55 protein-coding genes and 1 pseudogene are annotated in these 55879 nt (G+C 62.2%); 24 read left to right on the top strand and 32 right to left on the bottom strand.

Annotated elements, in window-relative coordinates:
- Positions 1–210: 210 nt before the first annotated feature.
- On the top strand, positions 211–387 hold the full coding sequence (locus tag ACS5Q1_RS22805) for a CsbD family protein (protein ID WP_473100318.1): 177 nt from the start codon (positions 211–213) through the stop codon (positions 385–387).
- A gap of 42 nt (positions 388–429) precedes the next feature.
- On the opposite strand, the gene ACS5Q1_RS22800 is transcribed toward ACS5Q1_RS22805, so the two are convergent.
- From ACS5Q1_RS22800 to ACS5Q1_RS22790, 3 genes are read right to left on the bottom strand one after another with little or no spacing between them, the layout of a single operon-like run.
- Complete coding sequence (locus ACS5Q1_RS22800) at positions 430–660, bottom strand: sulfurtransferase TusA family protein (protein ID WP_473100317.1); 231 nt, start codon at positions 658–660, stop codon at positions 430–432.
- The gene (gene mobA, locus ACS5Q1_RS22795) at positions 657–1283 is read right to left on the bottom strand and encodes a molybdenum cofactor guanylyltransferase MobA (protein ID WP_473100316.1); all 627 of its coding nucleotides are present in this window, start codon (positions 1281–1283) and stop codon (positions 657–659) included. The genes ACS5Q1_RS22800 and mobA overlap by 4 nt, the downstream gene beginning before the upstream one ends.
- 11 nt (positions 1284–1294) lie before the next feature.
- On the bottom strand, positions 1295–2422 hold the full coding sequence (locus ACS5Q1_RS22790) for an Mrp/NBP35 family ATP-binding protein (protein WP_473100315.1): 1128 nt from the start codon (positions 2420–2422) through the stop codon (positions 1295–1297).
- 215 nt (positions 2423–2637) lie between these two features.
- Between ACS5Q1_RS22790 and ACS5Q1_RS22785 the strand changes: the two genes are divergently transcribed.
- From ACS5Q1_RS22785 to ACS5Q1_RS22765, 5 genes are all read left to right on the top strand, one after another.
- Positions 2638–3141 carry a pyridoxamine 5'-phosphate oxidase family protein gene (locus ACS5Q1_RS22785; RefSeq protein ID WP_473100314.1) on the top strand — a complete coding sequence of 168 codons (504 nt, stop codon included), beginning with the start codon at positions 2638–2640 and terminating at the stop codon, positions 3139–3141.
- Between the two features lie 175 nt (positions 3142–3316).
- Positions 3317–4582, top strand: a complete 1266-nt coding sequence (locus tag ACS5Q1_RS22780) for a PQQ-dependent sugar dehydrogenase (RefSeq protein ID WP_473100313.1) — start codon at positions 3317–3319, stop codon at positions 4580–4582.
- Positions 4583–4637: 55 nt separating this feature from the next.
- Positions 4638–4967 carry a c-type cytochrome gene (locus tag ACS5Q1_RS22775; RefSeq protein ID WP_203442857.1) on the top strand — a complete coding sequence of 110 codons (330 nt, stop codon included), beginning with the start codon at positions 4638–4640 and terminating at the stop codon, positions 4965–4967.
- 91 nt (positions 4968–5058) lie between these two features.
- Positions 5059–6351 (top strand): nicotinate phosphoribosyltransferase, encoded by a 1293-nt coding sequence (gene pncB, locus ACS5Q1_RS22770; protein ID WP_203442858.1) that lies wholly within the window; start codon positions 5059–5061, stop codon positions 6349–6351.
- 5 nt (positions 6352–6356) lie between these two features.
- Entirely contained in the window at positions 6357–7121 is a 765-nt protein-coding gene (locus ACS5Q1_RS22765; RefSeq protein WP_473100312.1) for a LamB/YcsF family protein, read from the top strand.
- Positions 7122–7403: 282 nt separating this feature from the next.
- Here the strand turns inward: ACS5Q1_RS22765 and ACS5Q1_RS22760 are convergent, their stop codons facing one another.
- The 3 genes from ACS5Q1_RS22760 to ACS5Q1_RS22750 form a co-directional block, all read right to left on the bottom strand.
- Positions 7404–8477, bottom strand: a complete 1074-nt coding sequence (locus ACS5Q1_RS22760) for a hypothetical protein (protein WP_473100311.1) — start codon at positions 8475–8477, stop codon at positions 7404–7406.
- A gap of 181 nt (positions 8478–8658) precedes the next feature.
- Positions 8659–9543, bottom strand: a complete 885-nt coding sequence (locus ACS5Q1_RS22755) for an alpha/beta fold hydrolase (protein ID WP_473100310.1) — start codon at positions 9541–9543, stop codon at positions 8659–8661.
- A gap of 31 nt (positions 9544–9574) precedes the next feature.
- Entirely contained in the window at positions 9575–10102 is a 528-nt protein-coding gene (locus tag ACS5Q1_RS22750) for a YcbK family protein (protein ID WP_473100309.1), read from the bottom strand.
- A 325-nt stretch (positions 10103–10427) separates the two neighbouring features.
- Here ACS5Q1_RS22750 and ACS5Q1_RS22745 point away from each other — a divergent pair, with 325 nt between their 5' ends.
- The gene (locus tag ACS5Q1_RS22745) at positions 10428–10865 is read left to right on the top strand and encodes a DUF4112 domain-containing protein (RefSeq protein ID WP_473100308.1); all 438 of its coding nucleotides are present in this window, start codon (positions 10428–10430) and stop codon (positions 10863–10865) included.
- Positions 10865–11251 carry a hypothetical protein gene (locus ACS5Q1_RS22740; RefSeq protein ID WP_473100307.1) on the top strand — a complete coding sequence of 129 codons (387 nt, stop codon included), beginning with the start codon at positions 10865–10867 and terminating at the stop codon, positions 11249–11251. The genes ACS5Q1_RS22745 and ACS5Q1_RS22740 overlap by 1 nt, the downstream gene beginning before the upstream one ends.
- A 193-nt stretch (positions 11252–11444) precedes the next feature.
- On the opposite strand, the gene ACS5Q1_RS22735 is transcribed toward ACS5Q1_RS22740, so the two are convergent.
- From ACS5Q1_RS22735 to mbfA, 9 genes are all read right to left on the bottom strand, one after another.
- On the bottom strand, positions 11445–12254 hold the full coding sequence (locus tag ACS5Q1_RS22735; RefSeq protein ID WP_473100306.1) for an ABC transporter ATP-binding protein: 810 nt from the start codon (positions 12252–12254) through the stop codon (positions 11445–11447).
- Complete coding sequence (locus ACS5Q1_RS22730; RefSeq protein ID WP_473100305.1) at positions 12247–12972, bottom strand: ABC transporter permease; 726 nt, start codon at positions 12970–12972, stop codon at positions 12247–12249. Before ACS5Q1_RS22730 ends, ACS5Q1_RS22735 begins: the two co-directional genes overlap by 8 nt.
- Entirely contained in the window at positions 12972–13694 is a 723-nt protein-coding gene (locus ACS5Q1_RS22725) for an ABC transporter permease (RefSeq protein WP_473100304.1), read from the bottom strand. The genes ACS5Q1_RS22730 and ACS5Q1_RS22725 overlap by 1 nt, the downstream gene beginning before the upstream one ends.
- A gap of 132 nt (positions 13695–13826) precedes the next feature.
- A complete protein-coding gene (locus ACS5Q1_RS22720; RefSeq protein ID WP_473100303.1) occupies positions 13827–14672 on the bottom strand; it encodes a lysine/arginine/ornithine ABC transporter substrate-binding protein in 846 nt (281 codons plus the stop codon).
- Positions 14673–14892: 220 nt separating this feature from the next.
- The gene (locus ACS5Q1_RS22715; protein ID WP_473100302.1) at positions 14893–15738 is read right to left on the bottom strand and encodes a lysine/arginine/ornithine ABC transporter substrate-binding protein; all 846 of its coding nucleotides are present in this window, start codon (positions 15736–15738) and stop codon (positions 14893–14895) included.
- 125 nt (positions 15739–15863) lie between these two features.
- Positions 15864–16562 (bottom strand): fumarylacetoacetate hydrolase family protein, encoded by a 699-nt coding sequence (locus tag ACS5Q1_RS22710; RefSeq protein WP_473100301.1) that lies wholly within the window; start codon positions 16560–16562, stop codon positions 15864–15866.
- Positions 16563–16723: 161 nt separating this feature from the next.
- The gene (locus ACS5Q1_RS22705; RefSeq protein ID WP_473100300.1) at positions 16724–17542 is read right to left on the bottom strand and encodes a DUF4142 domain-containing protein; all 819 of its coding nucleotides are present in this window, start codon (positions 17540–17542) and stop codon (positions 16724–16726) included.
- Positions 17543–17825: 283 nt separating this feature from the next.
- Positions 17826–18740 (bottom strand): metallophosphoesterase family protein, encoded by a 915-nt coding sequence (locus tag ACS5Q1_RS22700; protein WP_473100299.1) that lies wholly within the window; start codon positions 18738–18740, stop codon positions 17826–17828.
- 53 nt (positions 18741–18793) lie between these two features.
- Positions 18794–19765, bottom strand: coding sequence for an iron exporter MbfA (gene mbfA / locus ACS5Q1_RS22695; protein WP_473100298.1), 972 nt, complete (start codon positions 19763–19765; stop codon positions 18794–18796).
- A gap of 338 nt (positions 19766–20103) precedes the next feature.
- On the opposite strand from mbfA, the gene ACS5Q1_RS22690 reads away from it, so the two are divergent.
- On the top strand, positions 20104–20583 hold the full coding sequence (locus tag ACS5Q1_RS22690; protein ID WP_473100297.1) for an NUDIX domain-containing protein: 480 nt from the start codon (positions 20104–20106) through the stop codon (positions 20581–20583).
- Between the two features lie 157 nt (positions 20584–20740).
- Positions 20741–21250 carry a GNAT family N-acetyltransferase gene (locus ACS5Q1_RS22685; protein ID WP_203442871.1) on the top strand — a complete coding sequence of 170 codons (510 nt, stop codon included), beginning with the start codon at positions 20741–20743 and terminating at the stop codon, positions 21248–21250.
- Between the two features lie 18 nt (positions 21251–21268).
- On the opposite strand, the gene ACS5Q1_RS22680 is transcribed toward ACS5Q1_RS22685, so the two are convergent.
- The 4 genes from ACS5Q1_RS22680 to ACS5Q1_RS22665 are packed head-to-tail and all read right to left on the bottom strand — an operon-like array spanning position 21269 to position 28115.
- Positions 21269–23341, bottom strand: coding sequence for a hypothetical protein (locus ACS5Q1_RS22680; protein WP_473100296.1), 2073 nt, complete (start codon positions 23339–23341; stop codon positions 21269–21271).
- Between the two features lie 12 nt (positions 23342–23353).
- Positions 23354–26158, bottom strand: coding sequence for a DUF4159 domain-containing protein (locus ACS5Q1_RS22675; RefSeq protein WP_473100295.1), 2805 nt, complete (start codon positions 26156–26158; stop codon positions 23354–23356).
- A 3-nt stretch (positions 26159–26161) separates the two neighbouring features.
- Positions 26162–27088 carry a DUF58 domain-containing protein gene (locus ACS5Q1_RS22670; protein WP_473100294.1) on the bottom strand — a complete coding sequence of 309 codons (927 nt, stop codon included), beginning with the start codon at positions 27086–27088 and terminating at the stop codon, positions 26162–26164.
- Positions 27089–27098: 10 nt separating this feature from the next.
- Complete coding sequence (locus ACS5Q1_RS22665) at positions 27099–28115, bottom strand: AAA family ATPase (protein ID WP_203442875.1); 1017 nt, start codon at positions 28113–28115, stop codon at positions 27099–27101.
- Between the two features lie 197 nt (positions 28116–28312).
- Here ACS5Q1_RS22665 and ACS5Q1_RS22660 point away from each other — a divergent pair, with 197 nt between their 5' ends.
- Genes ACS5Q1_RS22660 through ACS5Q1_RS22645 form a run of 4 tightly spaced genes read left to right on the top strand, consistent with a single transcriptional unit; the run spans position 28313 to position 31048 of the window.
- Positions 28313–28912, top strand: coding sequence for a DUF1285 domain-containing protein (locus ACS5Q1_RS22660; RefSeq protein ID WP_473100293.1), 600 nt, complete (start codon positions 28313–28315; stop codon positions 28910–28912).
- Positions 28912–29550, top strand: coding sequence for a CoA pyrophosphatase (locus ACS5Q1_RS22655; RefSeq protein WP_473100292.1), 639 nt, complete (start codon positions 28912–28914; stop codon positions 29548–29550). The genes ACS5Q1_RS22660 and ACS5Q1_RS22655 overlap by 1 nt, the downstream gene beginning before the upstream one ends.
- Positions 29547–29804 (top strand): DUF6111 family protein, encoded by a 258-nt coding sequence (locus ACS5Q1_RS22650; RefSeq protein WP_203442878.1) that lies wholly within the window; start codon positions 29547–29549, stop codon positions 29802–29804. The genes ACS5Q1_RS22655 and ACS5Q1_RS22650 overlap by 4 nt, the downstream gene beginning before the upstream one ends.
- A complete protein-coding gene (locus tag ACS5Q1_RS22645) occupies positions 29804–31048 on the top strand; it encodes a CCA tRNA nucleotidyltransferase (RefSeq protein WP_473100320.1) in 1245 nt (414 codons plus the stop codon). The genes ACS5Q1_RS22650 and ACS5Q1_RS22645 overlap by 1 nt, the downstream gene beginning before the upstream one ends.
- 315 nt (positions 31049–31363) lie before the next feature.
- On the opposite strand, the gene hemF is transcribed toward ACS5Q1_RS22645, so the two are convergent.
- Together hemF and ACS5Q1_RS22635 are read right to left on the bottom strand one after the other, a co-directional pair.
- Positions 31364–32260: an oxygen-dependent coproporphyrinogen oxidase gene (gene hemF / locus ACS5Q1_RS22640; protein ID WP_473100291.1), complete on the bottom strand. Its 897-nt coding sequence runs from the start codon at positions 32258–32260 to the stop codon at positions 31364–31366.
- Between the two features lie 12 nt (positions 32261–32272).
- Complete coding sequence (locus tag ACS5Q1_RS22635; protein WP_473100290.1) at positions 32273–32752, bottom strand: tRNA (cytidine(34)-2'-O)-methyltransferase; 480 nt, start codon at positions 32750–32752, stop codon at positions 32273–32275.
- A gap of 262 nt (positions 32753–33014) precedes the next feature.
- Here ACS5Q1_RS22635 and petA point away from each other — a divergent pair, with 262 nt between their 5' ends.
- From petA to ACS5Q1_RS22615, 4 genes are all read left to right on the top strand, one after another.
- A complete protein-coding gene (gene petA / locus ACS5Q1_RS22630) occupies positions 33015–33578 on the top strand; it encodes a ubiquinol-cytochrome c reductase iron-sulfur subunit (protein ID WP_473100289.1) in 564 nt (187 codons plus the stop codon).
- A gap of 24 nt (positions 33579–33602) precedes the next feature.
- A complete protein-coding gene (locus ACS5Q1_RS22625) occupies positions 33603–34883 on the top strand; it encodes a cytochrome b (RefSeq protein WP_203442882.1) in 1281 nt (426 codons plus the stop codon).
- A 24-nt stretch (positions 34884–34907) separates the two neighbouring features.
- Positions 34908–35792 (top strand): cytochrome c1, encoded by an 885-nt coding sequence (locus tag ACS5Q1_RS22620; protein WP_473100288.1) that lies wholly within the window; start codon positions 34908–34910, stop codon positions 35790–35792.
- Between the two features lie 73 nt (positions 35793–35865).
- Positions 35866–36474 (top strand): hypothetical protein, encoded by a 609-nt coding sequence (locus ACS5Q1_RS22615; RefSeq protein WP_473100287.1) that lies wholly within the window; start codon positions 35866–35868, stop codon positions 36472–36474.
- Here ACS5Q1_RS22615 and ACS5Q1_RS22610 read toward each other — a convergent pair whose 3' ends face one another.
- The gene (locus ACS5Q1_RS22610) at positions 36475–36975 is read right to left on the bottom strand and encodes a cupin domain-containing protein (protein ID WP_473100286.1); all 501 of its coding nucleotides are present in this window, start codon (positions 36973–36975) and stop codon (positions 36475–36477) included.
- Between the two features lie 185 nt (positions 36976–37160).
- Here ACS5Q1_RS22610 and ACS5Q1_RS22605 point away from each other — a divergent pair, with 185 nt between their 5' ends.
- The gene (locus ACS5Q1_RS22605; protein ID WP_473100285.1) at positions 37161–38036 is read left to right on the top strand and encodes an S-methyl-5'-thioadenosine phosphorylase; all 876 of its coding nucleotides are present in this window, start codon (positions 37161–37163) and stop codon (positions 38034–38036) included.
- A 3-nt stretch (positions 38037–38039) separates the two neighbouring features.
- Here ACS5Q1_RS22605 and ACS5Q1_RS22600 read toward each other — a convergent pair whose 3' ends face one another.
- Entirely contained in the window at positions 38040–38231 is a 192-nt protein-coding gene (locus ACS5Q1_RS22600; RefSeq protein WP_473100284.1) for a hypothetical protein, read from the bottom strand.
- A gap of 52 nt (positions 38232–38283) precedes the next feature.
- Between ACS5Q1_RS22600 and ACS5Q1_RS22595 the strand changes: the two genes are divergently transcribed.
- Positions 38284–38829, top strand: a complete 546-nt coding sequence (locus ACS5Q1_RS22595) for an adenine phosphoribosyltransferase (RefSeq protein WP_473100283.1) — start codon at positions 38284–38286, stop codon at positions 38827–38829.
- 156 nt (positions 38830–38985) lie between these two features.
- On the opposite strand, the gene ACS5Q1_RS22590 is transcribed toward ACS5Q1_RS22595, so the two are convergent.
- The 6 genes from ACS5Q1_RS22590 to ACS5Q1_RS22565 form a co-directional block, all read right to left on the bottom strand.
- Positions 38986–39996, bottom strand: coding sequence for a MaoC family dehydratase (locus ACS5Q1_RS22590; RefSeq protein ID WP_473100282.1), 1011 nt, complete (start codon positions 39994–39996; stop codon positions 38986–38988).
- Between the two features lie 220 nt (positions 39997–40216).
- Positions 40217–43423, bottom strand: coding sequence for a PQQ-dependent sugar dehydrogenase (locus ACS5Q1_RS22585; protein WP_473100281.1), 3207 nt, complete (start codon positions 43421–43423; stop codon positions 40217–40219).
- 134 nt (positions 43424–43557) lie between these two features.
- Positions 43558–44226, bottom strand: coding sequence for a deoxyribonuclease V (gene nfi / locus ACS5Q1_RS22580; protein WP_473100280.1), 669 nt, complete (start codon positions 44224–44226; stop codon positions 43558–43560).
- Positions 44227–44326: 100 nt separating this feature from the next.
- Entirely contained in the window at positions 44327–44842 is a 516-nt protein-coding gene (locus ACS5Q1_RS22575) for a transposase (RefSeq protein WP_473100279.1), read from the bottom strand.
- On the bottom strand, positions 44835–45362 hold the full coding sequence (locus ACS5Q1_RS22570; protein WP_473100278.1) for a winged helix-turn-helix domain-containing protein: 528 nt from the start codon (positions 45360–45362) through the stop codon (positions 44835–44837). Before ACS5Q1_RS22570 ends, ACS5Q1_RS22575 begins: the two co-directional genes overlap by 8 nt.
- A gap of 164 nt (positions 45363–45526) precedes the next feature.
- Positions 45527–46834, bottom strand: coding sequence for a family 1 glycosylhydrolase (locus tag ACS5Q1_RS22565; protein ID WP_473100277.1), 1308 nt, complete (start codon positions 46832–46834; stop codon positions 45527–45529).
- Positions 46835–47538: 704 nt separating this feature from the next.
- Here ACS5Q1_RS22565 and ACS5Q1_RS22560 point away from each other — a divergent pair.
- On the top strand, positions 47539–48045 hold the full coding sequence (locus ACS5Q1_RS22560; protein ID WP_473100276.1) for a hypothetical protein: 507 nt from the start codon (positions 47539–47541) through the stop codon (positions 48043–48045).
- An 88-nt stretch (positions 48046–48133) separates the two neighbouring features.
- On the opposite strand, the gene ACS5Q1_RS22555 is transcribed toward ACS5Q1_RS22560, so the two are convergent.
- Entirely contained in the window at positions 48134–49321 is a 1188-nt protein-coding gene (locus ACS5Q1_RS22555; RefSeq protein ID WP_473100275.1) for an MFS transporter, read from the bottom strand.
- 97 nt (positions 49322–49418) lie between these two features.
- Here ACS5Q1_RS22555 and ACS5Q1_RS22550 point away from each other — a divergent pair, with 97 nt between their 5' ends.
- The 3 genes and pseudogenes from ACS5Q1_RS22550 to ACS5Q1_RS22540 all read left to right on the top strand — a co-directional run.
- Positions 49419–50480, top strand: coding sequence for a glycosyltransferase family 4 protein (locus tag ACS5Q1_RS22550; RefSeq protein ID WP_473100274.1), 1062 nt, complete (start codon positions 49419–49421; stop codon positions 50478–50480).
- A gap of 93 nt (positions 50481–50573) precedes the next feature.
- Positions 50574–52787 (top strand): amylo-alpha-1,6-glucosidase, encoded by a 2214-nt coding sequence (locus ACS5Q1_RS22545; RefSeq protein ID WP_473100273.1) that lies wholly within the window; start codon positions 50574–50576, stop codon positions 52785–52787.
- A 145-nt stretch (positions 52788–52932) separates the two neighbouring features.
- Positions 52933–53070: pseudogene (locus ACS5Q1_RS22540) on the top strand (IS6 family transposase); the annotation flags it as partial.
- A 154-nt stretch (positions 53071–53224) separates the two neighbouring features.
- Here the strand turns inward: ACS5Q1_RS22540 and ACS5Q1_RS22535 are convergent.
- Entirely contained in the window at positions 53225–54727 is a 1503-nt protein-coding gene (locus ACS5Q1_RS22535; protein ID WP_473100272.1) for an IS1182 family transposase, read from the bottom strand.
- Positions 54728–55122: 395 nt separating this feature from the next.
- Positions 55123–55879: BON domain-containing protein (locus ACS5Q1_RS22530; RefSeq protein ID WP_473100271.1), on the bottom strand; the 757-nt coding region annotated here is incomplete at its 5' end.

Here is a 55879-nt window from a genome sequence, read left to right as displayed (position 1 = left end):
TTCCGATGTAATTATCGCGGAAATAAATACTCTAAACGAAAACTGATGTAATAAATAAGCAAATTGGATACTATCGATCTAAATTTCTTTCATTGAATAGTCAGGTCTCTTCGGTTCCAACTATAGTTGTCGTTGTGGTTGCAATTTATTTAAAATCGACTGCGCGGGAAAGCGTTGCCCTATCTGGATATCGACTTCAGGAGAAACATCATGGATCATGACCGTGCCGAAGGCAGCATGAAGAACATGAAGGGCCGCCTCAAGGAAGGCCTTGGCAAGGCCCTGGGCGGCTCGAAGATGGAAGCCGAAGGCAAGATGGAGAAGACCGAGGGCAAGGTCCAGAACACCATCGGCGGAATCAAGGATTCGCTCCGCAAAAATCCTTGATTGTGGCGCACGAAAAAGGGGCCCGGCGTGAGCCGGGCCTTTTCACATGGGATTGTCCGCCTTGCGGATCAGGAAGCTTATTCTTGAAGCTTCCTGTTTTTGCTCTTCGAGAACATCGCCTGTTTCGCGGATCAGATTGGGAACGTCGATGCCCGCCAGCGGATCCGTGCAGATGACACGCAGTCTTGCGCCGGGAGACATAGAGAGCAGGGCTTTTCGCGTGCGCAAAACCGGCAGCGGGCACTTCAGGCCGGATAGATCGAGTTCTGTCATCGCATTCGTTCCCGCTGCGCCAAAACATTCGCCGTGGCTAGATCGTCCGGCGTGTTGATGTTGAAGAAAGGATCGACCGGCTCGATGGGCCAGGAGGCTTCGGCATATCCATGGAGTCTCGTCCACTCCCTCACACTGCGGATGCCGTCGTCCAGGAGCGCCTGACGTAGATCGTGCCGCAGAGACACAGGCCAGAGGCCGACAGCGAAATGAACCTGCGAGCCCGATGCCGCACAGGCGAGTGACCGTCCGGTTTCATGGCGCGTATCATGCAACCGCTGCACCAAGTCATGCGGAATGAAAGGTGTATCTCCCGGAATGCTAACGACCCATTCGATATCGGGGCGATGTGCGGCGCTCCATTCGAGAGCTGTCAGGATACCGGCCAACGGTCCCGGATAACCAGCCATCGAATCCGGCACGACGGGGAAGCGCATATTCTCGAAGCGGAAGAGATCGCTGTTCGCGTTGACGATGATGCTGTCGCATTGCGGAGCGAGACGCTGCGCCACGTGCTCGAGAAGCGTGAGCCCCTCAAGGACGAGCAGAGGCTTATCGCCTCCGCCCATGCGCCGCGAAAGACCGCCCGCGAGAATGACGCCGAGGGTAGGGGGCATCATCATGCCGAGCCTGCTCACTCGATCACGATGCGCGGCGCCGGCTTTGCAGCCGCACCACCTGAAAGCGATGTCCACACCTGCTGCGCCATATCCTTATAGATCCTGGCATGCGGCCCTTCCGGATCAGCGACCACGACCGGCCGACCGGCATCCGACAATTCGCGGATCGTCATGTTGAGCGGGACTTCACCGAGGAAGGGGACCTCCAGGCGCCTGGCCTCCTCACGCGCGCCGCCATGTCCGAAGATGTGGGAGCTCTGGCCGCAATGCGGGCAGATGAACGTCGCCATGTTCTCGACGATGCCGAGGATCGGAATCTCCACCCGCTTGAACATGGAGACGCCGCGTCGCGCATCGATGAGAGCGAGATCCTGCGGCGTCGACACGATTACGGCGCCGGCGAGCGGTGTGGCCTGCGCCATAGTGAGTTGCGCATCGCCCGTGCCGGGCGGCATGTCGACCACGAGCACGTCGAGATCGCCCCAGGCCACCTCGCGCAGCATCTGAGTGATCGCCGACATCACCATCGGTCCGCGCCAGATCATCGCGGCTTCCTCTTCCACAAGGAAGCCGATGGACATGACCTTGATGCCGTAGGATTCCATGGGCTCCAGAACGCGGTTCTCGAGCACGCGCGGCTTGCCGTGAATGCCGAGAAGCTTCGGCATGGACGGGCCGTAGATGTCCGCATCGAGCAGGCCGACCTTCAGTCCCAATACCTTCAGCCCGAGGGCCAGGTTGGCGGCGGTGGTCGACTTGCCGACGCCGCCTTTTCCGGATGCGACAGCGATGACATGCTGCACGCCGGGAATGCGCTGGTTCTTGGGCTGGGCCGCTGCCCGGGCCCGCTGAGGCGCGGCCGGGGAGGGGGCGGATGCCCCGGAGCCGGCAGGCCGGTCGGCGGTGAGGCTGGCAAAGACGCCCTTCACTGCCGGCAGGCCCTGTACTGCCGCGACGGCGGCCTGGCGCACCTGTTCCATGCTTGCGGCTTCGGATGGTTCAATGGTGATCGAGAACATGACCCGGCCGGCATTGTCCACCACTACGTCCGACAGGCGCCCGGAGGCGACGAGGTTGGTTCCGCTTGCATCAACCGGAACGGTGGACAGAGCCTGCAGCACGTGCTCACGGGTAATTGCCACGATGTAGTCTCCTGATGGCTCCGAGGTTTCCGCCTCTCATGTATAGGGCAAGTGCCTGCACGTTAAGACGTTCCGGCGAGTCGGAAGCAATATCCCGAACAAAACTGCACCCTGTCCGTTGTTCACCCGATCCCTCGGGTGCCGGTTTGATCGGCCGAGCTACTGCCTTCGCAGATCATTCCCGAGAGCCTAGCAAAATGAATGAGGAGACAAGGATGCATCAACACGGCCATAACGATCCGAATGCCGGGAAACTCTATGAGCTGATCAAGGACGTGAAGATCGCCATGATGACCACCGTCGATACGGACGGGACTCTTCACAGCAGGCCCATGCACAACCACGAGGCGGATGAGCATGGGGACCTCTGGTTCTTCACCCAGATCCAGTCACCCAAAACGGCCGAACTCTCCCGCGACAATGAGGTCAACCTGGCCTATTCGGATCCGAGCAGCCAGACCTATGTGTCGGTGACCGGCAGGGCCGAGATCGTGCGCGACAAAGCAACGATTGAGGAGAAGTGGTCTGAGCCCCTGCGTGCGTGGTTCCCGAAAGGTGTGAACGATCCGCAAATCGCCCTGATCCGCGTTCATCCGGCCAAGGGTGAGTACTGGGACAGCCCGTCCTCGACGCTGGTGCATCTCTACGGCTACGCGAAGGCCGCCATCACCGGCCACCAGCCCGATCCCGGCGATCAGGCGAAGGTCGATCTAAGCTGAATTTTCGCTGCAACGCGAAATATTTCGGGGCCGTACGCGGCCCCTTTTCTTTGGCTCAATTTCATCTACCTTTACGTCACAAGCTTGAGTATGTTCGAGAGATAAAAATAGTCCGGGAAAAACCGTTCGGCATTCATAAGAACAATCTATCGGGGGCAGTCTTAGGGAGGAAACAATGAAGTCCGTCCTGCTTGCCGCAGTTTCGATTGTTGCTCTTGCGTCCTCGAGTTTCGCTCAGCCTGCAACCCAGACGCCAACCGGCAATCTGGAAAAGCTCTCATCATTCCAAAGCACCGGAACCGCCGAGCCGCGGCCCATCGCACAGGAAGGGCGCCGTGCCGATGCCATCCGGAAGAACCTCGAGAAGATTCAGCTTCCGGCCGGATTCAAGATCGATCTCTATGCGATCGTGCCTGATGCTCGCCACATGGCCGTCGGTCCTAATGCCGGTGTGGTCTTTGTCGGTACCCGCAAGAGCAATGTCTATGCCGTCACGGACCGTGACAAGGATCGGATCGCCGATGAGGTCAAGCAGTTCGCACCATCGGTTTCGTTCAAGATCCCGAATGGCGTCTGCTTCTCGCGTGACGGCGTTCTCTACGTGGCGGAGCAGAACCGGGTGCTGCAGTTCCCGGCCGCCGAGTTCTTCTATGAAGGGCCGGATGTCGCGGCTTTCGTCGTAGCCAAGCAGGGCGATCTCATTCCGCCGACGGAGGAGAGTTACAACCACACGGCCCGCGTGTGTCGGATCGGAGCCGACAACAAGCTCTACATCGCGCTTGGCCAACCCTTCAACGTGCCGCCGAAAGACAAGCTGGATCTCTACAAGCGGACCGGCATTGCCGGCATCGTCCGCATGGATCAGGACGGCAAGAATCGCGAGGTCTATGCGACCGGCATTCGCAACTCCGTCGGCATGGATTTCAACCCGGCCGACAAGTCGCTGTGGTTCACCGACAACCAGGTCGATGGCATGGGCGATGATCAGCCTCCGGGGGAGATCAACCGCGTCGCCAATATGGGACAGAATTTCGGCTTTCCCTATTACGGCGGCGGCACCGTCCGCACTGTCGAGTACAAGGACGATCCGGTTCCGGCGGGCGTCGTCGGACCTCAGGCTGAAATGGATCCACATGCGGCCGATCTCGGCATGATGTTCTACACCGGCAAGATGTTTCCACAGACCTATCAGGGCGGCATCTTCTCGGCGCAGCACGGCTCCTGGAACCGCACCAAGCCGGTCGGTGCGCGGGTCATGTTCACCCCAGTCAAGCCGGACGGCACGGCGGACAAGACGCAGGTCTTCGCGGAAGGATGGCTCACGGAAAACGGGGAATATCTCGGACGCCCGGTCGATGTCGCCATGCTGCCTGACGGGTCGCTGCTCGTCGCCGACGATACGGCGGGTGCGATCTATCGCATCTCCTACGAAGGCCGGTAAGCACCGTCCGACGGGCGTGCCGCAAGGCGCGCCCGTCCTCTCTGGAAAGTCAATTATGAAGATGATCCATATCCTCGCCCTGACGGGGCTGGTCCTGGGCGGCTTTGCTTCCGATCCAACCTATGCCGGAGATGCCAGGGCAGGGCGCCAGAAGATCACCACGTGTCAGGCCTGTCACGGGCTCGATGGTCTTTCGAAGAATCCGGAATCGCCCAATCTGGCTGGGCAGATCGAAAGTTACCTCACCAGGAGCTTACAGGCTTACCGTTCGGGCGAGCGCAAGAACGATGCTATGAACATAGTTGCGAAGGAGCTGTCCGACGAGGATATCGCCGATGTGTCGGCTTACTATGCCTCGATCCAGGTTGATGTCCTGCCGCCCTGAAAGGCCTATGAAAGTCTTGTAGCCGGCACTCTTTCATCCCGGACGCCCCTTCGCTATTGTCTCGCCTCCTTTGAGTGGCAAGGAGCAGGCGATGGCGGACATCGCAACCCGGGTCTACAACCATACCTGGAAGATCGATCCGATCGTCCGGTCCGTTCTGGATACGGATTTCTACAAGCTTCTGATGGCGCAGACGATCTTTCGCCGCCACCGGGACGTGCAGGTCACATTCGGCATTCACAACCGCACCACCCGCATCCGCTTGGCGGACATCATCGATGCCGGCGAATTGCGTGAGCAGCTTGACCATGTGCGCAGCCTGTCGCTGACGCGGGGCGAGTCCACCTGGCTGCGCGGCAATACCTTCTACGGTAAGCGGCAGATGTTCTCGCCGGAATTCATGGACTGGCTCGAGACCTTCCGCTTCCCGGAATATCTGCTCGAGAAAGAGGGGGGCCAGTATGTGCTGACCTTCCACGGTCCCTGGATCGAAACCACCATGTGGGAGATCCCGGCGCTCGCGATTCTCAACGAGTTACGTTCGCGCGGCGTGCTCAAGGGGATGGCGAAGTTCGAGCTTCAGGTGCTCTATGCCCGCGCTATGACACGGGTCTGGGAGAAGATCCAGCGGCTCAAGCAGCTGCCCGACCTGTCCATCTCCGATTTCGGCACGCGGCGGCGTCATGGCTTTCTCTGGCAGGACTGGTGCGTGCAGGCGATGATCGAGGGCTTAGGCTCATCCTTCCTCGGCACATCCAACTGTCTCATCGCGATGCGCCGTGAGGTTGAGGCCGTGGGTACGAATGCCCATGAACTGCCCATGGTCTATGCGGCGCTGACCGACAGCGACGAGGAGCTGGCCAAGGCGCCATATCATGTGCTGGCCGACTGGCAGCAGGATTACGAGGGCAATCTGCGGATCATTCTGCCCGATACCTACGGCACCACGAACTTCCTGCAGAACGCGCCTGATTGGGTGGCGTCGTGGACTGGTATCCGGGTGGATTCGAAGGATCCGATCGAAGGTGGCGAGGAAGCCATCGAGTGGTGGCATCGGCGCGGGCAGAATCCGAAGGAGAAGCTGGCGATCTTCTCCGACGGTCTCGACGTGGATGTGATCGAGCGCATCCACCAGCATTTCCGCGGCCGCATGCGCATCGGCTATGGCTGGGGAACGTTGCTCACGAACGACTTCCGTGGCCTTGCTCCGGATGGAGCGCTCGACCCGATCTCGATTGTCTGCAAGGTCATCTCGGCCGATGGGCGACCGACGGTGAAACTTTCCGACAATCCGACGAAGGCTATGGGGCCGAAGGTGGAAATCGAACGCTACAAGCGCATATTCCATGTGGGGCAGCAAACGGCCCAACCTGTTCTGGTATGACGACCATGATGATCGATCTCAATTGCGATATGGGTGAAGGCTTCGGTCCCTGGCCGATGGGAGACGACGAGGCGATGCTCGACATCGTCTCCTCCGCCAACATCGCCTGCGGCTATCACGCGGGCGACCCGTCCATCATGTTTCGCACGGCGGAGATCGCGAAGCGCAAAGGCGTCGCCATTGGCGCGCACCCGGGCTTCAACGATCTGCACGGCTTCGGCCGCCGCGTGATCCGCGGCGACTCTCCGGCGGAAATCGAGCGCATGGTCGCCTACCAGATCGGCGCGATGCAGGCCGTAGCGTCTCTTGCCGGGCATAAGGTCACCTACGTGAAGGCGCATGGTTCGCTCAACAACATGGCGAACGAGGACATGGATCTCGCGCTAGCCATCGCACGTGCCATCAAGAGCGTCGATGCAAGCCTCATCAATGTCTGCATGCCCGGCCTATTGATGGAAAAAGCGTCCGAGCAAATTGGCGTGAAGGTGGCGCGCGAGTTTTTTGCTGATCGCACCTATGAGGATGACGGTACGCTGACGAGCCGCAAGAAGCCGGGCTCCGTCTTGCACGATGCCGATGCTGCCGCCGAGCGCGTGCTGCGCGCCGTGCAGGACAGGGCAGTGACGACGACCTCAGGTAAGCGCATTCCCGTCGAGTTCGACACGATCTGCGTGCACGGCGACGAACCGAGCGCCGTCGCCATGGCCCGCACGGTTCGTGCGAAGCTGGAGGAGAACGGCATCACCATCGCGCCATTTGCAGCACGGTAAGGTCTCAGGATCAAGGATCGCCATCAGCTCCTTGAATGAAAGCCGAGCTCGCGCACTAAAAAGCAGGTGAGTTCCAAGTCGTTTTTATGAATGCCTTTGGAAGCATCGGTCAGGAAGTGTGGATGTATTTACTTGGCAATTCTGTGTAGGCTATTGGAGAAATTGACAGCGTCATGGAGCGAAAGGCCCCCGCTCCATGACAGTCGTAGGTCCTGCTAGAGTCACTTTGATAAGATGAGCCAACGCCAGTCGCAGAAAGTTTTGATTCTAAGTTGGCTCGTTTCAAAAGAACGGGCTCAGATCCTTGAGAGCGATCACATGCATCCCACCCTTGGCGCCGTTCGCACCGGCTGTTCCATCGCCGAGATTTACGGGTGAGGGAAAACCACCTGGAGATCCAGGACCTGAGGGACCGCGCCAGCCATTCCGACCTGCGCCAGCACCGCCATTCCCCGGTGTTCCAGGTGCGCCGCCCCTGCCGCTGATTCCTCCCAGACCACCTTGGTTGTTGACACGAGAGTAGCTGAAGGTATCTGCCCCTCGTGGGAGCGACACAAAGATGATCTCCCCTCCGTCACCTCCCGGACCACCATCGCCACCGCGCCCTCCCATACCGGCTATACCGCCATTGCCGCCGGGACCAGGTCCTTCTTTGCAATCGACGAGGCTGGTGGCACCTTCCTTACCATTCCCGGCGTGACCGCCATCGCCACCGCGGCCACCGGAGCCCCCCGTACCTCCATCGATACCGCGTGCAAGGACAGCAAGATTAAGAAGGCCTGCCGGGATCTCCTGGTTCTTATCGTCTAGTAGCCGTTCTGCGATGATGTAGATGGTTGGCAGTTGCAGGCGTTCGCCCACTCCGCCATTCCCGCCTGTGCCGCCCGGATGCCCGTCGTTCCCTCTGCGGTTGGTTTCGCCGAAGTCATCCGCGCCTCGTTGCCCTGTATTGCCGGTACGGCCAGCAGCCCCGCTGCGAACATTCATATCTCGTTCGATGAAAGAATAATTGAGCGGGTCTCGGAATTTAATTCGTCTTGCAACGATTGCTACCCAGGGGGATCTAAGGTTCGTGAACACCAGTCGAGATCCTGTATCAAAAACGATCTCGTCGGCTTTTATGATTTGTTGCCCAAATGACTCGTTTCCCGTGATCGGGATCACCTCCCTGATATTCGGTGCTGCTTTGATGGCGTCGGCCACCGTCCTAGGGACCTCGGGTGTCAATGTATTCGCATATGCGGAGAGATCTCTCCTGACGACCACCGAAGTCCCCCTGTCTAGAAGCAATTCCTGCGCCTGGGGTGAAAAGCTGGAAGCAAGGAACAGACTGGCTCCCATAAGAAACCTGTACATGGGCGTTTCCTCAACCTAAAGCGGTATATGCCGCCAAATACAATTTTAGGTTTAAGATTTTTCAGCGGACAACTGCCCTTAAGAGACTGCTGTCTATCCCGAAGAATGAGAGCTGGTCGGGTTGCGGAGGACTGAGGTTAGACGTTCTGCTTCCTGAGCTTGCTATTGCTAACTTTCAAGCTCACTCGCGCCCCGTTCCAAAATGAACCTTCCTGAGGAAAGGCTCCAAAGCCGCCAGCGTTTCCTCCGGCGCTTCCTCGGCAAGGTAATGTCCACAGTCGATGCTGTGGCCTTCCACATGGTCGGCCCAGTCGCGCCACACGGCCGGCACGTCGTACCAGCGGTCGAGGCCGTTCTTCTGGCCCCAGAGCGCCTGCACGGGGCATGCAATGCGGCGGCCGGCCTTCTGGTCATCTTCATCAAGGCGCATATCGATGGTGGCGCCGGCGCGGTAATCCTCGCACATCGCGTGGACCGTCTCAGGATCGGTGTAACAGCGGCGGTATTCGGCAAGCGCCGCTTCATCGAAGAGCGAGCGGCCTCGACGCAGATAAAACACGTCCGGATCCGACGCGATCAGACGCTCGGGGATGGGATACGGTTGGGCGAGGAAGAACCAGTGCCAGTAGCCCATGGCGAAGGCCATGTCCGTGCGCTGGAAATGTTCTGCGGTGGGAATGATGTCGAGAACTGAGAGCGAGACGATCCGCTCCGGGTGATCGAGCGCCATGCGATAGGCGCAGCGCCCGCCACGGTCATGGCCGACGACGGCGAAGCGCTCGAAGCCGAGAGCCTGCATCGCCTCGACCTGATCGCGTGCCATTGCCCGCTTGGAATAGGGTTCATGATCTTCTGTCGTTGGAGGCTTGGAACTGTCGCCGTAGCCGCGCAGGTCTGCGCAGACCACCGTGTAGGTTTCGGCGAGCTTCGGTGCCACCTTGTGCCACATCACATGGGTCTGCGGATGCCCGTGCAGCAGAAGGACGGGCGGTCCGCTTCCGCCATGGTGGAGGTTGATGACGGCGCCGGAGGTTTCGATTTGGCGATGCGTGAAATTATCGAACATCCTGATGTTGTACCGGGGATGGTGTGGATCGTCACCAGGAGCGGCGCTCGCCATTGTCGATATGGATGATGCCGTTTCGATAGATCTTGAGACCGCCGACCTGGGGATGCGCCCGCAAATAGGCCATGACGCCCCGCGCGCGGGCGCGCACGCGAAAGTCGATGGCGCGGCAGGAGAGGTGCAGGGAGTAGCGAGCGCCGCCGGCACGCCAGTTGCGTCCCCTGGTCCGGTGGGTGGACTCGACACTGACGGGTCCGAATTTTTCTGCGACCGATGCCACGACGTCGCGCAGATTCCCGGGGGTGCAATTGGTCGGAGCGCTCGCGCGTAAGGTGATCGTTCCTTCCGACACCAACGAGGCGAAGCCGGAGAGAGTTTTGGCGCTCGGCAGGCTTCCGGTGATTTCGGGATCCTTAAGCTGATCGTCGGAAGGCAAGCTGGCATATTGCGTCGGAGGAATGACCCCTCCATCTCCACCGGCCTTGAGCGCAGCCGGTGAGAGACCCAACAGAAACACACCTATCATAGACATATGGCGAACTCGGGCGTCAGTGCTCATCGGGTTCTCCCGTTCTGAGCCCCCACAAAGTCACTGCCGCCGAATGGTCCTCCCAACGGCACCCGCTGCTTGTCGCTCAATAACTGACGGTTGAGTGCGCAACGTTAGGCATGGCTACCTAAGGTAAGCTTGACCATAGGCAAGAACACCTAATCCATCGGGGATCGTACCCGGCTGGCAAAGCTTTATTTTGCAAGGAATCCTATGAGAGGAAATTTTGGGTGAGTTATGACATAACAAGCTTCCGATCTTGCAGAACCTTGTCTGAATTCACACATCAAAGACCGTTGTGCCAATCATCGGGATTGGCCCCTCGGAGACAGGAATGAACACTGCCCGTAGCGCCGTTTTCGACGCTATCAAGACCGCAGGCCCGACCAAGGTCGATGCGATCGCACGCGTCACGCTCGTCGCCAAAATGCTGGACAGCGCCGTGCTGATTCCCGGCCTGAACCGGCGCGTCGGCTTTGATGCCGTGCTCGGCCTCGTGCCGGGCGTCGGCGATGTGATTTCGGCGGCTCTCGCCAGCTACATCATCTGGGAGGCCCGTCAGCTCGGATTGCCGCGCTGGAAGATCGCGCGCATGATCGGCAATGTCGCGGTCGATACGGCCATCGGCGCGATTCCGTTCGCGGGCGACGTATTCGACGTCTTCTTCAAGGCCAATCAGCGCAATCTGCGGATCATTCACGAGCATCTGGGCACGCCCAGGCGCGGGCCGCGCGAGATCGACGGAACGGTCGTTCGGGTGGAGGAGCGCTAATGAAACGCCTCCTCTGGATTCTCGCCTGGATCGCCGTTGCGGTGTGGTCACTGTTCGCCTGGGGTGCCTACGGTCTGCTCGATTTCTTCGGTGGCATTGCAGCGCGCAATGCGGATATCGTCACCGGCCATCCCGAGACAGTCGAGTGGTTGTCCTGGGCTCTGATGACATTGCGAAGCCTCGGGCTTGGTGCCATCGTCGTGGTCTGGGGGGTGGTCTCGCTGGTGATCCTCGCCGTTCCGGCCGTGTTCGGCCTGTTCCTCGGCGGATTGAGGCGTGAGCCCTATGTCGACGACTGGCGCGGGCCGCGGATCGATCCCCGCTCGCCGGGGCCTTTCCTGCCGCGATCAGGACAGCATCCGATCCGGCGGATTGAAAAGCGATAAAGAGAAAAGAGCGAAGCGGCATCCGCTTCGCCCTTCATGTATCTGGCTCAAGTGAATCAAACGACGCGCGTGTCATCCCCGGCGAGCCGAAGGCGAGGGAAGGGGATCCATAGCGCTGAGCGTATCAGTGGAGTCCCTTCCTCTTCGCTGACGCTCCGGCCGGGAATGACGCCATCCTCGTATGATCGATGCTCTACCGATGGCTTGAGATGAACTGCTTGAAGCGCTCGGATTTCGGAGCGCCGAACACTGCCGCCGGCGGACCTTCCTCTTCGACCACGCCCTTGTGCAGGAACACGACCCGGTTCGACACGTCGCGGGCAAACCCCATTTCGTGCGTCACTACCAGCATGGTGCGGCCTTCCTCGGCGAGCGAGCGCATGACGCGCAGAACCTCACCGACGAGCTCTGGATCGAGTGCGGAGGTCGGTTCGTCGAACAGCATCACCTTGGGATGCATGGCGAGCGCCCGCGCAATCGCTGCGCGCTGCTGCTGGCCGCCGGAAAGGTGGGAAGGGTACTGATTGCGCTTGTCGACGATGCCGACCTTTTTCAGCAGCTCCTCGGCCTCAGCGATGCACTCGGCCTTTGGGCGCTTCTGCACATGCACGGGCGCTTCGATCACGTTCTCCAGGATCGTCATGTGAGACCAGAGATTGAAGCTCTGGAACACCATGGCGACGCGCGAGCGGATGCGGTCGACCTGACGCTGGTCTGCAGGCTCCATGCCCTTGCGGCCTTTCTTTAGGCCGATGGTCTCACCGCCGATGCGGATCTCGCCGGAATCCGGCACTTCCAGCATGTTGATGCAGCGGAGCATGGTCGACTTGCCAGAGCCGGAGGCGCCGAGGATCGAGATCACGTCGCCTTCCTTCGCGCTCAGCGACACGCCTTTGAGCACCTCGAGATTGCCGAAGCTCTTGCGCAGATTGTTGACGGAGACGGCGGGAGCAGCCTCGGCAGAGGCAGGTTGGATCGACAAGGATGCAACTCCATTAGACATGGGCGGCCTCCAGACGCGGCTCGATGGCCGGGGGGCGGCGCAGATGAGGCGAGAGCCACCATTCGATGGCCATGATGATGCGCGTGATGATGAAGTTGAGGATGAGGTAGATCAGGCCCGCGACGATGAAGACTTCAACCGCGCGGAACGTCTGCGAAATGAGTTTCGCGGCAAGTCCGGTCACTTCCATCATGGTGATGATGGAGGCAAGCGAGGTTGCCTTCACCATGAGAATGATCTCGCTGCCGTAAGCGGGGAGGGCTTGGCGAACTGCGATCGGGAAGACGATGCGGCGGAAGAGCAGGAAGCCCGACATGCCGCAGGCCCGCGCCGCCTCGACCTGATTGTGAGGCACGGATTGCAGGCCGCCGCGCATGATCTCGCTGGCATAGGCCGCGGTGTTGAGGGTGAGCGCCAGCACCGCGCACCAATAGGGCTCGCGGAAAAATGTCCAGAGACCCCATTCCTGCAGCGTCGGGCGAAACTGTCCTAGGCCGTAATAGATCAGGAAGATCTGCACGAGCAGCGGAGTGCCGCGGAACACGAAGACATAGGCCTGAGCCGGCCAGTCGAGTACCTTGATCCTCGACATGCGCATGAGCGCCAGGAGCATGGCGAAGACGGCGCCGAGCACGACGGACATGAAGGCGAGATTCAGCGTCAGCGGCACGCCACCCAGGAGCGTGAAGAAGCTGTCGCGCATGAAGGCGAAATCCATCAGGAAGCCCTCCGCATGCCACGCATCGAGTGGGTCTCCGCGCGCTGGAACATGTAGGTCGAAACCCAGGTGATGAGCAGGTAGAGAACCGCCGCCGTGATGTAGAAGTCGAACGGGCGGCGCGTGGAGCCCGCCGCGATGTGCGACTGGCGCAGCAGTTCGACGAGGCCCGTCACGGAGATCAGAGCCGATTCCTTCAGAACCAGCTGCCACGTGTTGCCGAGGCCCGGAATGGCATAGCGCAGGACCTGCGGAGCGATGATGCGACGGAACATCAGCCAGCGATGCATGCCGACCGACCGGGCAGCCTCGATCTCGCCGCGGCTCACGACCTGATAGGCGCCGCGGAAGACCTCGGCCTGATAGGCGCCCGACACGATGCCGATGGCCATGGCGCCGGTCGCGAACGCGGGCACGCCGATGAAGCCCTCGGCCCCGAACAGGCTGCCGATGGCGCCGAGCGCCGCGCTGCCGCCGAAATAGAAGAGATAGATCACGAGAAGATCGGGAATGCCGCGCAGGACGGTGGTGTAACCGTCCGCGAGACTCCGGATCACCAGGTTGCCTCCGATCTTCCCCCAGGCCACCAGGGTCCCGACAACGGAGCCCGCGAGGAAGCCGCATGTGGCGACGGCAATCGTCATCCCCGTCGCGGTGAGAAGGGCCCATCCCCATCCGTTGGGGCCGAACCCGACGAGCTCGAAATAGCTCAGCTGCTGCACGCTTCAACTTTCCTGAATAGGCTCACCTTTGGAAAAACCGAAGATGAGGCCGCCATCCGTCACATCCGGTACCGCCCATGCCGGCGCCCATCCGGCCCGAGCTCTCGCCAGGCTGGATGGGAGACGCTCTTGTCAGCTTTGCGGCGTCATGTCGACCTTGAACCACTTCTGCGTGAGCTTCGGAATGGTCCCGTCATCGACCGCAGCCTGAACGGCCTTGTCGAACATGGCCTTGAGTTCGGCGTCGTCCTTGCGCAGGCCGACGGCCACGCCGCGCCCGAGTACATCGCCGCTCACCCCACCACCGGCGATGACCATGTCCTTGAATTCCGGCTTTTCGGTCGTCGCCTTGAGCGAAGAATGGGCTGCGAAGATCGCATCGACGCGACCGGCGGAGAGGTCGAGATCATGCTGCTCCGTGGTCTTGTATTCACGGATGGTGATCGTGTCCTTGAGGTACTTTTCCAGGAATTGCGAGTTCACGGTCGAGCCCTGGACACCGATGGTCTTGCCCTTCAGGATCGGCTTCCATTCCTCGATCATCGCCTTCGACGCGGCAGCATCCTTGTCGAGGCTGAACCGCTTGCCCTCGCCGGCGAGCTTCGCCAGGGGCGAGTCCTTCATCACGCCCCAGCCGTGGAGGCCCGAGGCATAGGGACGGGAGAAGTTGATCGTCTCGAGGCGCTTGTCGGTGATGTTCATGCCGGCCATGATGGCATCGTACTTCTTCGCCTGAAGCGCCGGAATGATGCCGTCCCAGTCCTGAGCGACAATCTCGCACTTGACGTTCATGCGCTTGCACAGGTCGTTGGCGAGATCGATCTCAAAACCTTCGAGCTTGCCGCCCGCGCCCGTGAAGTTCCACGGGGCATAGGCGCCTTCCGTGGCAATCTTGACGGTCTTCTCCTGCGCCGTCGCTCCGCCGATGGCGAGCGTGGAGGCCAGGAGGCCAAGACCCAGAACTTTAAAGAGTTTCATCGTCATCCCTCTGGTCAGCTTCGACTGATCCTATTGTCGGATGAAGGCCCTCATGGACCTCCATCTCGCGCCCAGAAGCTAACATTCAAAAGCCAAGCCGGCGCAAGTCCTAAACATGCTGAATAAAGCGCCCAAGCTGGCGATTTCGGTCGCAATCGAGGTGGATCGATACAAAAAAGGCGCGGCCGAAGCCGCGCCTTGGATGTCCGATCCTACGGGATCAGGAACGGGGGGTGGTATCGATCTTGAACCACTTCTCGGACAGCTTCTTGACCGTGCCGTCCTTGATCGCGGCCTGGATCGCGTCCTCGAAGCTCTTCTTGAGCTCGGTCTCGCCCTTGCGCAGGCCGACGCCGACGCCAGCGCCGAGCATGCCACCGGTGATGGACGGGCCGACCAGGGTGTAGTCCTTGAACTCGGGCTTCTCAAGGGTGCCGATGATGGCGGTCGAGTCGGCCAGAACGGCGTCGATGCGGCCAGCGGCCAGATCGAGGTCATGGGCCTCGGTGGACTTGTACTCGCGGATCTCGGCCGTGCCCTTCAGGTACTTGTCGGCGAAGTTCGCGTGGATGGTCGAGCCCTGGACGCCGATGGTCTTGCCCTTCAGAACCGGCTTCAGGTCGGCGATCGCCTTCTCGGCGGCGGCCTGCTGAGTCGACAGATTGAAGGCCTGGCCCGTGCCGGGCATCTTGGCGAGCGGCGAGCTCTTCGCCACCAGGAAGCCGTTCGGGGAGTTGGCATAGGGACCGGCGAAGTCGATGGTCTTCTTGCGCTCGTCGGTGATGCTCATGCCGGCCATGATGGCATCATATTTCTTGGCAGTGAGCGCCGGGATGATGCCATCCCAGTCCTGAGCCACGATCTCGCAGGTGACGTTCATACGCTTGCACAGATCGTTGGCGAGGTCGATCTCGAAGCCTTCGAGCTTGCCGCCCGCGCCTGTGAAGTTCCACGGAGCATAGGCGCCCTCGGTGGCGATCTTTACCGTCTTCTGTTGGGCGGCCGCTCCGCCGATGGCGAGAGCCGAGCCGAGGAGAGCCAAGCCGACGGTCTTAACGAATTTCATAGTCGTTCCCTTGTTTGTGGGCCCCGGTTGCAGCTGAGGCCTGATTTAACCGCGGCCGTTCGGGCCGCGCCGTGACGCAGTAACAGCCAAACTTAGCAAAAAGGCAAGAGGTCGCCGGGCTGGCTTTACACAACCCGCAGCCTGATCTCACCGAGGCCCTCGATGGCGCCCACCATGGTCTGACCTTGCGTCACTGCACCCACTCCGTCCGGAGTTCCGGAGAGGATCACGTCGCCCGGGGCAAGCTCGAAATAGGCGGAGAGATAGGCGATCTGCTCAGCGACGGACCAGATCATGTCGAACAGATCCGCCTTCTGCTTCGTCGTTCCATCCACCGACAGGGAGATGGTCCCGCTCGCCGGATGGCCGATCTTTGACGCAGGGTGGAGCGGACCAACCGGGCCTGAGTGATCCGCCGCCTTGCCCAGTTCCCAGGGACGGCGCAGCTGCTTGGCTTCGTCCTGGAGGTCGCGGCGGGTCATGTCGAGGCCGACCGCATAGCCGAAGACGTGGTCGAGGGCCCGCTCGACGGGGATGTCCTTGCCGCCCTTGGCCAGCGCCACGACCATCTCGATCTCGAAATGGTAGTTCCCGGTCTTCGGCGGATAGGAATGATCCGCCGTTTCACCTTCCGGAACAGGCTGGAGAGCATCCGCCGGTTTCATGAAGAAGAAGGGCGGCTCGCGGGTCGGATCGCCGCCCATCTCCCGCGCATGGGCCGCATAGTTGCGGCCGACGCAATAGACGCGGCGGATCGGAAACAGGTCGGTGCTGCCGGCGACGGGGAGGGCGGGAATCGAAGGTGCGGGAATGACGTAGGCCATGGAAGCTCGCGATAGGTCGGCGAATAAGGTTCGAATGGCTCCTTCCTACACATTGGGAGGAGCACCACAAGCCGTCACCGTCAGGTTCGAGAGCCGCTTTCGGCGAATACGAAAACGGCGGGCCGTGGCCCGCCGTAAAGTCCTCGTCTCTGTGCTGCCGCTTAACGGCGGGCCGCGCCGCCGGGAAGACGACGGGCTTCGGCCGCGTGCTGCTCGATATGCGGCACGACCGAGGCTGCGAACTGGCGCAGGGACGGATCGTTGCCGGCTTGGGCATAGCCCGAATGCAGAGCCAGAGCTTCCTGGTGAGCCTCGCGCTGGGCCTGGCCATAGAGTCGGTCGAATTGCGGGCCTGAAGCGGCGGCAAGTTGGTTCAACATAGCGGTCTTCTCGGGGCTGAGCGGCATGCCGAGGCGGATCGGGGTCACCGAGCCGGTCGATTGCACATCGGCCGCACGGCCCGCCGCAGCGCCCGTGGTCGCGCCGACACCCGCGCCAACCGCTGCGCCTACCGGCCCACCGACCACGGCGCCGACACCGGCTCCAGCCAAGGCACCGGTCGCAGTCCCGCCGGCCGTGCCGGGAGTTCCGCTCGCCGCAGCACCGGCTGCTGCGCCCGTGGTTGCGCCGACGCCGGCACCGACGGCTGCACCTACGGGGCCGCCCACCAAGGCGCCGATGCCCGCACCGGCCAGGCCGCCGCCGAGCGAGCCGCCGATGAACTGACCGGACGCGGTATAGACCGGGCGGCCGCCATTGAGGGCCTGGCTGGTCATGGCATGATCTTTGATCATGTCTTCTGCGTAGCGGCGCACGGCAGGATTGCGCGAACGCTCAAGGGCAAGCTGGCTCGAGGCGATCTCGAAGGCATCCGATTGAGCCGCCATCCTGCGATAGGTCTGACTGTCCATGATCTGGGCAGTGGCCGGGACGGCCGAAACGGATGCAAGCAAGGCCGCAAGGGAAAGATATTTTTTCATGGGATGACTCCTGTCTTCAGAGGGCGCAGAACGCCAAGCGAAGCCAATCGGGCTTGCAAGCTCATGGATGTCTGCTGCACCCCTTCAACGGAGGGCGATCTAAGCGGTTCCAGAAGAGATAAGGATATGCTGCCGTCAAGGGTGAAACGGATGGCAACTATCAGGAAGATAGATCGTCAATTCCAGTCAAAACAACGGTTTCCAGTGAAGTTGCTCATTTCAGGTGGTGGGTGAAGCCTTGTCATAATCTCTGCGTCCCAAGAAGCTGGGCCGAAATGCAGGCTCAAAGCTTCTCTTTTGGCTGACGAATGCGTGCAAGCGAGAGCATGCCCATCCCGCCGACTGTACCGTCAGGCTTCAGGCCGCGCAGCTCTGCCGTCAGGAGGAAGCCGGTGTCGTCGCGGTCGATGGTGAAGAGGTGATAGCCAGCCTTGTGGGTCAACGTCCCGCTGCGGGCCGATGCGGAAGGTGCGCCGATGACCGGAATGGGACCGCGCGGACCGTCGAGATGGGCGAGCGAGCCGACATGGTTGTGGCCATGGAGTACGAGTTCGGCGCCGACCCGGCCCAGCATCTTCTCGAAGCGGCGCGCATCGGTGAGGTTGCGCCCGGCCTCGGCCCCGCCGACATGCGGCGGGTGGTGAATGAGGATGATGCGGAAACAGTCCGGATCGCGCCCGAGATCTCCGAGAATCTGCTCGACGGCTTTCGACTGCTTCGAGCCGACCCGGCCCGAGGCCACGAAGGGCAGGGTCGGAATCGCCGATGACAGGCCAATGATGGCGATGCGCCCGTAGCGGCGCAGATAGGGGAAGACGGCCTCACGGCCGTCGTCGCCGCGAGTCCAGGGCGCAATCTCCCGCATGAGGCCTTCGAGGGACCCGCGAACATAGGCGTCGTGATTGCCCGGCACGAAGGTGACACGAGACGGGTCGCCCAGACCTTCGAGAAAAACGCGGGATGTCTTCCATTCGTCTGGCAGGCCGATATTGCAGGTGTCGCCCGTGCAGGTGATGTGGTCGGGCTTTTGCGCATGGATGTCGGCGACGAGCTCAGCCAGGAGCTCCATGTCGTGCAGGTCCTGTCGGCTGCGGTGCCAGTTGTACCAGCCGGTCAGGCGCTTGCTCAAAAGCTGCTTCAGGCGCGGCCGGGGAAGCGGGCCCACATGGGGGTCGGTCAGATGAGCGATGCGGAACATGGCGGCCGGATTGGTGCGAGGGAAGCGAGAGTTCGCGCGCGTGGCCCGATCCGTCAAGCGCTGCCGATGAAGATACCGGCGAGAAGCACCAGAACGCCGCCGACGATGACCTGATAGGTCGCGCGCCAGAACGGCGTCTCCATGTATCGCGTGCGGATCCATGAAATGGCGACGAGCTCGACCGCCACCACGAGCGTCGCGATGCTGGTCGCAAGAATGAACGCATTGGGCCAGGAATTCGGCACGAGATAAGGCAGGGTATGGCCGATGCCGCCGGCCGCCGTCATGAAGCCGCAGACGAGGCCGCGCAGCCAGGGCGAACCACGGCCGGTGATCTCGCCGTCGTCGGAGAGCGCTTCCGTCAGGCCCATGCTGATGCCGGCGCCGACGGAGGCCGCAAGCCCGACCAGGAAGGTCTCCCAGTTGTTCTGGGTGGCGAAGGCCGCGGCAAACAGGGGTGCGAGGGTCGAGACCGAGCCGTCGATGAGCCCGGCGAGACCCGGCTGCACATATTGCAGCACGAAGAGCCTGTGGCGGGCGTGCTCCTCGGCGGCTTCGGCGTTCTCGGTCAGATGGGCGGCATACAGTTCGCTCGCCTTACGCTCATGACCGCGCTCGACTTCCGCGAGGCGGGTGAACAATTCGCGCACGGAGACGTCGAGGGTCTGCTGTGCGGCCTTTTCATAGAAATTTGCCGCCTGCAGCTCCATGACCTCCGCCTCGCGGCGCATGTGGTTGAGGTCGAGATGCGGGCTCCACCAAAAGGCGCGGCGCTTCAGGAAGCCGCGCACGTCCTCCCGGCGGATGGGAGGCAGATGCTCGCCGAAACGGGAGCGATAGAAGCCGTAGAGGGAATTGCGATGGGCCCGCTCTTCCTCGGCCATGCCGTCGAAGATCTCGGCCGAGGCGGGGAAATCGGCACGGAGGCGATCCGCGAAATGCTGGTAGATCCGCGAATCTTCCTCTTCGTTGCCGATGGCGAGCGCGATAACCTCGCGCTCGGACAATTCAGACAGAGACTTCATACCCGCTCCTGTTTAGAAATATTCTAAACAAGAAAGCGGGCTGCCGCCAAGTCTCCCTGTGTGGGCAGGGAGGATGGCGCGAAACTCAATACTGCGCGCCCGGGATCAGGGTCGAATAGATCGAGCGGTCCTCGAGGTTGAGGGCCGGGGACCAGGAGAAGCGGGCGGAACGGTTGAGACGGGACAGGATCAGCGCGAGAAACATTGGAGCACCTTTGGTTGGCGCTGTCTTAGACCTTCGTATAATGCGGGTCACGCGCCAAATTGCGGGAACAGCTATGCATTTCATGAATGGCCACGTTCATCGCCCGGTAATCTTGTTCTGATTGGGTGGTTCGATGTCTGACCCCCAGCCACGCCGGTCGCCGCGCCTCATCTCCCGGGCTCTCCATACTTATTGGCGCTTCTCCCGCGGCCTGACCCTGGGTGTTCGCGGAGTCGTTCTCGACCAGCAGAACCGGGTCTTTCTCATCAGACACACCTATGTTGCCGGCTGGCATCTGCCGGGCGGCGGCGTCGAGACCGGGGAGACGGCGCTGGATGCGCTTGATCGCGAACTTCGGGAAGAAGCCTGCATCGCCCTCGACGAGACACCTCATCTCTTCGGCATCTTCTTCAACAACAGGATCTCCCAGCGCGATCACGTGCTGGTCTATGTGATCCGGCGCTTCACGGTGCTGGAGGTCAAACAGCCGGACAGGGAAATCGCCGAGGCAAGCTTCTTCCCACTCGACCGATTGCCGGAAGAGACGACGGCAGCCACCCGCAACCGCCTGGCCGAAATCCTCGAGGGGCAATCTCTCTCAGCGAACTGGTGAGAGAGCATTTGCGCCGCGTTCCCGACGCTGCTATGGCCTAAGCCATTAAGTAAACGCCGAGCCCCATGAGCAATACCCGGATTCTGCGACGACGACACGGCTGACATCACGTCCAGCCGCCATTTTTTGTTTCTCGTCCTTCGCCGTGAGTCCGTTCATGACCGAGCTCTCGCTCCTGATCCGCACCGAACAACCCATCGATTCCGAGGCCATCGAGCGCCTGCACGAGCGCGCTTTCGGCCCGGGCCGATTTGCCCGCACTGCGTCTCGCCTGAGGGAAGGGGCGTCCCATCTGCTCGATCTGTCGTTCACCGCCCTGGTCGGCACCCTGCTCGTCGGCTCGGTGCGCCTGACGCCGGTGAAGGCCGGCAAGGTGTCCGCCCTGATGCTGGGGCCGCTCACCGTGGAGCCCGCCTTCGAGAGCCGTGGCATCGGCGCGGCCTTGATGCAGCGCTCGCTCGATGCCGCCAAGGCGAAAGGCCACACCCTGGTGCTGCTCGTGGGTGACGAGCCTTATTACAGCCGCTTCGGCTTCAAGCGCATCCCGCCGCAGCAACTGCAGCTTCCGGGGCCGGTCAATCCTGCTCGCTTCCTGGCGCTGGAGCTGGCGGAGGGGGCGATGGCCGGCGCGAAGGGGCTGGTGAGCCCGCTGCCGCAGGATTCCTGATCAGGCCAGAATTCCTGATCAGGCCCTGCGGCGTCCTTCGATCAGCCAGGCAGTGAGCGTCGAGCCGATTAGCAGCACCAGACCGACGAAGCCGAGCGCCATCGGGAAGACGGACACGCCGCGCACGATGGCGCTGTCGCTTGGCTTGATGCCGATCCAGTCGCCGCCGGAAAAGCGTGTGCCGGAATGCACCGCGAGAATGCGTGGCACCGTGATGCTCTGATCGCCCGCTATGGCGACCCGCCGCACCGATCCACCCGTCGCCTCGGCAATCGAACTCAAGGCCTCGGTATTGCTGAACACGTCCATCAGCTCGCGCGGATTGGCCGGGCCGATGCTGACGAAGGTGATGAGGTCGCCCGAACGGACCGTGTGCAATCCAAGCTCGCGGCTCGCCACCTGCGCGGTGAAGAGACCGGGGCGCGTCTCGGTGAGTGGCACGCTGCTCTCCGCGCCGCTCGGCGCGATGAGGGTCGCGGGATCGGTTGTCTCCGCCATGGTCTGCCGCTCGATTCGGATATCGCGTCCTTGCGCACTTGCGCGTAGCGCCTCCTCTTCGAGGGCCGGTTCCTTCATGAGCCAATGGGCGAGGCGGCGCAGCAGGTCAAGATGCGGTCCGCCATCCTGATAGCCGCGGGCCCAGAGCCAGGCATGATCGGAAAGAAGCAGCGCGACGCGGCCCTTGTCCTCCCGGCGCAGCACGAGAAGCGGTAGATCGGTTGCACCCGACATGAGGGTGTCGCCCGATTGCACTACCGAACCGATGATACGCAGCCACTCGCCCCAGGCGGGCGGCGATTGCTCGGAGCCTGGTAGGTCGCGGGTGACGGGATGCCGGTCGCCGGTATCGGTAATCTCAGCCTTATAGGGCTGCTCGACGATGCTGCCGTTGGGTTGGCCCGGAATGATCGGTGCAAGCCGCGTTTGCGCGAGGCTGCCATAGCTTGCGAATTCAGGGCCGGCAGCCACGAGGATCGCGCCGCCCTCGCGCACATAGCGCACGATGTTCTCGAAATAGCTCGATGGCAGGATGCTCTGGTTCGCATAGCGGTCGAAGATGATCAGGTCGAATTCCTTGATCTTCTGCTGGAACAGTTCACGGGTCGGGAAGGCGATCAGCGAGAGCTCGTTGATCGGCGTGCCGTCCTGCTTCTCCGGCGGACGAAGAATCGTGAAATGGACGAGGTCCACATTGGCGTCGGATTTCAGAAGATTGCGCCAGGTGCGCTCGCCCGCATGCGGTTCGCCGGAGACGAGCAGCACGCGCAGCTTCTCGCGGATGCCTTCGATCGGAACGACGGCACGATTGTTGGTCTGCGTCAGTTCGTTCGGCAGGCCCTCCACTTCGAGCTCGACCACGTTGGTGCCGCCATGCTCGATACGCACATCGAGCGAGAAGGGCGTATCGGCCCGCACCTGCTGGCGGGTGAGGACCTGGCCGTCCCGGCGCACGGTGACGAGAGCCGACCCCGTGCCGCCGCGCTCCATGATCTGTGCGCGGATGGTCTGATCCTTGCCGACGATGCCGAAGCGGGGCGCCTCCAGCAGCTTGATCTGCCGGTCGCGCTCATCGGGGCGGCCGGTGATGAGCGCATGAAGCGGTGCCCGGAAGCCGAGGCCTTCCACGGAGGGCGGAATGTCGTGCACTACGCCGTCGGTGACGAAGATAACACCGGCGAGCCGATCCGGCGGCACATCGGCGAGGCCGTTCGAGAGGGCGGCGAACAGGCGCGTGCCGTCATCGCCGTTGCCGTCATCCGCCTCGATGAAGCGGGGATCCACGTCGGCCAGCGAACCGAAGCGGCGTTCAAGTTCCGCTCGCACCTGATCGGTCATGGGTGAGCGGTCGCCCAGGGTCTGCGACGTCGAGCGGTCGATGACAACCGCCACGATATCCTTCACCTTCTCCCGATCCTCCTGCACGAGCGCCGGATTGGCGAGAGCAAGCAGAACAAGCCCGAGCGCGATGGCGCGCAGGATCGCGACCGGCCCGCGGGAGATCAGCGCCAGGACGGCTAGCAAAGCAACAACCGCACCGAGGGCCCAGAGGGCATAAGTCGGGATGAGGGGGGAGAAGCTGACGGAAAGCAAGAGACCTCCCCCTTACTGCCCGAGGCGTTCGAGCAGGGCCGGCACGTGCACCTGATCGGCCTTGTAGTTGCCGGTCAGCGCATACATGACGATATTGACGCCGCTGCGATACGAGAATTCCCGCTGGCGTTGATCGCTGCCGACGACCGGATAGATCCATTCGCCCCGCGCGCCCACAGCCCAAGCGGCGGCGAGATCGTTGGACGTGATGATGATCGGCGAGACGCCATCGCCCGAGCGGGCCGGACGGTTTGCTTCACCCTCGGGTGCGGGTGGCAGAGCCTCGACCCAGGTCTGTCCCGTGGCATAGCGGCCGGGGAAGGTGTCGAGAATGTAGAAGGTCTTGGTCAGCACGTGATCGGTCGGTACGGGCTCGAGTTCTGGAATGTCGAGGCTTGCCAGCATCCGGCGAAGGTACTGTCCCTCGGCGGTGGGCGCACCGTCCGGGCGATTGCCGAAGGCATCGCGCGTGTCGAAGATCACCGTGCCGCCGCCTTTCATGAAGGCATCAAGGCGCCGGATCGCAGCCTCCGACGGCATGGGCCGCGATGCGACGATGGGCCAGTAGATCAGCGGATAGAACGCGACTTCATCTCGCGAGAGATCGATGCCGATGGGCTCGCCGGGCGAAAGCGCGGTCCGCTGGCTCAGCACCTGCGTTAGTCCTGCCAGTCCCGCCTTGCTCGTCTCATCGACCTGCGAGTCTCCCGTGACAACATAGGCCAGCCGCGTCACGAGAGCGGGATTGGTGCTCTCCATCATCATGGACGACCGGCGTTCCTGCGCGCTTGTATCGGAGATCGGATTGAGGATGAGCGACGCGCAAAGGACGATGGCTGCCGCAGCGCCTGCGCGGCGCAGGCGTCCGGTAAGGTTCGACAGGTGGCCGCCGAGCCAGAGCGAGACGAGAGTGTCTATCAGCAGGAGCACGAGTGCGAGCATGAAGAGCGGCATGCGCAGATCGATGGTCTGTGCACCGGCGAGCGGCGCGATCCGCGCACTGAGCGGCGCATAATTGAGTGGGGCCAGCCGGTCGCCCGGCAGAAGCGCATTCACCGCAAGGCTCGAATCCACGGGGCCGTAGAAGCCCGGCGGATGCTCCCCGGTCGCACGCTCGGCATAGTTGCGCGGCACAGCACGGGCATTTGCCGGAGGTGAGGTGAAGATGCCATAGCCGTCGAGGGTCAATCGAGGGGCCACCGTCTCGTTCTCCGCGTTGCGCGCTTCCCCATTCACGTCGCCTGGCGCCCCGGCGAGAGCCGTGGTCCGGCGCAGCATGTCGACGAAGAGGCCCGACAGGGGCAGGTTCGACCAGGTGGTGTCGGCGGTGACGTGGAAGAGCACGATCATACCGTCGCCGCGTTTGTCCGCCGTGACGATGGGCGTGCCATCGGCCAGCGATGCCCAGGTTCTCGACGGCAGGTCGCCATCCGGCTCCGCGAGGATCTGGCGACGGATGCCGATCTCCTCCGGAACAGTGAGGCCGAAATAGGGACTTTCGCGGGTGAACGGTGCGAAGGTCTTCGGCGTGTCCCAGGACAGCGTGCCGCCGAGGCTGCGGCCGCCCCGGCGCAGGCGCACGGGCACGAGTTCATCATTGCCGGCGGCCAACCTGGAGCCGGCGAAGCGCAGCAGCATGCCGCCCTGTTCGACGAAGGCCGTCACTTTGCCGAGCGTCTCGCGGTCGAGGCCGCCCACATCGGCGAGCACGAGAACGGAAACCTGTTCGTCGATCAACTGGTTCACTGCATCGGCGACTGCGCCACGGCCATTGCGGATTTCGGAATAAGGCGAGAGCGCGCGCTCGATATAATAGAGCGGCGAGAGAAGCGGTTGAGCCTGATCGGACGTGCCGCCGAAGACGAGGCCGACGCGGCGGCGCTTGCCGCGCTCGTCGAGAAGATGCACTGCGCCAGCCGAGCCCTCGCCGAGGATCTCGATGCGGGCGATGGCGTTGCGGATCTCGGTCGGCAGATCGAAGGCGACATTCGTCTCGGTGGCGTTCTGATCGAAGGAGAAGCGCATGTCGGCGAGCGGCAGGCTCCTCAGATCGAGCGCGCGCACCGTGCCGGCATCGCGTCTGTTTGGTTCGGGTCGTACCAGTTTGACGTTGAGTTGGCCGCTGGCATTCTCAACACCGGCAACGGCGAGCGCCGGAGCACGTTCCGCTTTCAGGACGGTAATCCGCTGCCCGCTCGCCATTTGCGCTAAGCCGTCGATGAAGCCCTGTCCATCAACGCCGGCCACCCCGTCGCTGATCCAGACAATATTTACCTCAGGCGTGGATTCCATGAATCGCCTGATGGAATCGAGATGAGCCTGACGGTCCTGAAGATGCGGCAGAGGCTTTAAGGTCCGCAGCCGCTCAAGCGCGGCGGCCGGGCTCGCGAGTTCGATAGCGGCAGGAGCTTCCGCCGTTGCAACCAGAGCAACGGTGCGTCCGTCGCGTCCCGCTGCCTCGATGCGCTCGGTGGCGAGGTTCAGGCGATCGCGCCAGTCATGGGCGGAGGCAAAGCCGTTGTCGAGCATGATCAGAAGCGGTGAACGGTTATTGTCCTCCGCGAGCGGATTCCAGATCGGACCCGCGGCTGCGAGGATGAGGAAGGCGGCGAGCAGCAGCCGCAGCAGAAGAAGCCACCAGGGTGTACGGGCAGGCGTTTCCTCCTCTGGCCTCAGGTCGGCCATGATCTTCAGAGGTGGAAAGTCCACGCGCTTCGGCTGCGGCGGCGTGATGCGCAGGAGCAGCCAGATCGCCGGCAGAGCTGCCAGGGCCGTCAGGACGAGCGGAACAGCGAAGGTGAGGGGAAGGCCCAGCATCGCTCATCGCCCTCCCAATGCTGTGCCGCGAGAGGTCGATACGAGCGTCATGATGCGCAGCGCCGCTTCACTGGCCGGCCGGTCGGTCCGATGGATGGTCAGCGTCCAGCCACGGCGGCGGGCGAGTTGCTGAAGTTCCTCCCGATGGTGCTCGATCCGCAGTCGATAGGCTTGCCCCCAGGAGATCGCATCGCCGATGCGGAGCGAAAGGCCGTCCTCGAGATCGTGCAGAACCGCCTGACCCTGGAACGGGAAGGTCTCCTCGACAGGATCGACGATCATTACGAGGTGCCCGCGCGCTCCGCGCGACGAAATGGCTTCGACCATGGCCGTGATGTCGCTGACGGGCGACAGGAAATCGCTGATCAGGATCGCTTCGTGTTGCGGTGCGATGGGGGCCTGTGGCGGCAGATCCTCTTCAAGCGAGGTGCGGTCCGCCACCAAGGTCTGTGCCATGGTCTCGGCAATCCGCCGTGTGGCGCGCGGCGGCATCAGACCCAGCATGCCGACCCGCTCTCCGGCTTCCACGAAGCAGTCGGCGAGCGCCAGACCGAGCACGATGGCGCGCTCGATCTTGGGTGCCTGCGCGAGATCCGAGACGTAGCCCATGGAGGCGGAACGGTCGAGCCAGAACCAGACGGTCTGGGCCGTCTCCCATTCGCGCTCGCGCACGTAGAGCCGGTCGTCGCGGGCCGAGCGGCGCCAGTCGATGCGCTGCGCGGCCTCTCCGGCGACGAAGGGTCGGAACTGCCAGAAGGTCTCCCCGGTGCCGGCGCGCCGGCGGCCATGGATCCCGTGGGCGAGGTTCGCGGCGACACGCCGCGCCTCGAGCACGAGGTGCGGCATCCGGCTGGCCAGGGAGAGCGCGCTCTCGGTTTCGCGGCGACCCGGCGAGCGGGCACTTTCGGGAAGGACCCGGACACGGGCCATGACGGAGATCCTAGCCTGCCAGCCGTGCGGTGAGCCGGCCGACGACGCTCTTGATTGTTTCTCCATCCGCCCGGGCGGAGAAGGTCAGCGCCATGCGGTGCTTGAGCACCGGTTCGGCCAGCGCCACCACGTCGGCGATGGAGGGGGCTACACGCCCCTCGATCAGCGCGCGGGCCCGCACCGCCAGCATCAAGGCTTGGCTGGCGCGGGGGCCTGGCCCCCACAGGATCTTGTCGGTCACGCCATCGACCCCGTCGCCTTCCGGACGGGCAGAGCGGACGAGATCGAGGATCGCATCGACCACGCTTTCGCCGACCGGCAGGCGGCGGACAAGGCGCTGCGCGTTCATGAGCGCTTCCGCATTCATGACGGCCTGCGGCTTGTGCTCCTCGGCACCCGTGGTCTCGATCAGGATGCGCCGCTCGGCATCGCGGGTCGGGTAGCCGACGTCGATCTCGAGCAGGAAGCGGTCAAGCTGGGCCTCGGGCAGGGGATAGGTGCCCTCCTGCTCGATGGGGTTCTGCGTGGCGAGCACATGGAAGGGCTGCGGCAGATCGTGCCGCTCGCCGCCGACGGAGACGTGATGCTCCTGCATGGCCTGGAGCAGGGCGGACTGGGTTCGAGGGCTCGCGCGGTTGATTTCGTCAGCCATCAGGAGTTGCGCGAAGACCGGGCCCTTCACGAAGCGGAAGGACCGGCGCCGATCGGCGCCTTCGTCGAGGATTTCGGAGCCGAGAATGTCGGAGGGCATCAGGTCGGGCGTGAACTGGATGCGGCGGGCGTCGAGCCCGAGCACAATGCCCAGCGTTTCCACAAGCTTCGTCTTGGCGAGGCCGGGGACGCCGACGAGAAGGCCATGGCCGCCGGCGAGAAGGGTGATGAGGGTCAGGTCGACCACGTCTTCCTGGCCGAAAATGACCGTGTGAATGGCCTCGCGGGCACGGCCGACAGTCTCAAGGGTCGCCTCCGCGCTGCGGATGATCGCGTCGTCCAGGGCGGTGGGCGCTTGAGCAATGCTGGCCGTCATGAGGTCACTCTCCTCGTTCGCAACTGCCCCCGGTAGCTAGTCTGCCTTCGATCCGTGTCGAGGCGCAAGGGTCGTTGCGCCGCAGCAAAGAACTGAATGGAGTGGACGGGACCGCCGGGGACTCTATGCTCTAGGAAGTAACAATCGATGGCCGTTCGTCGATCCATAAAGTTCAAAATCCTGTTCACGCTTGCGTCATGACCGATCCCTCACCCGCCATTTCCGGGAATGCCTTGGCCCGCCTGACCGAGGCGCTCGGCACTGAAGTCAAGCGCAAAGGTCCCCCGCCGGTCGAGTGCTGGAACCCGGCCTATTGCGGCGACATCGACATGCGCATCGCGGCAGACGGGACCTGGCATTACATGGGTACTCCCATCAACCGCTCCGCTCTCGTGAAGCTGTTTTCGACGGTTCTGCGCAAGGATCCGGAGCGCTACGTACTCGTCACGCCGGTCGAGCGGGTCGGGATCACGGTCGAGGATGCACCTTTCCTTGCGGTCGAAATGGCTGTGGATGGGGAGGGTGAGAGCCGCCAGATCGCCTTCCGCACCAATGTGGACGATCTCGTGCCGGTGAGCGCCGAGCACCCCTTACGCTTCGAGCGGGACGCCAAGGGCGGCGTCAAACCCTACGTGAAGGTCCGGGGCGAGCTGTGGGCGCGGGTGACGCGGGCTCTGGCGCTGGATCTGATCGCGCTGGGTGAAGAAAAGGATGAGGAAGGCATTTCCACCTTCGGTATCACGGCAAGCGGTCTGTTCTTCCCCATCGCTCCGGTCAGCGAGTTGGGCGCGTCCTGATGCGGCTCGCACCCCACGACGCACCGGATTTTCTGACGCTCGCGGCCGAGCGGCTGCGGCCCGAGCCTCCGCATCCGGACGAAGCCCTGGCCAATCCGAGGGGCGATCACAGCCTCGACAATGTGCCCCTCGTCCATCCCTTGACCCCGAAACCAGCCGCGGTGCTGGTGCCCGTCGTCATGCGCGAGGAACCGATGCTGCTCCTCACCGAGCGCGCGGCCCATCTGCGCCAGCATTCCGGGCAGATCGCCTTTCCTGGCGGTCGGGTCGATCCGGAGGATGCTTCCGTCCTGGCGGCGGCCTATCGCGAGGCAATGGAGGAGATCGGCCTCGACAGCCGCTTCATCAGTCCGCTCGGCTATCTCGACGCTTATTTATCCACCACGAATTATCTCGTCATCCCGGCAGTGGCGCGGATCGCGCCTTCCTACATCCTCAACCTCAATCATGATGAGGTCGCCGATACGTTCGAGGTGCCACTCAGCTTCCTCATGGACCCTGCGCGCCACGAACTCCATTCGCGCGAGTGGAAGGGGAGGGTGCGCCGCTACTATGCAATGCCCTATCAGGGGCGCTACATCTGGGGGGTGACGGCGGGCATCATCCGCAATTTGTACGAGAGGCTCTACGGTTCATGACGCGTGCGGTTGTTCAGGGATTGGTGCTGTTCCTCCTGCCGTTCGTCCTCTTCGCCGCATATCTCGTCGTCCGTCGCCGCAATCCCCTGATCTGGTCGCATTGGAGCGATCAGTCGCTCTGGCTTGCCATTGCAGGCTTGAGTTTCGTCATTGTCTCGCTGATCGCGACGGGCCTCTTGGCCGAGCGCCAGACCGGCACTTATGTACCGACCCATGTGGAAAACGGACGGGTCGTCCCAGGACATTTCGAGTGATGGAAACCCTCGACCGACAGGCGCTGGCGAGCCTTCTTGAGCGCCCCGAGCTGCGCAGTCTCCTGGAGGCCTTCAATGACGATGCGGAGGAGACGCGCATCGTGGGCGGAGCCGTGCGCAATGCTCTTCTCGGGCGGCCGGTGACCGAGGTGGATTGCACTACCACCATGCTACCCGAGGCTATCATCGAACGCGCGAAGAAGGCCGGTTTCAAGGCCGTGCCGACCGGGATCGAGCATGGCACGATCACGGTGATCGTCGCTGGCGAACCCTTTGAGATCACGACATTACGCGAGGATGTGGAGACGGATGGACGCTATGCAGTCGTGCATTTCGGCCGCGATTTCGTGTTCGATGCCAAGCGGCGCGATTTTACCATCAATGCTCTCTCGCTCGGCCTCGACGGACAGCTCTACGATTATACCGACGGCGTGGCCGATCTCGCCGTCCGGCGCGTCCGGTTCATCGGCGACGCCCGCACGCGCATCCGCGAGGATTATTTGCGGATCATGCGCTTCTTCCGCTTCCATGCGGAGTATGCGGACGCCGATCCGGATCCGGACGGGCTCGCCGCCTCAGGTGCCGAACGGCAGGGCCTGATGATCCTCTCGAAAGAGCGGATCCGGCACGAGCTTCTCAAGCTCCTCGTCGCTCGGCGGGCAGAGGATACGATCCGTATCCTGGCCAACTATGGATTCCTGACATGGCTCCTGGGTGGCGCAGCTGAGTTCGGCCGGTTCGGCCGGGTGGCAGCATTTGACAGGGGCAATCCCGTCCCGATCTGGCGATTGGCAGCGCTCGCCGTCATGGTCGAGGAGGATACGGAGCGTTTGCGGGAGCGCCTGCGGCTCTCCAACGACGAGCACAAGAAGCTCGCCGCTTATGCCCGGCTCCTCTGCCTGCTCAAGACATGGGCTCTGCCTATCGATGTATTGGCCGTCCGCCGTCTGGCAGCCGATCATGACATCGAGACCATCGGCATTGTCCTGGCAGCCACAGCTGGCGAGCCATTCCCCGTTGTCCATGCCGATGCTCATGAGGCGCTCGATCGCTTCCGCAGTGGCGCCGAGCCGATTCCGGTCTTTCCCCTGCGCGGCGCCGATTTGATCGAGGGCGGCGTTCCCAAGGGGCCGAAGGTCGGCGAACTGCTCGCCCGGGCCCGACAGGCGTGGCTGGCGGAAGGCTGCCGGATGGACGAGGCTTATGCGAGGGATTTGCTCGGGCGGGTGCTGGGGCAGGTTTAAGACTGCTCCGTCGACCTTTGTGTCATCCCGGACAAAGCGCAGCGAAGATCCGGGATCGTTTTCAAAATAAAGCGCGTGTTTTCCTCCCCACAAGGGGGAGGGAAAAGGGTGGGGGTGCTGGCGCCATACGCGGATAGGCTATCGCTCACACCCCCACCTCCAACTCCTCCCCACCGCAAGTCGGGTGTTCCCGACTTGCGGCAGACAAAAGACAAGTCTCGGGCAAGCCCGAGGCTTGCGGGAGAGGAGGGTTCTAGCGCCATCCTCGTCACCCGATCCCGGATCGGCTTCGCCGTCCGGGATGACACCTCGTTCTTAAGGCCACCTCACCGTCGGTGGCATGGAGGAGAGGATCGACGCGATGTTGCCGCCTGTCTTCAGGCCAAAGATCGTGCCGCGGTCATAGAGCAGGTTGAACTCCACATAGCGTCCGCGGCGCACCTGCTGCTCGATGCGGTCCTCCTCGGTCCAAGGCTTGGTGACGTTGCGCCGGACGATCTCCGGATAGATCTTGAGGAACGCTTCGCCCACACTGCGGGTGAAGGCGAAATCCTCGTCCGGGTTCCCGGTCCAGTGATAGTCGTAGAAGATGCCGCCGATGCCGCGCGGCTCGTTGCGGTGCTTGAGGAAGAAGTACTCGTCGCACCACTTCTTGTACTTCTCGTAGGAGCCTTCCGGCGCATGGGTCCGGCTGGCCTCTTCCATCGCCTCATGAAAGGCGACGGTGTCCGGATCGTCCTGCGTGCGCCGCCGGTTGAGAACCGGCGTGAGATCCGCTCCGCCGCCGAACCAGGGCTTCGTGGTGACCACGAAGCGGGTGTTCATATGCACCGTTGGAACGTTCGGGTTCCAAGGATGCGCGATGAGCGAGATGCCGCCAGCCCAGAAGCGCGGGTCCTGGTCCGAGCCCGGGATCTGGCCGCGGAATTCCGGCGCGAATTCTCCGTGCACCGTCGAGACATGCACGCCCACCTTCTCGAACACGCGGCCGTGCATCATGGACATGGTGCCCCCGCCGCCGGGAGCGCCGCTGTGGTCCTTGCGCTCCCACGGGGTGCGCGCGAACCGACCGGGCTCGGAGGCTTCTACGGGGAGGGGAGCCGTGACCTCGTCCTCCAAGGTCTCGAAGGCGGTGCAGATCCTGTCGCGCAGCAGAGCGAACCAAAGGGGGGCCTCTGTCTGCAGGCGCTCGACGGCTTTCGTATCGGTCATGATAGTATCGCTTCAGGTTTCTGAAAGTGCAGGGTGGGGAAACGCGTTCGTCTGCCGCAGAGCCTCGCCGAGGATCATGGCGGCGGTCACGGCCACGTTGAGGGAGCGCATCCCCTGCTGCATGGGAATGACGATCCTGGCATCAGCTGCTTGGTGGACCTCCTCCGGTACACCGGCGGATTCCCGCCCGACCAGGATGATGTCGTCTGGCCGGTAGGCGAAATCGGCGTAGGGGGTGGCTCCCTTGGTGGTGGTGAGGATCAGACGGCCCTTGGCCTCCTGTCGCCAGGCCTCGAAGGCGCGCCAGGAGATGTGCCGCGTGATGGTGACATGATTCAGGTAATCCATGCCGGAGCGGCGCAGGTTTCGGTCGGAGACGTCGAAGGCCGCAGGTTCGATGATCTCCACCGGCACGCCGAGGCACGCGGCGAGGCGCAGCATGGTGCCGGTATTCTGCGGGATGTCCGGCTGATAGATGGCAAGACGGGGCATGAGCCCGTCATCGGGGCAACCAGCCTTGCCGTCAAGGGAGCTCTCAAAGGCTCGTAAGCCGGCGGCATTTGCGCCACAGGCTGGAACAACTCCAATCCGGCTATGGACAGGCGGGCTTGGCCGTGCCAAAGAGCCACCGCGTGGCGACTCCCAGTCGCATTGCGCGCGCGTCGACACGCATGCTTGTTCCATTTTGGACCTCGTGTGTCGAATGCCTGGGTTTCCAAGGTATTGCCGATGCGCGGTTCTCGTTTTTTGATCAATGCTGGAGAGCCAAGTGGCCGAGACCACCACTCATGTCGCTGAGCCGACACGGCGCGATTTCCTCTACATCGCCACAGGCGCAGCCGCCGCTGTCGGCGGAGCTACCCTGGTATGGCCCTTCGTCCAGTCCCTGGCGCCCGACGCGGCGACGGTGGCTGCCGGCGCGCCCGTCGAGGTCGACCTGAGCCCGATCGCCGAAGGGCAGATCGTCAAGATTTTCTGGCGCGGCAAGCTGATCTTCGTTCGTCACCGTACGCCTGAAGAGATCAAGGCTGCCGAGGACGTGAATGTGGCCTCCCTGCGCGACCCCCAGGCCGACTCGGCCCGCGTGAAGGAGGGGCATGCCCCTTGGCTGGTCGTTTTCGGCAACTGCACCCATCTGGGCTGCGTGCCGCTCGGCCAGCAGGGTGAGTACCATGGCTGGTTCTGCCCGTGCCACGGCTCGGTGTTCGATACCTCCGGCCGCGTCCGCGGCGGTCCGGCTCCGACCAATCTGCCGATCCCGCCCTACACCTTCGCGTCCGACACGAAGATCATCATCGGCCAAGAAGCCACGGCGTAACCCAGCGACGATCAGGCGATATCCATGAGCCAGCATTCCACAACTTATGTTCCCAAGAGCGCCTTCGGTAAGTGGTTCGAGAGCCGTCTGCCGATCGCCGGTCTCGTCCATTCCTCGTTCATCGCCTTCCCGGTGCCGCGGAACCTGACCTATTTCTGGACCTTCGGCGCCATCCTGGCGTTCATGCTCGTCTCGCAGATCGTGACCGGCGTGTTCCTGGCCATGTACTACACGCCGAACGCGTCTCTCGCTTTCCAGTCGGTCGAGCACATCATGCGCGATGTGGAATACGGCTGGCTGCTCCGCTATCTGCACGCCAACGGCGCGTCGATGTTCTTCGTTGCCGTCTACATCCACATCTTCCGGAACTTCTACTACGGCTCCTACAAGGCGCCGCGTGAGGTTCTCTACATCCTCGGCGTGATCATCTTCCTCCTGATGATGGCGACCGCCTTCATGGGCTACGTCCTGCCCTGGGGACAGATGTCGTTCTGGGGCGCCACCGTGATCACCAACCTCTTCTCGGCGATCCCGCTCGTCGGTGAGACGATCGTGCACTACCTCTGGGGCGGTTATTCAGTGGGCAACCCGACCCTGAACCGCTTCTTCTCCCTGCACTACCTGCTGCCCTTCATGATCGTGGGTGTGGTTGCCCTCCACATCTGGGCACTGCACGTGCCGGGCCAGAACAACCCGACCGGCATTCCGATCAAATCGGGCAAGGACGCGGTTCCGTTCACGCCTTACGCCACGATCAAGGACATCTTCGCTGTCGTCGTGTTCATGATCTTCTTCGCCTACTGGGTGTTCTACATGCCGAACTATCTCGGCCATGCGGACAACTACATCCCGGCAAACCCGGCCGTGACGCCTGCGCACATCGTTCCGGAATGGTACTTCCTGCCGTTCTACGCGATCCTGCGCGCCATCCCCGACAAGCTCGGCGGCGTCATCGCCATGGGCGCGGCCATCGTGATCTGGTGCTTCATGCCCTGGCTCGACACCTCGAAGGTGCGCTCCACGGCTTACCGTCCGCTCTACAAGCAGTTCTTCTGGGTCTTCGTGCTTGTCTGCGTCCTGCTCGGCTGGCTCGGCTCCCGCCCGGCTGAGGGCTGGTACGTGATCGCGTCCCAGATCTGCACGGTCTACTACTTCGCCCACTTCCTGATCGTTCTGCCGGTGCTCGGCTTCGTCGAGCGTCCGCTGCCGCTGCCGAATTCGATCCTCGAATCCGTCATGGGCGTGCAGAAGGGCGGAGCCGGCATTCCGGCCGGTGCCAATGCTGAGCCGCATTCCAAGGGCTGATGCGAGAGTAGAGGAAACAGACCAATGATGAAGCGTACTCTTCTCATCGCAGCCGCCGTTCTCGGCCTTGCCGCTCCGGCCTTCGCCGCCGGCGAGACCCCGGTCCCGTCGCAGCTCAAGTGGAGCTTCCAGGGTCCGTTCGGCACCTTCGACCGGGCCCAGCTCCAGCGCGGCTTCAAGGTCTACCGGGAGGTTTGCGCCTCCTGTCACGGCCTGAGCTACGTCGCCTTTCGCAACCTGTCGCAGCCCGGCGGTCCGCAATTCTCCGAAGCGCAGGTCCGCGCGCTTGCGGCCGAGTACAAGATCCAGGACGGCCCGAACGACGCCGGCGACATGTTCGAGCGTCCCGGCCGGGCTGCCGACCGCTTCCCGTCCCCGTTCCCGAACGAGAATGCGGCTGCGGCGGCCAATGGCGGCAAGGCTCCGCCGGACCTGTCCCTGATGGCCAAGGCCCGCACCTATGAGCGCGGCTTCCCCTGGTTCATCACCGATGTGTTCCGTCAGTACTCGGAGAACGGCGCGGATTACCTCGTCGCGCTGCTCAACGGCTACGAGGAGGCCCCGCAGGGCTTCACGGTCCCTGAGGGTGGTCATTACAACCACTATTATCCGGGCCACGTGATCGCGATGCCGAAGCCACTCAGCGACGGCCAGGTCGAGTATCCGAAGAATGAGGCCGGCCAGCCTCAGGTGCCGGAGACAGTTGACCAATACGCCCGCGACGTCACGGCTTTCCTCATGTGGACGGCAGAGCCGCATCTCGAAGCCCGCAAGCGCCTCGGCTTCCAGGTCATCCTGTTCCTGATCGTCCTGTCCGGCCTGCTCTACTTCACCAAGAAGAAGGTCTGGGCCCGGGTGGGCGGCGAGGTCGAAGGCCACGCCACTCCTCCGATGACGCACAATCCTTGAGGATCAAGGCCCCGCTCCGGGGCCTTTTTCTTTGGAGATGACACGATGCGGGACGGACCTTAGCTCGACATCCATGTTGCAGACGATCGCCGACGACATCTGGGGGCAGCCGTGCCTCGCCTATCACGTCCAGCCCGGCCTCGAGCCTGAAACCCGGGGCGCTTTTGAAGGCCTGCAGCAGGCCCTCGTCGAGCTCTGGCCGGAACCCCTGCATGTCAGCCCGCAGCACGGGCTCCATGTCACGATCTATCCGCTGCTGACGGTCAAGGGTGGCTACGACAAGGATGCCTATTGGCGGAGCATCGCCAAAGGAAGCGAGGGTATCCTGGAGGAACTCTGCACCGGCCATCGGGCCTTGAAGCTGTGCTTTTCCCGTCTCAAGGTCACCGATACAGCCATCATCGTGACGGCGACCGAGGAAAGCGGCCTGATCGAGGCCATCCGCCAGCGGATCGTCCGCGAGATTCCCCCGCCGCCCGGCCAGAAGCCGCTTATCTACGATCTGATCCACTCGACCCTGGTGCGCTACCGGACGAAGACCGCCATTCCGGATGATGTGATCGCGCGCATCGAAAGTTCGCCCGTCTCCATCACGGCTCCCGTGAAACGGATCAGGCTCGTTCGCGAGACGCTCTTTCCCTGCCTCATGACGGACGAGATCGCCTCGTTTCCGCTTGGCTGATCAGCCCGGCCGACGCGGCTTGCCGTCATGCGGGCCGAGGGGACGCACGGGTGCATCGTCCCACCAATCCGTGCGATGGGCGCGCAGCTCCGGATTGACCGGATAGACGATCCGGTTCTCGTCCTTGTTCGCCTCGCCGACGACCAGCAGCCGGACGGGCTCGTCCGTGTTGTTGAGAAAGCTGTGCGCGATCCCGGTTCCAGCGGGAAAACCGACCGCATCGCCTGGGCGAAGGCGGAAGAGATTGCCGTCGATCCACGCGTCGGGCGTACCTTCGATCACATAGATGAATTCCTCTTCCGAACTTTCCGCATGGGGGAACGACGTGCGGCGGCCCGGCGGCAGCAATTCATGATGAATGCCGAGCTCCGTCAGGCCGAGAGCCTCGGAGAAGGGCGAGTTGATGCTCCGCAATTCCTTGGTGCCGCGAAAGACGGCGGTGCCGTCGCCCTGGAGCTCTTCGTAGTGCCGGATGAAGGAGGGGCGCTTAGTCTCGGACATGGACAATCTGCCTTTCCATCGATGACGGTCGAGGGTCTATATGAGGCGTTTCGACGAACCGGCCACATATTTTCCTGGCAGGGAGCGATCCTCAAGCGAATCCCCAAGGATGTGAGGGCCGGGCTTGGGGCGAGGCCCGCCCTCGGCTATGACAGTGGCCGGTGCCCAATCAGGCGAGGACTACAATGACGAAGGCGGTTCTAGGCATTATCGGTGGATCGGGGGTCTACGATCTGCCGGGGCTGGAGGATATGCGCGAGGCGCGCATCGATTCTCCCTGGGGAGAGCCTTCCGACATTCTGCGCATCGGGCGCATCGGCGAGACCACCATTGCCTTCCTGCCGCGCCACGGGCGCGGACACCGCCTGTCACCCTCCGACATCAACTACCGCGCCAATATCGATGTGATGAAGCGTGTGGGCGTCACCGACCTGATCTCGGTCTCCGCTGTCGGCTCGTTCAAGGACGAGTACTATCCCGGCTTCTTCGTGCTGGTGGACCAATACGTGGACCGCACCCACAAGCGCGAAACGTCTTTCTTCGGACAGGGCTGCGTCGCCCATGTGCCCATGGCGCATCCGGTCGGTCCGCTGCTGCGCCAGCGCATCGCCGATGCGGCGGTGGTCGAGAAGATCCCATTCGCCTTAGGCGGTACGCTGGTGTGCATCGAGGGGCCGCAATTCTCCACTTATGCGGAGTCGATGACCTACAAGAAGCTCGGCTACGACGTGATCGGCATGACGGCGATGCCGGAGGCCAAGCTCGCCCGCGAGGCCGAGATCACCTATGCCACCATCGCCATGGTGACCGACTATGATTGCTGGCATCCGGAGCACGACAATGTGGATGTCGCCTCCGTCGTCGCCGTTGCGCACCAGAACGCCACGAAAGTGGCCCGCCTCGTCGCTCGTGTTGCCAGGGATTTCCCGGCCGAACACGAGCCGTGCCCGGTAGGCTCCGACCGGGCGCTCGACGGTGCCGTCATGACGGCGCCATCGGCACGCGATCCGGAACTTCTGAAGAAGCTGGAGGCAGTGGCCGGCAGGGTTCTGAAGGTTTGAGAACTAGCCCGGCATCCAGCCCATATGGCCGAAGCCGAAGATCAGGCGGAAGAGCCAGCCGATAAAGGCCAGAATGAAGCTCACGATGATGGCGGCCGGGATCACCGCGAGTGAAGCCTTGACGAAGAACAGAACTAGGCTTCCAAAAGGGATGTCGATGTCGGTCAGAACGGTTCGGGAGGGTTGTTCGGCCATGGCACAGCTCCTCGAATAACCTCAACAGTTTCTACCTATGGCAGGCTCACACATGGACCAGCGTCTCGTCACCGACCTGAAAGCCGCAATTCGCTCGATCCCGGATTATCCGAAGCCCGGCATCGTGTTCCGGGACATCACGACCCTGCTCGGAGATGCGCGGGCCTTCCGGCGTTCCGTGGACGAACTGGTTCATCCCTTCGCAGGCGGCCGGGTCGACAAGGTGGCAGGCATTGAAGCGCGCGGCTTCATCCTCGGCGGCGCGGTGGCGCACCAGCTCTCGTCCGGCTTCGTGCCGATCCGCAAGAAGGGCAAGCTGCCCCACGAGACGGTGCGGATCGCCTATTCGCTGGAATACGGCGTCGACGAGATGGAGATTCACACCGATGCCATCGGTCAGGATGAGCGGGTGATCCTCGTCGATGATCTCATCGCCACCGGCGGCACGGCCGTCGCGGCGACCCGGTTGCTTCGCCAGATAGGTGCCAACATCGTCGCCGCCTGCTTCATCATCGATCTGCCCGATCTCGGCGGTGCGCAGAAGCTGCGCGACCTCGGCGTCGAGGTCCGTAGCCTCGTGAGCTTCGAGGGGCACTAAGCGTCACACTGTCATTCCGGGGCGCCGCAGGCGAGCCCGGAACCCATAAACACGACATCTCAGGAAGAGGCGAGCAGCGTCACACCTTACCTGCACCTTTAGCGGTTATGGATTCCGGGCTCCGCTACGCGGCCCCGGAATGACAGTAAGACAGATTCAAGCCCGCCGCTCCCAGAACACCATTCCGTCGAAGGCAAACACCTCTTCCCCGTGCTGGTTCGTGCCGGTGTTGTGATGAAACACCAGGCCCCAGCCGGGGCGGGAGGCCGAGGCGCGCTTGGCGGTGACGGTCGAACGATAGGTGACCGTGTCGCCCGCATAGACTGGCTTGAGCCATTTCAGGTTGGAGAAGCCGGGGGAGGGGCCAAGCCGTGCCGGCCGCTGGCCGTGGGCAAGCGCATAGGCGCGGACGCGATCGCGGTAGCCGACCATGTGCTTCATCCATACGCTCGCCGTGTGCCAGCCTGAGGCGCAGAGTGCCCCGAACAGGCTGCCTTTGGCGGCTTCAGCATCCACATGGAAGCGCTGCGGATCGAACTGCCTGGCAAAGCCGATGATGTCGTCGGGCGTAAAGGTGTAGGTGCCCAGCTCCTCGGTCTCGCCGATGACGAGATCCTCGAAATAGGGATTGGCCGAGATCGGCGGAATTTCCCGCTCAGGTGCGGAGCCGGGCAGGGCATCCGCCGCGGCCGCAAGGGCGCTGCGGCTCTCGCCCCTGAACGGTTCGGCATTCTTGGTCGCAAACATGATCCAATTGGTCTGGGTCAGGACGGTCTCGTTGGCCTGGTTCATCATGTCGAAATGGAACCGCACGAGTCCGAGCGAGGGCCTGCTCTTGGAGATGCGACTCTCCAGGACCGTCATGCGCGAGCGCAAGGTGTCGCCAGGCCGCACGGGCTTCACCCATTTCACCTCGTCGATGCCTGGTGATCCCATGGAAGAAGAATCCAGAATCAGCCCATCGGCGAGCAGGCGCATGTTGAGGCTGCAGCTATGCCAGCCCGAGGCGATCAGGGTGCCGATGAAGCTGTCCTTGGCGGCGATCTCGTCCACGTGGAAGGGCTGCGGATCATATTCCTGCGCGAAGGCCAGGATATCGTCCTTCGAGACGGTGAGAGGGCCAAAAGTCTTGGTCAGGCCCGGAGGAAGATCTTCGAACGTGCGCATGAGCAATCCCCTGTTGGGGCCTGCCGTAGAGCATCGGACCCAAAAGTGGAAGCCACTTTTGGGGTTGATCCGATGCTCAATCCCTCAAGCAGCGCATCGTTCGGTGCGAAAAACCGGATCCACTTTTTCGTTCGATGCGCTGGCACAACGGGCCTCCCGAGGGGAGGCCCGCTGCCGCAATCGTGGTTTGTGTTCAGTGCTGTCCTTGCTCAGCAGTCGATTAGAGCACGAACCAGCTCTTCTGCAGGTCGATGGCGCCTTTCAGCTTGATCACCGCTTCGGCTGCCTTGTCGCTGTCGGTGTTGAGATAGACGTAAGTTTCCTTCTTCGTCTTCTCGTAGCGCACCTGACCCGTCTTGGTGAAAGCCTTCTCGCCGATGAACGAGAACTTCTGGTCGCCACGCTTCTTGGTGTCCGCATCAACCAGCTTGAGATCGATGCGGTCGCCGCTGCGGCCCGAGAAGTCAGTGATGTAATCGGCCTTGGTCTTGGATGACCCCGTCTCCCTGTCGTCGAAGACGAACATGTCCCGACCTGAGCTGCCGGTGAGGGAATCCTGGCCCAGGCCGCCGAGAAGGCGATCATTGCCTGTGCCGCCATTCAGCAGGTCGGCGTCGTTCCCCCCTTCGAGCGAATCGTTACCGGTGTCGCCGTAGAGACGGTCCTTGCCAGCGCTCCCGATGAGAGTGTCGTTCTCGGAACCACCCATCAAGGTGTCGTTGCCGAGGCCTGCATCGACGCGGTCGCTCCCTGCGAGACCCTTGAAGGAATCGTTGCCGTTGCCTCCCTTCATCACGTCGGCTCCGGCACTCCCGGTCGCCTCTTCATCGGGATCGTCCTGAACACGAATGATGAAGCTTTTGGTGGTGCTTTCGCCATGAGGATCCGTGGCCTTCACGGTGATCGTATGCTGGACGTCCTGTTCGTAATCGAGCCTGACGCCATCCGCCACGAGGAGATTGCCGGTCGCGTCGAGCGAGAACCGGCCACTAGCGCTGTCGACAAGTGTGAGTTGATGCGTGCCACCGTCATCATCCTGAACGGAGATTTTGCCGACAGGCTGCCCTGTCCTGCTGTTTTCCGCCACCGCATCGCTATCAAGTGAAAGACCCTTCGGTGCGACGTTGAGCAATCCCTCACGGCTCACCCTGCGATCGGCAAACTGGAAGATCTCCATGTTGAAGATCCGGTCCGCTCCATCTCGACCGGATTGCGTGTCGGTAACGGTCACAGAGCCGTCGGCATTCCGTTCGACGGTGTAGTCGGCGCGGTTGCCTGTAAAGATAACCGTATCGTCACCGCCGCCGCCGCCGTCGAGCCGGTTGTTGCCGCTGTTGCCGTGGAGGGTGTTGGCGATGTTGTTGCCGGTCAGATCAATGTTGCCGGCGTCGGCTTTGAGCTTGAGGATCTCCACGTCGACGCCGTCGGCGAGGTCGTAGGTGTCGCTTGCAATCAATGTGTCGGTGCCGTTGCCTGCGGCTTCGACGATCTCGTCTTCGGCGTTGTCGACCGTATACGTATCGTTGCCGTCGCCGCCCTGCAGCGTATCGGCACCCGACGCGCCGTCGAGAGCATTCGCCTGATCGTTGCCGGAGATGATGTTGGCCAGATCATTCCCGGTGCCGGTTACGGCGTTGTCGAGCAGAACCAAGTTCTCCAGGTCTTCGCCGAGAGCGTAGTTGATCGTGGATTCGACCGTATCGGTTCCCTCGCCCTCATCCTCGTCGATCATGTCGTCCGCGCGGTCCACGACATAGGTGTCGTCGCCGTCAAAACCTTCCATCCTGTCCGCGCCGCCCCTGCCGTCGAGTCGGTTGGAGCCGGCATTTCCGTAAATCTCCTGCGCAAACTCGTTTCCGGTTAGGTGGAGTTCATCCTCGCTCTCTTCATCCTTCACCTGGAGGATCTCGACGGCTTGGCCGGCCTGTAGCGTGAACGATGTGAGAGCCTGAACGATATCGTGCCCATTGTTGGCGGCCTCGACGACCGTGTCGACGCTGTCGACATGATAGATATCGTCGCCAGCACCACCAGTGAGCGTATCTGCACCATCGTCGCCATAAAGATCATCATCATCATCTGCATCGCCATACAGATGATCATCGTCATCGCCGCCATGAATGATGTCGTTGCCGCCGCCGCCGTAGATGGTGTCGTTGCCGCCAGCGCCGTTCAGGGTGTCGCCTAAGTCTGACCCGCCGCCGCCTGCATCGAGGCGGAACACCTCGCCACCGATGTCGACCACATAAAGGTTGCCGTTTCTGTCGGTGCCGAAGGAGGCGATGTTCCCGATCGTGCCGGCGCTCGGAACGATCATAGCGGTGATGTCCGCTTTCACCCAGCCGGAGCTAGTTTGTTCGAGGGTCCAGATCCGGCCGCTGCCGAAGTCACCGAAAACGTACTTGCCCTGCAAGGCGGCGATGGGGCCGGTGTAGACGTATCCGCCAGTAACCGACGAACCAATGCCCTCGTCGTGAAAATAGGTATGGATCGCGTCCGTGTAGCCGTCGTTGGTTTCAGGGGTCGGTCCGTCGCCCGGATTGCTGCCGTTGCCGTCGCGACCCCAGCCATAGTTCGCGCCGGGGATCACAAGATTGATCTCTTCCGCCGTATCCGCGCCGACATCGCCTACAAAGAGCCGGCCGTCGGGTCCGAAGCTGGCGCGCCACGGGTTGCGGAAGCCGATGGCGTAGACCTCGGACGGCTGCGCCAGGTCGAGCGCATTGTCGAAGATCATCGGATTGTCCGGCGGGATGGCGAAGTTCTTCTTGGGGGCGTCCGGATAGGCGTCCGGCTTGCTGCTGTCCACGTCGAGCCGCAGGATCTTGCCCAGGAGGCTGGTCGGATTTTGCGCATTCCAATTCTGATCGCCGTCGCCCATCGCCGCGTAGAGATACCCATCCGTCGGGCTGAAGCCGATCCAGCCGGCCCGATGATTGCCCGAGCCCTCGGTATATTCGGTCGTCTCAAGAATGACTTTGTAGTCGTTGGGATCGAGTACGTTCGGCGAACTCGGATCGACAGTGTATTCCCGGATCTGCGACTCGTTGTGTCGTGGATCGCTGCCATCCTCTCCCTTGAGCGACAGGAACACGTACACTTTGCCATTGTTGGCAAAATCCGGATGGAACGTGAAGCCGAGGAGACCAACTTCGCCGGCTGTCGAGACCTGGTCCCTTACATCTAGAAACGACGTTGCAGCAATCGTCCCGTCCGCGCCGACGACCTGAACGGTCCCTTGCTTACCGACGATGAAGAGGCGGCCTGAATTGTCCGGGGCACCGGTGACGAAGAGCGGCTGGGTCAGACCCGACGCGATGCGCGTGCCAATGATTTCGGACGCATTGGGATCATAACCATAGATCGTATCTGCATCAGAGGTGCCATTGCGGGTGTCCGCTCCGGAAGTGCCATAAATAATCGCCATAACAATTGCCCAGCATTGAAGGAATGTGCTGCTCTAATCTCTTGCGGAGGGGCCTTTGCGCGGCAACTCTCTGAACGGAGAGGTTTCTTGACGAAACGTCAGGTTTTTACTCGGAGTGCGACAGTTGGCAGCGTTCAGAGCAGAAACTGACCTGCCGCGTTGTGCGCCAGCCGGATCGGCTCGGGCAGGCGGTATTTCGGCGAGCAGCGCAGGACGAGTTCGGCGGCGCTCGGGATGTCGGCAAGGTGGCCGGGGGAGATGAACATTGGGTTCTTGGCGGTGCGAGTACGAAGCGCCACGCCGATGATCTCCTTGCGGTCGGTGAGCGGGGCGGCGGAGCCTTTCTCTTCGCCGAGATCCTTGTAACGCCCGCACAGAAGCGTCTTGCCGCAGCCGATGGTCGGGCGCTGCAGCCACAGGCCCATATGGCTGGCGATGCCGATGCGGCGAGGGTGCGCGATGCCCATGCCGTCGAAGAGGAAGACATCCGGTTCGGATTTCAGTTTCTCGAATGCCTCTTCGAGAACCGGGCCTTCGCGAAAGCTCAAAAGACCCGGAACATACGGAAAAGGGGTAGGGCGCTGCGCCAGCACGGTCTCCACCGGCAGAAAGCCCGGATAGGTGACCACCACGATCGCCGCCTGCGACTGCTCGTTCTTCACGCTCACATCGACGCCGGCCACGAGTTGCACCGCATCGAGATCGATAGGCCGGTCCGACACGACCTCCGCTCGAAGCTGCTGCTGCAGGGCAATAGCCTCGGTCGGGGTAAGATTCCAGTCGTGGCGATGGTGAAGTTGCATGGCCGACATTGAAGATGACAAGGCTTCAACGCTCAAGGTTCAGGAACGATCCGCTTTGATCTGGATCATCCCCGAAGGGACAATTCGCCTTTAATGATCTTCACGGAAGACCTGCAACAGAGAGACCTGCATGCCGAAAGAAGCTGACGATCATTTCGGGTTGACGTTGCAAGCGACAGAATTCACGGCGGGCCAGGCGGTGCAGATCGGCGACTGATCCAGGTAGCGCGTTCGCCATGGCGCACTTGACGAGGGCATTGCATTGTTCCTCCGGATTGAGCTCTGGTGCATAGGCCGGCAGATGGGCCACCGCATAGTCCTGCGGGTGGGCCGCGATGAAGGCGGTGGTTGCTCGCGAGCGGTGGGCGTTGAGCCGATCCCAGACCACCAGCAGCGGTGTGCCGACCTTTCGCCGGAAGAAGCGCAGGGCCAGGATGACACAGCGGCTTGAGACGCTGGTGCGGAAGTGGCGGGCATACAGCCGCCCGTCAGGCGTGATCGCCACGATGCTCGACACCTCGCGCCGCTTGCTCACCCGCCGCAGCACCGGGGTCAGCCCGCGCCGCGCCCAGGTCGTGGCCGGCCGGATCCGGAAGCTGTGGCCGGTCTCATCCACGAGCAGGAGGGTCCGGCGCTTCCGCCGCGCCTTTTTTTTTGAGCGCCACCCACTCGCGTTTGGGCCAGACCGCAATCACGAGTTCGTCGCGCTCCTTGGCCCGGGTGGCCGGACGCTGCACGCTGAAGCCGTGCGCCTTGAGCGGCCGCTCCAGATAGCGCGGATGATAGTGAACCCCGAACTCGCGCGCGATCAGGGCTGCGATGCGCTGGAGGCTCCAGCGCTCGGTGGCAAAGCCCGCCGCGATGGCGCCCCGGTCCAGCAGCCGCCCAAGGCGGGTCCAGGCTTTCTCATCCAGGCGGGGAAGCTGTCCTGGAATGGGGCAAGCCTCCCGGCCGTGCAGGCCCTCTTGGGCGAGGGTTGCCGCCCAGCGGCAGACACTGGCGCGGCAGACCCCAAGTTTCCGGGCGATCTCGGCCTGGGAGACCCGTCCCTGGTGCAACAGCGTCGCGCCTGCCAGACGCCGCTCCTCCATCTGCTCGGATGTCAAATGCGTCGGGCGCCAAAAGTCGTCATCCATCGCGCACCTCCTCACGAGGGTCGACATCGCCCTATGTTACACCATCTTCGTGAAGATCATTAGCATACAGTTGCTTGATTGAGGCTGCGATGATGATCTTCGCGCCCTCCTGGCCAAGGCGCCTCACCGTCGCGAGACGGTGGCGACCCTGTCATGCCATCGCGTCATGCTGCGACCGAGGGTTCGGCGGGAGTTGTCTTGCCAATTCTCCGAGCGCCCTCGCGCTGACGTTCGGCCATCGGCTCGTGATACCCGTGCGGCGGAATGACCGGCACGCGGAGGCAAACGCTCTGCGCCGGCAGGACCTCGCACCAGTCCTTGATCATCTGCTTGTACGTTCGTCCAACCGCTCGGATGTTGCGGTCAAGATCGTAGAGGCCGAGCGGATTGACGGTGCCCCGCTCCTCGCGAAGCCCAACATCCCAATCGACTTGATCGGTCAGGGAGTACCAGGTGAAGCCGACGATCGGCACGCCAGTGTTCCGGACCCGCAGAACGTTGGCCCATTCCTTCCAGAGCCACTGGACGGCCTCATCCCCGAGCGCGCCCTCGCTCAAATTGGTCTCAGTGTGCATGACCGGGAGCCTGTAGCGGTCGTAGTACTGCTGCGTGATCTCGTCATACCCGAACACTTCGCCGGCGGCGGAGGTGCCGCCATCGGCCGCGACGACATGCTCATTCGTCACATAATAGTCATTGCCCATGATGCAGTGGCGCTTCAGGTTCCTGTCCATGAAGAAGCAATACTCGTCACGCGACATGCCGTTATCGAGAAGGTAAAAGAGCATGTCCGAGTCAACGCGGCGCCCGTAGTTGAGATCGAGCGACAGAAAGCGTCGGGCATTGAGGAACTCGGCGGGCCTGATCGCCGCCGGGGACTCGGGATGGAAATGTTCCGAGGACTCGCTCTGAACGAAGATAGCGTCGGGGCGAACCACAAGGATCTCAGCCATCGCGAGAACATTCGCCTTGACGATGTGCTTCAACGCCGTAACGAACGCCCGATCACTCGAGAGCTGTTCGTTCCACCAGCCATAGGCAGCGGAGAAGGTGGCGCAGATGAACATCTCGTTGACCGGCGTGTAGAGCTGAACCCATGGGAAACGCTCACTGAAGGCGCGCGCATATCCCGCGAACAGTTCCGGGAAATCCGGATTCTGAAAGTTGCCGATCCAGTCGGGCACGCCAAAATGGCAGAGATCGACGATTGGGACAACATTGCGTGCGTAAAGCTCGCCGAACGTCTGGTTGGCGAAGCCCCAGTCGTATTGGCCCTCGCCGAGCCACGTTCGGTGGATCGGCGGACCGTAGCGCAGGTAGCGGATGTTGAGGTCGTTTAAGAGGTCGAAATCAGTGCGCCAGTGCTCGTAATGGCCGCACTTTTCCATTTCGTCGACCCGTGTGCGGCCGCCATTGATGGTGGGATAGCTGTTCTCGATTCCCGTTGCAAACATGAAGATCGGGGTCGTCATCGCACACTCTTCGACAGATGCCAGGAGATCTTTCTGGAGCGGTCGGGGCAAGCTTGACGATTTGGCAGCCGTCGCGCCCATGCTGGTCGCGAAGGATGCTGCGAACTGCTCCGCCTGTCGAACGCGCGAACGACCCTCAGCGGGAACTCCTGTGCCAACAACGCCATAATGGCAAACAGGTTCAAAGCAAACAAGGCGACTGCGCAGCTGACGCGCGCAGCCTGGGAATGTCCTTGCATCGAGGATGCATGTGGGATCTGTTGCAAACTTGCTTCCCACGTGTCGGTTGCACCTGAATCTCGAAGGCCCATGAAAAATCGCCGACTTAAAGAGCATGCCACGGCGCCAAAACAGCGCCTGAATTGGACATGCTCGAAGTTTGCACCAGATCTTGGGGCGATCTCATGCCCTTCCCGCTGCCCGCTTCCGATCACGGCCAGGTTAACCGGACGATGCCGCTCCAAATATCAGGCTGGGCAGCAGGTGTTGTCATGGTGCAGGTCAGCCGACGCAGGAATGAGACGCGCGGTTCGGCAGTCACAGGGTGCATCATTGACATCTCTTGCTGCCTCACGGTGTTGGCAGAGGCGCCGACCACATCGAAAATCGATGGCGCTAACGGAGGTGGCTTGGTTCCTTCCTGATTGACAGGCATAGCCCTCGAGGATCACCCTTCCTGAGGGAGGACTACCCGGATGGCCGCCATGGACAGTTTCGATCACATCCTGAACTGGAAGCTGAAACGAGGCTCACACATGTTCCCCAGCCAGGATGGGGGAACCTGCATCAACGAGGCGGCCATTGTCGCGGCCGACTTCCCGTACCAGCCCGTCTATGCCGTCGAGGACATGCCAGACTGCTTCTCGCGCCCGATCTGCGCGCTGACGATGCAACTGAACGATGAAGCCGGCGACGAGGAGCGGCAGCTGCTGCTTCCCTTTGTCACCCGACTGGCCTGTGCTGATACGGCAGAGGTTGAGCAGCAGCGGAAAGTCTATATCGCCTCGCGTCTGAGATACTGTCGCTCGTTCCGGGAGGGGATTGATATCCTCGAAGGTGCGCTGGCCATGGGCCGCCGGGCGGACGAGCTTGCGTCGGAGCAGGTCGCAACCAGGCTGGATGCTGTGCAACGGCGCGCAGCGACGGCCGCGTCGGTATCCACCCTTCCTGCGCTCTTTCACATCGGAATCGGGTTTGCTCCTGTTCTTTAAGAGCGACGCCGGGCTTGGTTCGACCAGCAAGATAGAGCTAATGGGGTTTGTCGCAAACATTTTGTTTCAGAATGATGCATGGAAGGCTTTAGTGTGGCCGGGTCTCTGGCATTGCAACCAGCACCAGAACGAGCGGGATGAAGGCCACTCCAGCCAACATCAGAAACGCCGCCTCATAGCCGGCCCAGGTCACGGCCAATCCTCCTACCGCTTGGCTGAGGGAGCCGCCAATTCCCTGGACAGTGCCAACAAGGCCGCGAGCCACATTGTACCGCCCTGTGTCACGCATGAGGTCAGCTAGGATAAGGGGCAGGAGGGCGTCGAACAGGCCAATCCCGATGCCATCAAGCACCTGAACTGCAATCAACCAAGCCGCATTTCCAGAAAGCGTGAAGAGAATACCACGCAGCACCAAGGCGGCGATGGCAATCAGCAGAAGTGGTTTGCGCCCGGTCCGATCGGCACGCGCCACGAGCAACGAGACCGGGACCATCACGAGTTGCCCCACAATAATCGCGCCTGAGGTGAGCGCCGCTTCCTGGCCTGGATGACCGAGCGCGAGCTTCTGGCTGACCAGGGGGAGCATTGCCGCATTGGCTAGATGAAAGAGCGCCGCCACCCCAGCAAGGACCAGGAGGGATTTGTCCGTCAGGAGCGTGCCCCAGCGACTAGGTTGGTGTTGACGAACTGTCATCGAGGACACCCAACCGCGGGCACGCTGATGATCGATCGCGTGGCGTGGGATCGAGAGCACAATCCACACCGTCCACACGCCGAAGAAGGGGACCAGGTAAAACACAGCACGCTGCCCCCAAACCGTACCAACAGCGGCCGCCACGGCAGCGATAAACAGGTTTCCGGCCCGATCGAAGGCAGCATTGCGCCCGAGGCGGGCCGCTAATTTGTCTCGGTTGACGAGGCCCAGAGTGATCGCCGCGACGACTGGTGCAAAGACGGCGCCCAGAATTGCCATTGTGACATCGGCCGCGAACACAATGGGGACAATCGGGCGCCATGCAATAGCGATCGCGCAGGCCGAGAGGGCAACGACGCCCACCACGATAAGGCCGCGCTTGACCTGCGTTGCGTCGATCAGGGCTCCGATGGGAGCGTGCATAGAGATCCCGATCAAGCCGCTGATCGTCAGGACCAGGCCGATTGTTGCTTGGTCCCACCCTGCCTCCGTGAGCAGGAACACGCTGACATAAGGTCCCAGCCCGCCTCTCACATCGGCCAGCAGGAAGTTCAGCCAATCCAGCGCCGCATGATGGGACATGCTCACAGCTTAACAGGCGCACATAGGCTTGGAACCCCCCCTCACTAACATGGGTTAACCTCGGTTACCCAACGGCTGAATCGCTAGAGACATTTTGATGCGGATTGCGCAGGTTGCCCCATTGGCCGAGGCCGTTCCGCCCAAGCTTTACGGCGGCACTGAGCGGGTGGTCTCCTGGCTCACTGAGGAGCTGATGCGTCAGGGCCATGACGTCACCTTGTTCGCCAGCGGCGATTCAACAACGTCCGCAAAGCTCGTGCCCTGCGTTCCGAAAGGGCTCAGACTTGCCGGCATTCGCGATCACATCGCCAGCCATCTCGTTATGCTGAACGAGGTCCGCTCCCGGGCCGATCAGTTCGACATCATCCATTTCCATGTTGACCTGCTGCAACATGTGCTCTTCCGCGACCTGGCTCATAAGTGCCTGACAACCTTGCATGGCAGGCTCGACCTGCCCGACTTCATGCCCGTGTACCAAACCTTCCAAGAAATGCCGTTGGTGTCGATCTCTGACAGCCAGCGCACGCCGATGCCTCCTCATGTGAACTGGCTCGCAACGGTTCACCATGGCTTGCCCCCGAGTGTCTGTCCCTTCAACAAACGAGGAGGGGATTATCTTGCATTTCTTGGTCGCATCGCACCGGAAAAGCGTCCTGATCGCGCCGTTGAGATTGCCAAACGAGCTAGCATTCCATTGAAGATCGCTGCAAAGGTCGATCCGACCGATCAGACATATTTCGACGAGGTCATCGAACCGCTGCTCGATCACCCGCTGATCGAGTTCGTGGGGGAGATCGATGAGGAAGCCAAGTGCGACTTTCTCGAGCATGCCTTGGCGCTGCTGTTCCCGATTGATTGGCCCGAGCCATTTGGTCTGGTGATGATCGAGGCCATGTCGGCCGGGACGCCTGTGATCGCCTTCCGCAACGGCTCAGTTCCTGAGGTTGTGGCTGATGGAATCACTGGCTTCATCGTCGAGACAATGGATGAGGCTGTCACGGCCGCTCGTCAGGTTGAGAGCCTGAGTCGAGCGGGTGTGCGGGAGGTCTTCGAGTGCCGCTTCACGGTGGCTCGCATGGCGAGAGACTATGTCCATGCTTACGAAAGTCTGCTGACAAGAGGTGGCACTGATCAGCGGCATCTTGTTGCAGCGGAGTAATCAAGCGATCACTTCCCGGCACCATGAGCGTATGGCTAAGCCGACCATGGCACAATCGAGCCTATATAGAATATCAACTACGAGGAAATTGGCATGAGCGAACGCGTCATGGGACCGGCCTCGGACCATCCAGAACCTTCTCCGGAGCAGCTTTCGGACCACTACATTGAGGCCCAAACCTCCCTAGTCGAACGGAGTTTGCGAACGCTGAAGACGGGCGATGCCTTCGCAGTGCTCGATACCCATGGCGACTGCGGCACCGTGCCGGATAGTCCGGAGGGCCTGTTCTTCCAGGATACCCGTTACCTGTCACGGTTTGAGATGCGGTTTGAGGGCAAGCGGCCCCTGCTGCTAGGCTCAGTCATTCAGGACGATAATGCCGCGCTCACCGTTGACCTGACGAACCCCGACATCAGGCCGGGGGAGGACACCGCGCTGCCGCGGGACATCATCGCACTCAATCGCACCAAGTTCCTTTGGAAGGGGGTTCTCTACGAGCGAATTGGCCTGCGCAACTATGACGCTCACCGGCGGGTCTTCCGCCTCGAATGTCGGTTCGACGCTGATTTCTACGACCTGTTCGAGGTCCGGGGTATGCAGCGGGATCATCGCGGTCATCATTCGATCAAGACCGTGGCTCCCGACCGGGTCGTGTTCAGCTACGAGGGGCTCGACGGGATCGTCCGCCAGTCCATGCTGCACTTCGAGCCGTGGCCGACTCGTCTTGAGGCGAAGCGGGTCATTTACGAGATGGCGCTGGAGCCGGATGAGCGCCGCTCGATCCTGATCACGGTGGCATGTGAGGAGCAGAAATCCGGGGAGGCCTTTAGTCCCGAGGTGCCGAATTTCCTCAAGGCCTACCGGGACACCCGTCGAGCCTTGCGGGCGACGACACGGGAGATCGCGAAGGTCAGGACCTCGAACCACCTGTTCAACGAGGTCATCGCCCGCTCCGCATCCGATATGTACATGCTGGTGACACCCACCGAACGCGGCCTGTATCCTTATGCCGGCATTCCCTGGTACAGCACGGTTTTTGGTCGTGACGGCATCATCACCGCAATGATGCTTCTGTGGGCAGACCCATCCATTGCCAAAGGCGTGCTGCGCTACCTAGCTGAGATGCAGGCTACCGACGTCGATCCTGCCGCCGATGCTCAGCCCGGCAAGATTTTGCACGAGCGCCGCCTGGGCGAGATGGCTCGACTCGGCGAGGTCCCGTTCCGGCGCTACTACGGCACTGTCGACGCAACACCCCTTTTCGTTATGCTGGCGGGCCAATACTACGAGCGCACCGGTGACCGGGAGACCATCGAGGCAGTCTGGCCGAATATCGAAGCGGCCTTGCGCTGGTGCGATGAGTACGGTGATCGCGACGGCGATGGCTTTGTCGAGTATCACCGGGAAACGGAACAGGGGCTGGCGAACCAGGGCTGGAAGGACAGCCACGATTCCATCTTCCACGCGGATGGCTCGGGAGCCGAAGGCCCGATCGCCCTGTGCGAGGTACAGGCATACGTCTTCGCGGCCAAGCAGGCTGCCGGGCGGCTGGCGACGGCACTCGGTCAAGCAGATATCAGCACCCGGCTTGCCAAGGAAGCCATCAACCTTCGGGAGAGATTCGAGGCAGCATTCTGGTGTGAGGATATCGGCACCTACGCCTTGGCACTCGACGGAGCCAAGCGGCCCTGCCGTGTACGCGCATCCAACGCCGGGCATGCCTTGTTTGCCGGTATTGCTGCACCGGAGCGGGCCCGCCGTGTTGCTAGGACGTTGATGAGCCCCGACTCTTTCAGCGGCTGGGGCATCCGCACACTCGCGCGGGGTGAAGCGCGGTACAATCCTATGTCGTATCACAACGGCTCAATCTGGCCCCATGACAACGGGATGATTGCGCTCGGCATGGCGCAATATGGCCTGAAGCATGAGGCGGCGCAGGTTTTCCGGGCCTTGTTCGAGGTCGCAAGCTATCAGGAATTGCGCCGCTTGCCCGAACTGTTCTGCGGCTTTACGCGCCGGCGCCACCGGGGGCCAACAGCCTACCCGGTTGCCTGCTCACCGCAGGCGTGGGCCGCCGCGACACCGTTCGCGCTTCTTGGGTCGAGCTTGGGACTGGAACTCGATCACGAGGGGAATGCTGTTCGCTTCAACGATCCAATCTTGCCAAGCTTCCTGGACGAGGTCTTGATCCACGAGCTCCGCGTGAATGCCTCAACGTTTGATCTAAGACTGCATCGGTATGGACGGGATGTGTCGCTGAATGTCCTAAAGCGCGCGGGCGATGCCCGCATTTTGCTTGCGAAGTAGTGCAGGCCCTGGTTTGAGCGCTAGAGCTCCGCACATGCTTTTCTGGGACGGCAGGGAATGAAGAATACCGTGCGCGACGGAAGTGTCGCAAACCTGTAGGTAACTCCGTTCGGTATACATCTCCGGTTATCTCCCGAGGTGCATGATGTTCAAAGGCCGCCATTTCGATCGCTCAGTGATCCTGCTCTGCGTGCGGTGGTACCTGGCTTACAGCTTGAGCCTCCGGAATCTCGAAGAGATGATGGCCGAGCGAGGGATTTCGGTTGACCACGCGACGATCCACGACCTGTGAGAAAATCCCTTCGGCAGACCAGTTCGCATCCCTTCACACGCCGTTCTCCCATGACGCCGAAGCGAGCGGACGAGCAGCCATCACGCCGGAGATATATTCCGTAAAGGGCACAGCCCGGGCCTCAATACCTGCCGCTTCACCTTCTTCAGGCTGTGCATGCTCCGAGGTGCGGCCGCCAGCGCAAGCGGATCCACTGCTGGACGTTGTAGGTCAACACCGCCCAGAGTGCCTCGGTGCTAACCTTCTTCAGCCCGCGCACGTGAAAGCGGCGGAGATCAAGCTTCTCCTTCAGCCACGCATTGACAAACTCCGCCACGCGTCCGCGTTCGCGCAGCACGGCCCGTGTTTCTGGGCTTGCTTGACGAACCCGGAAAGCGCTCACCACCGGATCCTCGTGCGTGACAACGATTGAACGCCCATACGTACGATTGCCCGAGCAGCACTGGCGGCGGCTGCGACAGACCCGACAATCGGTTTTGCTGGCCTGGTAGCGCACCAGCCGTCGTCCGGGTCGTGCATCATGACCGTACCGGGCCGACAGACGCTTGCCTTCCGGGCAGATGTACGTGTCAGAGGCGGCATCATACTGGAACTTGTCGGGCAGGAAGGCATCCGTCACGCCAACACGCGCAAACCGCTGTTGGACACGGCCATCCGTCTCGACCCAGGGACCCACCAGCTCGATATTCCTCTCGTGCGCCACCAGAATGTTCTCGCGGCTGGTATAACCGGCATCCACCACTAACTGGTCAGGCGTCTGGCCCAGCCGCTCCTCGATCTGTGTCACCGCCGGGACAAGGTACTCGTAATCAGGAGCCGCTTGCCCCACATCCAAGCCGATCGCAATGCCATGGGCTGCGTCAGTCGAGATCTGGACGTTGTAGCTCAAGGCGTAGTGACCATCACCGTGGCGCATGATCCGTGCGTCCGGATCGGTTGCGTTGACCCCGGTCTGCCGCTGCCTGGCGCGAGCATAGCCCGGGCGCTTGGCCTGGCTGATCTGCTGGACATTGACCAAGGCCTGCTCGAGCCGCTCAACCCGCTCCCGTCGGGCTCGCTCGCGGGCGGCGGCTTGCCAGGGTGTTTCCTCCTCACGGCGCGGATCTCCCATGGCCGCAACATGCTCCCGAGCCGCCGCCAGATGCTTCCTGATCTGCTCCTCTTGCTTGAACGAGCCCGGACCCGCCTGGGCGGTGATCTTCGTGCCGTCGTGCATGACGGTCTTCAGGGTCATCAGCCCCTCCGCACTCAAGATCCCGAGAACCTGCGTGAAGACCTCGTCCAACGCGTCATGGTGGGCCAAGCGAAAGTCGGACAGGGTGTGATGATTGACGATCAGCAGCCCCGTCAGCCAGCGAAAGCCGGGATCGTGCTCGCAGCGGCGCTCCACCTCGCGCGCCGAACCGATGCCGCGGCTATAGGCGTAGATCCATAAGCTCACCAAAAGCTGAGGATCGTAGGCGGGTCGCCCGGCTCCACCTTCAAGAGAGCCGATCGTGGATGCAAACGCTGACAGATCAAGCCGGCTCACCAACTCCCAAATGGCCCGAACGGGATGGTCTTCATCCACTAATCGCTCGACATCGAGCATGGTCCAACACAGCTGCCGGCGATCCGCGCGCACCAAGCGAACACGCTTGACCGGCATCGCAACCACCTCGCTCGAACAGTGCGGATTGCCAGGGCCCATCGCCGAGCTCCCAAAGTTAACTCTGCTATTCTAGCACAATCTAGCTGTAGAGGATTTTCTCACAGGTCGTCCACAGGTGGGTTGTCCTGCCAACACCAACGCCGCTGATCATTGCCAGTCCCGTGCTCGAGCCTTCCAGGTCTGAGCTGAGGTGACTGGCGTTGCATTGGGCTTCTGATCCGCTCCCCCTAGTGAGCCGCTTTGCCTTCAGCTCATTAAATTGACGGTACCCTCGAGGCTGCAAAGCTGCGGAAGAGCTATCGAGCAGCCTGACAACACCCGTCATTGCCAGACTGCTCTAACACTCACAGCAGTGCCTTGTAGTCAGCTAGGACGCCGCGTTGCTGTATCTTTTATGCGCCAACTTTACGCCCGCTGGAGCCTGTGCCCTGGTTGGCAGACCCAGCCGCAGCGGTGCCAGTCGTCGCAGACGCAGATCCCATTGTGCCAGACGATTGCTGGACGCGGATGTTGTTCTGGACGTGCTTGACGCCCGACACCTGCTCCGCGATGTCCTCCGCCCGCCGCTTGGCGTCACGGGAGTCCACCGTCCCTGACAAGGTCACCTCGCACGACGACACCGCGACCTCAATCTCAGAGGCATCAACATGCGGATCGTCGCTGAGACGATCGTTCACGTCCTCGCGGATGCGGTCGTCCGAGCGGGTATAGCCTTTCGGCCCGCGGCCGCGATGCTGACCGCTGCGCTGCTCATCCACGCGGCGCCGACGCTCGGCATCATCATCACCGAACCAGGACGAGACCTCATCGCTCGCACGATCCCAGAGCCCACGCTCCCCTCCGCCACGTTGTCCGTAATCACCGGACCGCCCCCCGTATTCCTGACGGTATCCTTGATCGGCGCCATAGTTGCCGCGGGAGTAGTCATTCCCACCAAAGCCACCTTGAGAGCCTCCGCCGCGGTAGTCGCGGCCAAAGCCCTGTCCATAGTCCCGGCCAGCACCGCCACCGAAGTCGCGGCCACTGCCATATCCACCGCCGGGTTGGCCTTCACGGCCGCCGCTCCATCCGCCGCGGGAGCTGCCATAATCTTTGCCACCCCGGCCGAAGTCTTCGCGGCCCTGATCGCGCCAGCGGTCGCGCTCGCCG

Source organism: Microvirga sp. GN3, assembly GCF_055792825.1.
Note: the sequence above shows the minus strand (reverse complement) of the source record. Positions and strands in the feature narration are given on the sequence as shown.

Bases quoted from the DNA above. Each gene is read 5' to 3' on its own strand.
- ACS5Q1_RS22775 (WP_203442857.1), top strand. From the start codon at position 4,638: ATGAAGATGATCCATATCCTCGCCCTGACGGGGCTGGTCCTGGGCGGC.
- ACS5Q1_RS22660 (WP_473100293.1), top strand. From the start codon at position 28,313: ATGACCGATCCCTCACCCGCCATTTCCGGGAATGCCTTGGCCCGCCTG.
- ACS5Q1_RS22800 (WP_473100317.1), bottom strand. From the start codon at position 660: ATGACAGAACTCGATCTATCCGGCCTGAAGTGCCCGCTGCCGGTTTTG.
- ACS5Q1_RS22805 (WP_473100318.1), top strand. From the start codon at position 211: ATGGATCATGACCGTGCCGAAGGCAGCATGAAGAACATGAAGGGCCGC.
- ACS5Q1_RS22615 (WP_473100287.1), top strand. From the start codon at position 35,866: ATGTTGCAGACGATCGCCGACGACATCTGGGGGCAGCCGTGCCTCGCC.
- pncB (WP_203442858.1), top strand. From the start codon at position 5,059: ATGGCGGACATCGCAACCCGGGTCTACAACCATACCTGGAAGATCGAT.
- ACS5Q1_RS22545 (WP_473100273.1), top strand. From the start codon at position 50,574: ATGAGCGAACGCGTCATGGGACCGGCCTCGGACCATCCAGAACCTTCT.
- petA (WP_473100289.1), top strand. From the start codon at position 33,015: ATGCTGGAGAGCCAAGTGGCCGAGACCACCACTCATGTCGCTGAGCCG.
- ACS5Q1_RS22625 (WP_203442882.1), top strand. From the start codon at position 33,603: ATGAGCCAGCATTCCACAACTTATGTTCCCAAGAGCGCCTTCGGTAAG.
- ACS5Q1_RS22715 (WP_473100302.1), bottom strand. From the start codon at position 15,738: ATGAAATTCGTTAAGACCGTCGGCTTGGCTCTCCTCGGCTCGGCTCTC.
- ACS5Q1_RS22645 (WP_473100320.1), top strand. From the start codon at position 29,804: ATGGAAACCCTCGACCGACAGGCGCTGGCGAGCCTTCTTGAGCGCCCC.
- ACS5Q1_RS22560 (WP_473100276.1), top strand. From the start codon at position 47,539: ATGGACAGTTTCGATCACATCCTGAACTGGAAGCTGAAACGAGGCTCA.
- ACS5Q1_RS22590 (WP_473100282.1), bottom strand. From the start codon at position 39,996: ATGCGCACGTTCGAAGATCTTCCTCCGGGCCTGACCAAGACTTTTGGC.
- ACS5Q1_RS22705 (WP_473100300.1), bottom strand. From the start codon at position 17,542: ATGAAAAAATATCTTTCCCTTGCGGCCTTGCTTGCATCCGTTTCGGCC.
- ACS5Q1_RS22765 (WP_473100312.1), top strand. From the start codon at position 6,357: ATGATGATCGATCTCAATTGCGATATGGGTGAAGGCTTCGGTCCCTGG.
- ACS5Q1_RS22600 (WP_473100284.1), bottom strand. From the start codon at position 38,231: ATGGCCGAACAACCCTCCCGAACCGTTCTGACCGACATCGACATCCCT.
- ACS5Q1_RS22675 (WP_473100295.1), bottom strand. From the start codon at position 26,158: ATGCTGGGCCTTCCCCTCACCTTCGCTGTTCCGCTCGTCCTGACGGCC.
- ACS5Q1_RS22780 (WP_473100313.1), top strand. From the start codon at position 3,317: ATGAAGTCCGTCCTGCTTGCCGCAGTTTCGATTGTTGCTCTTGCGTCC.
- ACS5Q1_RS22750 (WP_473100309.1), bottom strand. From the start codon at position 10,102: ATGAGCACTGACGCCCGAGTTCGCCATATGTCTATGATAGGTGTGTTT.
- ACS5Q1_RS22565 (WP_473100277.1), bottom strand. From the start codon at position 46,834: ATGACGACCCCGATCTTCATGTTTGCAACGGGAATCGAGAACAGCTAT.
- ACS5Q1_RS22670 (WP_473100294.1), bottom strand. From the start codon at position 27,088: ATGGCCCGTGTCCGGGTCCTTCCCGAAAGTGCCCGCTCGCCGGGTCGC.
- ACS5Q1_RS22620 (WP_473100288.1), top strand. From the start codon at position 34,908: ATGATGAAGCGTACTCTTCTCATCGCAGCCGCCGTTCTCGGCCTTGCC.
- ACS5Q1_RS22585 (WP_473100281.1), bottom strand. From the start codon at position 43,423: ATGGCGATTATTTATGGCACTTCCGGAGCGGACACCCGCAATGGCACC.
- ACS5Q1_RS22755 (WP_473100310.1), bottom strand. From the start codon at position 9,543: ATGTTCGATAATTTCACGCATCGCCAAATCGAAACCTCCGGCGCCGTC.
- ACS5Q1_RS22690 (WP_473100297.1), top strand. From the start codon at position 20,104: ATGTCTGACCCCCAGCCACGCCGGTCGCCGCGCCTCATCTCCCGGGCT.
- ACS5Q1_RS22655 (WP_473100292.1), top strand. From the start codon at position 28,912: ATGCGGCTCGCACCCCACGACGCACCGGATTTTCTGACGCTCGCGGCC.
- ACS5Q1_RS22595 (WP_473100283.1), top strand. From the start codon at position 38,284: ATGGACCAGCGTCTCGTCACCGACCTGAAAGCCGCAATTCGCTCGATC.
- ACS5Q1_RS22740 (WP_473100307.1), top strand. From the start codon at position 10,865: ATGAAACGCCTCCTCTGGATTCTCGCCTGGATCGCCGTTGCGGTGTGG.
- ACS5Q1_RS22785 (WP_473100314.1), top strand. From the start codon at position 2,638: ATGCATCAACACGGCCATAACGATCCGAATGCCGGGAAACTCTATGAG.
- ACS5Q1_RS22550 (WP_473100274.1), top strand. From the start codon at position 49,419: ATGCGGATTGCGCAGGTTGCCCCATTGGCCGAGGCCGTTCCGCCCAAG.
- ACS5Q1_RS22685 (WP_203442871.1), top strand. From the start codon at position 20,741: ATGACCGAGCTCTCGCTCCTGATCCGCACCGAACAACCCATCGATTCC.
- ACS5Q1_RS22650 (WP_203442878.1), top strand. From the start codon at position 29,547: ATGACGCGTGCGGTTGTTCAGGGATTGGTGCTGTTCCTCCTGCCGTTC.
- ACS5Q1_RS22735 (WP_473100306.1), bottom strand. From the start codon at position 12,254: ATGTCTAATGGAGTTGCATCCTTGTCGATCCAACCTGCCTCTGCCGAG.
- mobA (WP_473100316.1), bottom strand. From the start codon at position 1,283: ATGATGATGCCCCCTACCCTCGGCGTCATTCTCGCGGGCGGTCTTTCG.
- ACS5Q1_RS22720 (WP_473100303.1), bottom strand. From the start codon at position 14,672: ATGAAACTCTTTAAAGTTCTGGGTCTTGGCCTCCTGGCCTCCACGCTC.
- ACS5Q1_RS22635 (WP_473100290.1), bottom strand. From the start codon at position 32,752: ATGCCCCGTCTTGCCATCTATCAGCCGGACATCCCGCAGAATACCGGC.
- ACS5Q1_RS22570 (WP_473100278.1), bottom strand. From the start codon at position 45,362: ATGGATGACGACTTTTGGCGCCCGACGCATTTGACATCCGAGCAGATG.
- ACS5Q1_RS22745 (WP_473100308.1), top strand. From the start codon at position 10,428: ATGAACACTGCCCGTAGCGCCGTTTTCGACGCTATCAAGACCGCAGGC.
- hemF (WP_473100291.1), bottom strand. From the start codon at position 32,260: ATGACCGATACGAAAGCCGTCGAGCGCCTGCAGACAGAGGCCCCCCTT.
- ACS5Q1_RS22605 (WP_473100285.1), top strand. From the start codon at position 37,161: ATGACGAAGGCGGTTCTAGGCATTATCGGTGGATCGGGGGTCTACGAT.
- mbfA (WP_473100298.1), bottom strand. From the start codon at position 19,765: ATGAAGTCTCTGTCTGAATTGTCCGAGCGCGAGGTTATCGCGCTCGCC.
- nfi (WP_473100280.1), bottom strand. From the start codon at position 44,226: ATGCAACTTCACCATCGCCACGACTGGAATCTTACCCCGACCGAGGCT.
- ACS5Q1_RS22610 (WP_473100286.1), bottom strand. From the start codon at position 36,975: ATGTCCGAGACTAAGCGCCCCTCCTTCATCCGGCACTACGAAGAGCTC.
- ACS5Q1_RS22710 (WP_473100301.1), bottom strand. From the start codon at position 16,562: ATGGCCTACGTCATTCCCGCACCTTCGATTCCCGCCCTCCCCGTCGCC.
- ACS5Q1_RS22665 (WP_203442875.1), bottom strand. From the start codon at position 28,115: ATGACGGCCAGCATTGCTCAAGCGCCCACCGCCCTGGACGACGCGATC.
- ACS5Q1_RS22760 (WP_473100311.1), bottom strand. From the start codon at position 8,477: ATGTACAGGTTTCTTATGGGAGCCAGTCTGTTCCTTGCTTCCAGCTTT.
- ACS5Q1_RS22730 (WP_473100305.1), bottom strand. From the start codon at position 12,972: ATGGATTTCGCCTTCATGCGCGACAGCTTCTTCACGCTCCTGGGTGGC.
- ACS5Q1_RS22700 (WP_473100299.1), bottom strand. From the start codon at position 18,740: ATGTTCCGCATCGCTCATCTGACCGACCCCCATGTGGGCCCGCTTCCC.
- ACS5Q1_RS22535 (WP_473100272.1), bottom strand. From the start codon at position 54,727: ATGCCGGTCAAGCGTGTTCGCTTGGTGCGCGCGGATCGCCGGCAGCTG.
- ACS5Q1_RS22555 (WP_473100275.1), bottom strand. From the start codon at position 49,321: ATGTCCCATCATGCGGCGCTGGATTGGCTGAACTTCCTGCTGGCCGAT.